We start from the raw sequence: 57,095 nt of genomic DNA, 5'->3' as shown, positions 1-57,095 counted from the left end.
ACCAGTTCGCGGCACTGTACCTTGGTGTTGCAGAAGGCGATCGCCGATACCGGCTTGTAGTGGCCCAGCAGGCGTGCCACGGCGTCATTGCGGCCGTCGAAACCGATCTCGAAGAATAGCTGCTCAATCTTGTCGTTATCGTGCTGTGCTTCGACCGTGACCTCGACTGGATCGACCAGGAAGTCGTCGGTGGCGCGGCGGATGTCGTCCGGGTAAGTGGCCGAGAACAGCAAGGTCTGGCGGCGTTTCGGGCAGGCGCTGACAATGCCGGCGATTTCGTCGTAGAAGCCCATGTCGGTCATGCGGTCCGCTTCGTCCAGCACCAGCGTGCTCACCTTGGACAGGTCCAGCGTCTCGCGGCCCAGGTGATCGCGCACGCGGCCCGGCGTGCCGACGATGATATGGGCGCCGTGTTCCAGCGAGGCGATTTGTGGACGCATCGGCGAACCGCCGGTCAGCACCAGCACCTTGACGTTGCCGGTCGAACGGGCCAGACGGCGCAGTTCATTCGCCACCTGGTCGGCCAGTTCGCGGGTAGGGCACAGCACCAGCGCCTGCACCGCAAACCATGCAGGATTCAGTTTGGCCAGGATGCCGATGCCAAAGGCGGCGGTCTTTCCGCTGCCGGTCTTGGCCTGGGCGATCAGGTCGCGGCCTTCCAGCACCGACGGCAGGCTTTGCGCCTGGATCGTGGTCATCTCCTTGTAGCCGAGCGAGTCGAGGTTGTCGAGGAAGGCGGGTGTCAGCGGCAGGCTGGCGAAGGAGGTGGAAGTCATGGTGGCGGACCCTGTTCAAAAAGGATATGGGCACAGTCTAACAGGCTAACCGTAGCCTGGCCCACTGTGCGGGATGTGTATATGTGATGTGCTGCGGTGGCGTGCTGCGGCCGTAGCGGCGTTGTACCGTATCAGTCACGCTTCCATACCGGCAAACCGGTAAGGTCGAGATTCTCGTCGCGGACCCAGACCGGCAGGCCGCTGTTATCGGTCGGTTCCAGCAGTTCCATTTGTTCCTGCTTGAGCGTCGCCCGCCGGATGCGCGGCAGTGGTGGACGTTTTGCTTCCGGTTCGAGCGGCGCGGCAGGGGCAAAGCCCGGCAGGTCGAACGTAGCGTTATCTTTTTTATCTCTCATCGGGGAAAAAACAAAAGCCCGGCTGTAGTAGTCGGGCTCCGGTAGCTTACTGGATTAATTGCGCGCAGTGTAACACAAAGCCGCAGATCAGCGGAAGCTCAGGGCCCCCGTCAGGTCGCCCGGCGGCGTGGCGTGGCGCTCGGCGAAGGCCGCGTTACGCGTCTTCAGACCTTCCAGCAGCGGCAGGTCGTGCAGGCGGGTGATGAAGCGCATGATCGAGGTGGTGTCGTAGAAGCTGTGATCCACATGGCCTTTTTTCGCGAACGGCGAAATGACGATGGCCGGAATGCGCGAACCCGGACCCCAGCGGTCGCCCTTCGGCGGGGCGACGTGATCCCACCAGCCGCCATTTTCGTCGAAGGTGATCACCACCAGCATGTTCTTGAACTGTGGCGACTTGCGCAAGTGCTCGACCACGTTGGTGATGTGGGCGTCGCCGGATTCCACATCCGAGTAACCGGCGTGCAGGTTCAGGTTACCTTGCGGCTTGTAGAAGCTGACCGCCGGCAGTTTGCCCGCCACCACGTCGGCCAGGAATTTGTTGGAGATCGGGCTGTCACCCAGGCCGCCATCGCGCAGGTGCTCGTCGCGCGCCTTAGTGCCCGGGGCGAACTGCTGGAAGTAGTTAAACGGCTGATGGTGATACTGGAAGTTCGGCTTCTCGCCGCCGCCGCGCGCATCCAGTGCCGCCTGCCACGCGCCGCCGTACCACGCCCAGCTGACGCTCTTGCGCGACAGCAGATCGCCGATGGTGTCGTAAGTTTGTGGTGGCAGCGTGCTGGCGTCCTTTGGATCGGCGTGCAGCGGGTCGCCGTCGTAGGCCGGGCGGATGTAGCTTGGCTGATAGGGCGGGGCCATGGTGTTGACCGCATAGCCGTCCGGTGTGATGGCGCCATTGTTGACGAAGTGCGGATGACCGTCCAGCGCCGACTTGGGCGAGTCGGGCGCGGTCGACAGCCGCACACCGGTCGGGCCGTCGTCCAGCACCGCGATCTTTTTCTTGGCTGCGGTATCCTTGGCGTTGAAGTATTCCGGCACGCGGCCGGTGATCAGGAACTGGTGGTTCAGGTACGAGCCGCCGAAGGCCGCCATGAAGAAGTTATCGCACAGCGTGTACTGCTCGGCGATCTTCCACAGGCCGAGGTTCTTGCTGGTTTCGCCGTAGTGGCCCATCACCATGCCGCCGGTGTTGCCCCACGCGGCGAAGCCGTCGTTCTTGCCGCCGTTGATCTGCATCTGGTTCTGGTAGAACAGGTGCCACAGGTCGCGCGTGATCACGCCTTCCGGCAGTGGCTTGCCTTCGGTGTCGACCAGCTTGAACGGGCCGTTCGGCAGGTTCTTGATGTCGTCTTCCTTGAGGACGTATTTTTTGCCGCCGATGTCCTGCGTATTCGGCACCATGCCGCCCCAGACCTTCGGCAGCACCGGCAGCACCGAGCCGTCGCGGTCGCGCTGCTGGCAGGCGGCGGCCGGCGCGGCCGACAGTGGATTGGCGGTGCCGGGGAAGTTGGCAAACAGGTTGTTGAAGCTGCGGTTCTCCAGATAGATCACCACCACGTTCTTGATGTTGGACTTGATCTTGTCGTCGAGCGAACCTTTGGTGGCTGCTTTGGCCGTTGCGGCTTCGCTCAGCGCTGGCAGGGAGGTCGCCAGGCCGGCGGCGCCGGCTGCTTGGAAGATGCGGCGGCGCGAAGGGCTGACGGGAGCATCTTGTTCTAATTGTTCTGCTGCTGGTGCTTGATCCTTCACGCGGGCCTCCGTGGCTAAGCTAAAACAATAATTGTGACAGCTTTATGACCGCTTGGGTATGGATCCAGGTTCACGCTTCCGGCACGAAGGGCCGGCAGTCGACCGGGATATCGATGAGGAAGGTGGTGCCGCTGGCCGCCGAACTATCGACCGCCACGCTGCCGCCATGGCTCTCGGCCACGCTCTTGACGAACGGCAGGCCGATGCCCCAACCGGGTTTGCTCTTGGTGCTGCCGTCGCGCCACAGGTATTCGAAGATCTGGCCGCGATGCTCGTCGGCGATCGGGTTGCCGCTATTGTGCACGGAGATCAGCATGCGGCCGTGCGCCTCGTCGATCTTGATCTGCACGCCGTTGCCGTCGCCGTACTTGATGGCGTTGATGACCAGATTCTCCAGCGCCCGGCGCAGCGAATTTTCGCACCAGTAGCCGGTGACCGCGCTGCCGACGACGGTGCAGGCGCCCGGCGTGCCGATGCTGGCGTCGCTGCACACCTGGCGCGCCAGTTCCAGTACGTTGAACTGCGACAGGTCGAGCGCCAGCCGTTCGCCGCGGTTGAAACTCAGCGCATCCAGCAGTTCCTCGATCATGGTGCCGAGGCGATGGCCGTTGTCGAGAATCTTCTGGGCGATGGCCGGGGTGCGCTCCGGCGTCGCGCCGATGGTCAGCAGATGCGCCGCAGTGATCACCACCGACAAAGGGCTGCGCATATCGTGCGACAGCGCGGCCGCCATCTGGTGGCGGAACGATTCATGCATCGACGTGAACTTGCGGATCGACTCGCGTACCGCGGTGTCGATCGAACCGTTGACGATGCCCCATTCGGCGCGGCTCAGCACCACGCCCTGTTCGTCGGCCACGTGCGAGAAGGCGTCGCGGAATAGCTGGTATTCCTGGACGATCTGTTCCGGCTCGTAGGACGTCATGCGCGCGCGTTCATCGCCATGGGCGGCGGCGATGTCGTTGTTGCTGGTGGCCTCGTCGCGCGGGTGGTTCGGTGTCAACGCCTCGGCAATATTGTCATAAAAGACAGGCAGCGTGTTGAGCAGCGTAGGGTGCAGGATATGCTGCGCGCCCTTGATCAGCAGGCGCACCTGGCTTTCCCATTCCGCGAACACGGCGTCGCGCATGGCCAATACTTGTTTGGAAGTGGCCGACAGGCCGTTCTGATTCATTTTTTGATCTGATGCCAACATGCCTGATCCTTGCGCGCAATATATGCCTGAAATTGAAGAGCATATGGCAGAGCGGGCGAGGATAAGGGCCACCGAGCAAAATGTCCGGTAGTGATGATACACAGGTTTGTTGCATGATGGACGGGATTAGCGAGGGCCTGTCGCATCAGTAATACTATTGACAGCATTGCAGGGCGAAGCATTTGTCTTAGAATATTGGCATTATCCTTGGAGGTCCAGCCATGCCAGTTTTCACGCCAGATCAACTCATCACCGAGACCGAACCGAATCAAACGCTTTGGATTAGTGAGACGGGGCAGCTTACGCAGTTTGGTGCATTCATTGAAGTGCTTCAGCCAGGCGGCAGGTCGTCAATCAAGCATTGGCACAGCGCGGAAGATGAGATGGTCTATGTGCTGGAAGGTGAAATCACTGTGGTGGAGGGCGCGACCGAGACACTGGTACGCGCCGGTGGCGTCGCAACTTTCCGGGCCGGCGTCGCGGTTGGGCACTATCTGGAGAATCGCAGTTCTGCCGCAACGCGCTGCCTGGTTGTCGGCACCCGCGCGCCGGTTGATCACATTACCTATCCTGAGCACGACCGGATTTGCGTGCGAGACCGATCGCTGCCAGACGATATCTGGACCGACCTCGCTGGCCAGCCAGCCTCCAGCCCGTACTAGAAAGCAAAAAGCCGTTGAATCGGTTAAGAGTCAACGGCTTCTGCCTGAATTTGGTTGCGGGGACAGGATTTGAACCTGTGACCTTCGGGTTATGAGCCCGACGAGCTGCCAGACTGCTCCACCCCGCGTCTGAGGCCATGATTATATAGAGGTCGGCCGTAATCCGCAAGTGCTGGTTTTGGTTTGCGGACTTGGCAGGCTTTACGGCGTCTTATTTACGTCATCGTGTGTCCCGCAGTTACGCATGTAAGCGCAGCCGTCCTCGAAGGTGAAGCTGGCTTTGTAGCTGTCATTGCTAGTGATGTGCAATGTGTACACGTTCACTTTTTTTGATGGATCTAATAAGGATGGCACTTGTTTGTTTGTCAAAGTGTGAAGATGCAGTTTGGCCGGCGGGTGATCAAGATCCAATAACACCATCTCGCCAAGGGCGCGCCGCGCTTCCTTCTTGATATCCGGTTTAAGTCTCTTGAAACTATTTTGAAACCTTGGCTCATCAAGATTGAGCTTGCGGACGACGCGATCAGGTTTCATTCTTCGGATTCAATCCGGTCCAAAACTTTTTCTACTTCTTCCACGCTGCTGGCTGCGTAGCCGGATTTGCGACGAGAGAAGAGAATGTCGTGGTCGGCGATGGCCCATTGCAGGCTTACGACATCAGCGTAGGCTGCGCGGGCGGCTTCTTTTACAGCGGCATTGGCGCTTTGGAAATAGGTATCGCGGATAAGCTCACCAAGCTTGGCTAGTGTGTCATCGATGCGGAAATTGAGATCCAGTGCTTGTTTCGCTTCATCCCGTTGTATGCGTGCGATCAGTGAGTTGACGATCTCGCGCATCGTATTGAGACAAGCGGCTATATCCGCTGAGCGATCAAGCTGCAGAAGTCCTTCTACATTTTTTAATAGCTCAGCTGATTGCATGGTGTGGCCTCCATTTGGAAGTTTGCGCTGCCGGTTGGGCAGAGTCAAAGGCCACACGCCATGACTTTGAGATGAATCACTATTTTCTTAAGCCGCTGCCAGTCGCCACAGCGACGTTACTTCGGCGGCGCGGGCGGTGTGCAGGGGATCGGTGTCGTCGCTGGCGCGCGGGTGGGTCGGGCGCACGTCATGGCGGCCGGTGACTTTCAGGCCGGCGGCGGCGATCCATTCCAGCAGCTGTTCGCGCGGACGCAGGCCAAGGTGTTCGGCCAGGTCGGACAGGATCAGCCAACCTTCGCCACCCGGCGTCAGATGCTCGGAGAGGCCGGCCAGGAAGCCGCGCAGCATGCGGCTATCCGGATCGTAGACCGCGTATTCAATCGGAGAACTCGGACGCGCCGGCACCCACGGCGGATTACACACCACCAGCGGCGCGCGGCCTTCCGGGAACAGGTCGGCCACGCGCAATTCGACCTTGTTATCGAAGCCCAGCAGCGCCAGGTTTTCGCGGGCGCAGCTCAGGGCGCGCTGGTCCTGGTCGGTGCCGATCACGCGTGCTATGCCGCGCTTGGCCAGCACCGCCGACAGCACGCCGGTACCGACGCCGATGTCGAACGCCAGATTGACGCCGGCCGGCAGCGGGGCATCGGCCACCATCTGCACGTATTCGCCACGCACCGGCGAGAACACGCCGTAGTGCGGATGGATGCGCGCTTCCAGCGCCGGGATTTCGACGCCGGTGCGGCGCCATTCGTGCGCGCCGATCAGGCCAAGCAATTCGCGCAGCGAGGCGATGAACGGCTCTTCATAGCGGCCATAGGCTTCGTTGCAGGCCAGCTTGACGTCCGGCGCGCGGCGCAGCGGAATGGTGTAGCCGTCTTCGAAAGGAATCAGCAGCATGGCCAAGGTGCGCGCGCGTTGCGACTGCGCCTGGCGATGCAGGTGGAAGGCTTCGGTCGGCGTGGCGGGAATTTTGGCTGGCTTGTTCTTCTTGGCCGGCTTGGCTTTGTGGTCGGCGCGGCGGGCCAGCGCTTGCAGCAGCTGGCGCGCATTCTGGAAGTCGCCGCGCCACAGCAGCGCCGTGCCTTCGCAGGCCAGTCGGTAGGCTACATCGGCGTTGGTGCGGTCGTCGGCGATGACCACGCGTTTTGGCGGCGGCATGCCGGCTTCGGAGCGCCAGCGCGCGGAACGTGGCTCGCCGTTCTCCTCCCAGTGGATCTGTGATGGGCAGGGGAGGAGTTAATTTGTTCAGGCATGTGGGGGCTATCGGCAGAATAAAGGACGCGCTACGCCAGGCGGCGTAGCGGAAAGTGTCGCTATTATACCGGTCAGCCGGGCGGCGCTCAGGTTGATGCGGTGTTGGTCGGCGTTGTGTCGTCGGTCGCCGCGGCAGCATCGGCGGCGGCTGGTGTGGTTGCCGGCGTGGTGGTTGGCGCGGTAGTGGGCGTCGCAGCGTTAGTGATGGCTGGCGTATCGGTGGCGCTGGCGGCTGCCTTGGCTTTGTCGGCGGCGGTTGGCGGCGCGTAGGTGTTGGTGTCCTTGCTGTCGACCAGATTGAGCAAGCGCAGCGACAGGCCGCGCAGCGTGTTGCGGTCGATGCCGTCGGATTTGTCGTTGCTGTTGTTGGAGGTGGACAGCGCGGTTTGCAGGTCGCGGCCGATCAGCTGGAACAGGTCCGCCAGCGTGCCCGGGAAGTCGATGTTCGGCAGCTGCACGCTTGGCAGGTCTTTGGCCGCCTTGCCGTCGCCGGACTGCTTGACCGGTTGCGCGCTGCTGGCGTCATCGGCGCTGCTCGATTGGCTGGCGGCCGCATTGAGTTCCGCGTTGTACTGGACTTCCACTTCAAAATCGAACTTGCGGCCGTCGGCGGTGGTGATGGTGCCTTTACCGATGAAGTGCGAGCTGTCGGTCAGACTGAAGGCCGCAGCGTCGGTGGTACCGTTGGCGCCGGAGGTGTGCTGGTAGCCGACGGCCATGGTGGAACTGGTTTCCAGGCTGGCCGAGTCGAAATCGATCACCGCACCTTTGGCGTCGTCGCCGAACAGCGCTTGCGTGAAGCTATTGACGAAACTCTGAGCAAAATCCACCGTGGCGTTGCCGATCGAAGCGACGCGGCTGTCCAGGTCCAGCGCCTTGCTGGACGAGTTGGCAGAGGAGACACCTTGCGTTTTCTGCAAGGCTGGCGTCTTGGGATCGGCTTGGGTGCCGGTGAACAGCGATGGCAGGCGCGCGCCCAGATTCGAGATGGTAGACATGGCGGATTCCGGTTTCAATGTAACTTCTACAATAATTAACGGTATCGTAGTCGATTACTTGAGGGCGCGGCGCGCAAATTAATGGTGGTGGGTCCAGCCCTCTGGCGCGGCCAGGTAGGATTGCACGGCGTCCTTCTGGCCGATGGCGTGATGTTTCACTTCGCCGCAGGCGCAAACGCCCACGTAAGGCTGGATGTGCGAACAGGCCGAGACCTTTTGCAGGCGGACTTGCACGGCTTTGGCGCATTTAACGCATTTGAAGGTGAGGGTGCGTGGTGCTTTTAACATGGTTGTATCGCTGCTTGAAAAGGCAAAGGCGGGATTTTATCACTCACGCATAGATATCCACCGAGGGTGCGGCCGTCGGCGCGGCGCCATAGGCGTTCTGGGTTTTTTGCTGCGCCAGTTCGGCGCGGGCCTGGTTTTCCATCTGCTGCGCCTGGGAGGCGACTGCGCGATCGGCGCTGGACGGTTCGGCCGGGGCCAGCGCCGCCGCCTGAATGGTGCGCGCGCGTTCAATGGTTTCTTGCGGCGTGGCGCCGGGCGAGGTGTCGATATTGACTTCGCCGCCGGTGGCGTAATCGACGCCGTTCGGGCCGCGCTGGTAGGTGTAGGAGGCACCGGAGGTGGCCAGTCCGCCGGCAGCGGCCAGGTGGGCTTGTTCGTGCTGGCGTACTTCGAGGTCGCGGGATTTGAGCTGGTCCAGCATGGCCAGCGCTTCTTCCGACAGCTGCGTGGTGGCCGATGGCGTGGCTTGCGGCGCAGCGCTAGCCGTCGGCGGCGCTGGCGCAAAGCGCGTCGCCGGTACGGTGGCATAGCTGGACGGGATGGCGCCGACATTCATGGGATGAGAACCTCCCTCTGAATGATAGCAAAAAAACAGCGCGGCGTTACTTCCTATTCGGTGACGGTGGCCACCACGGTGTGCAGCAGGCGATTGACCTTGGCGCCCATCTCGTCGGAGCCGTAGTCGCCGGCGGTGACCACCAGCGTCAGGTCCAGCTCAGGCACGATGAAGATGCGCTGGCCGCCGTTGCCAAATCCGGCGTTCCAGGCGACGCGGTGATCCTTCCATGCCGCCGTGCCGGCCCACCACTGGTAGCCGTAGTGGATTTCATCCGGCTGGTCGCCGGGGCTGCGGAAGCCGACACTCAGGCGTGGCTTGAGCGAAGCGTCGATCCAGTCTTCCGCCACCAGTTGGCGGCCGTTCCAGCGGCCGTGGTTCAGCATCAGGCGCCCCAGCTTGGCCATGTCGCGTGGACGCAGGCGCAGGCCGGCGAACGACGCGGGGCGGCCGCGCAGGTCGGTCACCCATTGCCATTGCGTGATGCCCAGAGGTGCGAACAATTCGGTGTTGGCCACATCCAGCCATGGTTTGCCGGCGACGCGGCTGACGATATCGGCCAGGATCAAGGTGCCGCCGCCGTTGTAGTTCCATTTGGCGCCCGGCGGCGATTCGATCGGCCGCTCCAGCACGTAGCGTATGGGATCGGTTTTCCAGAACAGGCGCATCTCGTTGTTGGGCTGCGCACCTTCGTCCCACTTCCAACCGCCGCTCATGGTCAGTAGGTGTTCGAGGTTGATGGCGTCCAGCGCTGGGGAGCGCAGGTCTTTGTATTCCGGGTAGTAGTCCAGCACAGGCGTGGCGAGGCTGTCGATTTTGCCTTGCTGTTTTTCGATGCCGACCAATAGGCTGATGATGCTTTTGCCGATAGAGCGATTGTCGTGCAGCGTGTCTGGTCCGAAGCTGACGGTTGGCGCGAACGGCGGCCACACGCCGAGCGCTCGGGCGATGGACTTGTCCTTGCCGCTGCGGTACATCTCCGCCACCAGCTTGCCGTGGCGTTCGATGACGATGCTGTGGATGTTGTCCTTGCCCTGGGCGATGGCGGTCAGCGTCAGGCACAGGGTGGTGGGATTGAAACCGCTGGCTTCGGGCGTGCTGAGTTCCCAGCCGTCGGTTTGGATGGTGGGGATGGCGCAGGAGGCTGCGCTGGCCGACAGGGGAAACAGCATGCATAAGCTGAAACGCAAGACGGCGCGGCGCATTGGCACTCCTATTGAACGGTGATGGTGCTGCGGCCACCGGCGGATGGCTGGACCAGGATTCTGGCCGAGATCCGCTCGGTCATTTCCTGCACGTGGGAGATGACGCCGACTTTGCGGCCCATCGCTTGCAGGCCATCCAGCGCATCCATGGCGACGCGCAGGGTGTCGGCATCCAGGCTGCCGAAGCCTTCGTCGATGAACAGCGATTCGACGCGTACGCGGTTGGAAGAGAGCGAGGCCAGGCCCAGTGCCAGCGCCAGCGAGACCAGGAAGGACTCGCCGCCGGACAGCGAGTGCACCGAGCGCATTTCGCCGCCCATGTCCTGGTCGCGTACCAGCAGGGCGAGCGATGGCGCGGCGTTGTTCTGGATGCGTTCCAGCTGGTAGCGGCGCGACAGGTGGTTGAGATGCGCATTGGCGTAGCCCAGCAGGACGTCGAGCGTAAATTGCTGGGCGTAGTTGCGAAAGCGTTTGCCGTCGGCGGAGCCGATCAGGTCATCCATTCGCGCCCAGCGCTGGGTGATGGATTCCTGGTGGTCGATTTCTGCCAGCATGGCGCTGGAGCGGTGGCGTTTGTCATCGTCTTGCGCCAGCGCGAGGTGCAGCGCGGTGGCGTGGTCGTTGGCGGTTTTGCGTTCGGCCAGCAGGGCGGCGAGCAGGGCAGCGATGACCATGGCCGGTGGTTCGACCGGTGCTTCGTCGGCGGCTGGCGCGGATTCCAGCGGCGCGTCGTCTGCTGATGCCAGGACCTGTGTCGCGGCGTCGGCCCACAGGTCTGCGGTTGCGGGCGCGGATTTGTCTGCGGCCTTCGCGTTAGCGTTGCCTGCGGCTGGGGCGGCAGTCACGCCCGCGTCGGCGCCACCGGTAGCGTTGTCGGCGCCTACCGCGTCGGCCGGCATTTGGGTGATGGTGCGCGGTGGCGGGGCGGTGAGTTGGTGCTGTTCGCGCTGGCGTTGGCGTTCTTGCAGCACGGTTGTGGCCTGGTCGGCGGCGCGGGCCAGTGTTTGCAGGGCTTCGCGCTCGGCGCTGATGTCGTCGGCGGACAGGGCGAGCAGGTCGTGCAGTTGCGTCAGATCGTGCAGGCCGGCATCGGGCTGGCGCTGCTGGAATGCGGTCAGCCAGTCTTCCAGTCGCGCGGCGGCGGTGGCGGCGGATGCGTGTAGCGTTGCGAGACGGTTGCCAGCCTGCGCCAGCGCTTCGTCGGCGCGCGTGCGGAATTGCGCGGCGTGTTGGGCGGCGGCCTGGCTGGCCGCATGGCGCGTTTTGGCGGCATCGATGGCGGCTTGCAGCGCGGTTTCGACGTCGCGAATCTCCTTACCGCCCCACATCGCCATGCGCTGTTCCTGGCTGGCTTTTACGCCCGCATCGACAGACGTGAATGCGGTGCGCGCGGCCAGGGCGTCCTGGCCGGCCTTGGCCAGCGCCTCGTTCAAGCCCTTCAGTTCGACCTCGATGGCGGCCATGCCGGCAGCGCGGTCATCGTAAGCAGCGCGCTGCGCCAGCCACTGCTTGCTCTCGGCCTGACGCGCCTCGTAAAACCGCGCCGGGCCGGACTTCCAGTCTTCCTTCCACTCTTCGCTTGGAATATCACCGCCGCTGAAGGCCGAATCCAGATCGGCCAGCAGGCCGCTCAGCACCAGCGCCACTTCGATGCGCTGATCTTCCAGCGCCTTGTATTCGGTATCCGCTTGCGCCAGCGCGGCCTTGGCGGCAGCGGCCACGGTTTGCAGGCGCGTATGCTCGGCTGCGAAGCGTTCGTAAGCCGTTTGCGCCTGGTCGCGCGCCACCCGCGCTGCCTGCACCTCGCGCTCCTGCTGCTCGACGGCCTCCAGTCCTTGCTGCGCTTCCGTCAGCTTGTCGATGAACCACTGCGTGCGTTCGGCTTCCGGCGGCACCGCGTTGGCGACCACCAGCGCATGCACAGACCACGTGGCGGACACGCGTTCCAACTGCTGCTGCAACGAGCGCTGCTCGGCCGCCAGTACGCTCAGATGATCGGCGCTGGCCTGCGCGGTGGCGCGCTGCGCTGCCTGTTGATTGACGTTGACTTCCAGCTGCTGGCGACTACGCGCCACGTCGCCTTGCAACTCGCGCAGCATGGTTTGCAGGCTGTCGTCGTTGTGGCGGTAGGGATGGTCCTTGGCGCCGCAGACAGGGCAGGGCGTGTCGTCTTCCAGCGTCTGGCGCAGCGATTCCACGCTGGCCGCAGTGGCGGCTTCCGCCAGTTTGAGCGAACGTTCCGCCTGCGCGAAAGTGGCCAGAATGGCTATCCCTTCCTGCTGCGCGGCGACCAGTTGCGCCTCGGCGGCAGTCATCGTCTGGCGCAGCTGCGCCGATTGCGTCTCGATTTGCGCGTTGCGGGTCTGGCGTGATTCCAGATCCAACCAGATTTTCTCCGCGCCGGTCAGGCGGCTGCGGTACTGCTCCCAACTGGCGCGCGAAGCCTGCAATTGCTCGATGGAATACGAAGCAAGGTGCTGCGCGGTTTGCTGGCGCTGAAGCTCCAGCGTTTGCAGTGCTTCCACGGCGCCGGCCAGCTTGGTGCTGGCGTCGGCTTCCTCGTCGCGATGCAGCTGCGCGTTGCGCTGCACGCGCGATAAACCTGCATGCAAACGCTCGGCCTGCGCGGCCGCCTGGCCGGCCTGCACGAACAGTACGTCCCAGCGCTCCCACTGCTGCGCCAGGGCCTTCCAGTGTTTGTGCTGTTCCAACCAAGTGACGCCGGCCTGCTGCTGCGCCGTCAGGCGCGCATGTTCGCCTTGTCGCGATTGCAGCGCAGCGTTGGCTGCAGCATCGGATTGGTCGGCTTTCTCGCACGCCGCCGATGCCTGCCGCCATGCCGGCAGCATCGCTTCGATGCGGGCGTCCAGCGCCTTGGCCTGATCCAGCTGCGGCGCGGCGGCGCGCTGGGCGGCTTCCGCTTCCTGCTGGCTGGCGGCGGCTTGCGCCTGCGCGGCATTGGCCTGTTCCAGTGCCAGCGCGGCCTGCTGCACGTTGTGCGTGCCGGCGACGATGGCTTCCTGCGTAGCCGTGATGTCGCCGTTGATGCGGCGGATATCCTCGGCCAGCGGACGTGCCGGCTGCACGGCGTCGATACGCGCCAACGCGGCGCGGCGCAGTGCAGCGGCTTCCACCGAGGCTTGCGCGTCGGCACTGGCCTGGCGCGCGGCTTGTTCTTCCTGTTCGAGGCGCTCCGCCTGCTGGTGCCAGCGCAGTTCCTGCTCCAGCTCCGCCTTTTGCTGATCCAGCGCTTGCAGGGCGACGCCGGCGTCGGCGCTTTTCGCCAGCAGCTCGGCGCGCTCCTCGGCGTTAAGCGGCTTCTGGTCGGCCAGGCGCAAATTCAGTTTTTGCAGCGCGGCCTGTTCCAGCTTGTTGCGCTCGAAGGCGCGCATCGAGATTTCGGAATAGACTGTGCTGCCGGTCAGCGTTTCCAGTAGTTCGCCGCGTTCGTTGTCTTCGGCTTTCAGGAACGCCGAAAACTCGTTCTGCGCGAGCAGCACGGCGCGCGTGAACTGTTCAAACGACAGGCCGATGCGTTTTTCGATTTCCGCCTTGACCTCGGTCTTGGTGGCGCCAATCAGCTGTTCCGATGGCAGCAGCTTGAGGGACATGGTGGTCGGCTGCAAAGCGCCTTCCGCCTTGGTGCGGGAGCGGCGCACGCTCCAGCGCGCGCGGTACGAGGCGCCGTCGCTGCCGACGAAGTCCACTTCCGCGTAGCCTTCAGCTGTACCCCGACGCAGCAGGGTGCGCGGGTCTTGCGTGGAGACGGTCTCGTTGCCGACATCGGCCAGGTAATTGCGTCCGGCCACGCGCAGCAGGCGTGGCGTGGCGTCGTATAGCGCCAGGCACAGGGCGTCCAGCAAGGTGCTCTTGCCTGCGCCGGTCGGGCCGCTGATGGCGAACAGGCCGGTGGAGGCCAATGGCTCGGCTTCAAAATTGACGCTGAATTCTTCGGCCAGCGAGGCCAGGTTCTTGCCGCTGATTTTCAGGATTCTCATGGCAGCATCAACTCCGCAAAAGCGCTCAGTTGATCGGCCGGCGCTTCATTGCCGAAGCGCTGCTGGTACAGCTGTCTGAAAATGTCGTCGGGCTTGAGTTTTTCCAGCTGGTCTAGCGTCATCACTTCCTTGTCGATGGACGAGGCGCGGGCGGCGGTCGAGGTTTCAATCTTCGCCAGCCGCACCGGCTTGCCGTCCAGCGCCGCTTCGATGCGCGCGCGCAGGCCGGGTTCCGGTTGCTCCAGCAGCACGCGCACTTCCAGATAGGGTTGCTGTTCCACCGGCGCGTCCGGCGGCGACAGCGCAGCCAGTTCCTCCAGCACCTGCGTTAGCGGCGCCGGCTTGGATGGCACGCGCATCAGCTCCACCGCGCGCGGCACCGCCACCGGCACAATCTCGCGCAGCACCGGGCCGTCAAGGTCGATGCGCAAAATCTGATGCGCGTAATTCACCTCGGCGAACGACAGCGGCAGCGGGCTGCCGGAGTAGCGGATGTGTGCCTGCTTGCCGACGTTTTGCGCCAGATGCAAATGCCCCAGCGCTGCGTAAGCGATGGCGGGATCGAAGATCCCGGCCGGCAGCATCTCGGTGCCGCCGATAACGATGCGGCGTTCCGAATCGTTGGACATCTGCCCATCCACCATGTGGCAGTGGCCCATGGCGACGATGGCCTGGCCGTCCTGGCGCCTGCTCTGCGCCAGTGCAAACGCCTGCTGGTACAGCGTGGCGATGCCGGCCAGGTAAGGATCGGCGCCGTCTTCCGTGGCCACGCGTGGCACGTCGCCGGGACGCAAAAACGGCACTGCCAGGCACCAGGCCTCCACCGCGCCGCTGCGGCCCGTGAGTGGCAGCACCAGCGATTCGACATCGATCTCGCCATCGGCATTGCGCTGCACGGCGCCGATCACGCGCGTGCCGTGGGCTTCCAGCAGCGGTCCGGGCGCATCCAGCCGGCCCGGTGAATCGTGGTTGCCGGCGATGATGATCAGGTTCAGATGCGGTGCGCGCTCCTTGGCGATCCGCAGGAAGCGGTACAGCTGCTTTTGCGAAGCGGATGACGGGTTGGCGTTATCGTAAATATCCCCGGCGATCAGCAGCACGTCGGCCTGTTCGGCGACGATGGCGTCCAACAGCCAGTCGAGAAAGCGCTGGTGTTCGTAGTGACGCTCGAAATTATGCAGGGATTGGCCGAGATGCCAGTCGGAGGTGTGCAGCAGACGCATGAAAAATAGGATGAAGCAGCCGGAAAGCGCTCAATATAGCGCAAGCCGGCGGCTCCCGGTTTGATTTATGCCGCGCTTATGCGACGTTACTGGCTGGCGGGTGGGCCGGCAAGCCGGCGCGGAAGGTGTTGCGGCCGGCCTGTTTGGCCTCGTACAGCAGGATGTCCGCGCGGTTCAGCAGTTCGGCGGGGCTAACCTCTTCGTCGCGGTAGTAGGTCAGGCCGATGCTGGTCGATATCGACACCACGGTGCCACCGAGGTCGAAATCGGCCTGCATGGCGGTGACGATTTTGGCCGCGGCGGCCGCCGCGTCGTCGGTGCGGTGGATGCGCTCCATGATGATGGTGAATTCGTCGCCGCCCAGTCGGGCGATGGTGTCGCTGGCGCGCATGGTATGGGTCAGGCGCGCCGAAAATGCCTTCAGCAGGGCGTCGCCGACGGCGTGGCCGAAGGTGTCGTTGACCGGCTTGAAGCGGTCGATGTCCATATACATCACTGCCATCAGGTTGGCGTTGGCGCGCGAGGCGGCCATGGAATCGTGCAGCTTTTGCAGGAAGCCGGCGCGGTTGGTCAGGCCGGTCAGCGCGTCGACCTGCGACAGCCGCAGCAAACGCTGTTTCTCGCGCTTTTGCACGGTGATGTCCTGCCGCATGACGTGGAAGCCGATCACATTGGCGCCGTCTTCGTCCATTTGCGGGATGTACACCACTTCGTAGGTGCGTTCAGTGGTGTCGCTGTCGTCGTCTTCCTCGAAGGTCAGGGTTTCGCCTTCCAGCGCGCGCAGTACGTATGGTTCCAGGAAGGCGTAGCGCTGCTCGCCCAGCGTTTCGCGGATGCTGCGGCCCAGCACCGTAGTGCCGGTGCGGTTGAATTCCCGTTCGTAGGCCACGTTGTGGAAGCGGTAGACCTGTTTGGCGTCGATGTAGGCGACCATCGCCGGCAGCGTGTCGGCGATGGTGCGCAGGCGCGATTCGCTCTCGCGCAGTGCCATCACCGACTTGCGGACATGGGTGATGTCGTCCACCGTGCCGACGTAGCCGTACACTTTGCCGTCCACCACCATGGCGGCGATCTTGAACGAGACCCAGACGATCATGCCGTCCGGGTGCACGCAACGCAGCGTGTCCTGGTGCGGCGCGCGGGTTTGCGCCATGTGCTGCAGCGCGGTCTTGAGCACCACCCGGTCTTGCGGATGGACGGCGCGCATCCAGGCGTCGCCCAGCGCTTCCTCGCGCGTTAGCCCTGTGATCAGTTCAAAGGTGCGGTTGACGTAGGTGCAGTGGCCGGAGGCGTCGGCGCGCAGCAGGCCTAGCGGCGAGGCGTCGTTGACGGCGGTGAGCTCGGCCTGCTGCTGGCGCGCGGCCAGTTCGGTTTCCTTGCGCGAGGTGATGTCGCGCACGGTGACGGCCACGCCGTCGGTGATCGGCACAATCTGGTGGTGCAGCCAGTGGACTGCGCGGTTGGGCAGGAAGTCGACTTCGATTTCCTCTTCCAGCGGCTGGCGCGATTCCAGCACATGGCGGAATTTTTCGACGAAACCCTTGGAGTGCAGCTCGGGCATCACCTCCACCAGGCGCTTGTCCTTGATGTCGGCGCTGCGGTAGCCCAACAGCTGCGCGCCGCGTTCATTCAGATCGGCGATGGTGAAGTCGAGTATTTCGCGGTGTGCGCCGCGCATGCGGCACGCCTTGAACATATACACCGCATCCAGGCTGGCGTCGGCGGCGGCGCGCAGCATTAGCTGCGCCTCGATCACCATGCGGGCGGTGTGGCGCAGGCGATGCGCCTGGCGCATCAGCAGGTAGACGAACAGCGTCACCAGCACCGACACCACGGCGGCGGCGCCGAAATAGATATTGCGGCGGCGTTCAAAGCGCGCCATGGCCGACGCGGCAGGATCGCCCACCACGGCCGTCAGCTGATAGCGCGGCATCTCGGCGTAGCCGTAGATGCGGTCGACGGCGTCGAAGCGGCGCTTGAGCAGGAATTCCTCGGCCGGCTGGGTGACGCTGGGCTGCGGCACGCTGAAGTCGATGCTGTCGCTGATGATCACCTGGTCGTCGATGCGGGCGGCCGACATGCCGTTTTCGCGGCTGATCAGCATCACCGCGCCGCCGGGATCAACGTTCAGGCGGTCGTAGTCCTCGACGAAATAGGCCGGATCGATCATCACCATGATCACGCCGGCGAAACTGCCGTCGGGATGATTCAGGCGGCGCGAGATCTGGATCTGCCATTTCTTGGTGCGGCTGTCGACCACCGGCGTGGCCACCAGCGACACGTCGGACGGGTTGTTGGCGTGGTTGCGGAACACCGGCTGGCGTCTCAGGTCCGGCGTGAAGTAGCCGTTCAAGCTGTCGATGATCCGGCCGTCGCGGTCGAGGATGGCCAGCGGCAGATCGAGCTTGGTCGGCAGCAGCGAGTCGAGCAGGCCGTTCTTGCGGGTGAATTCGGCCAGCCGCAGCGCGCCGCCGGTTTCCTCGTATTTGAGTTTAAACAGCTGGGTGGCATGATCGACCTGGCGCAGCAGGTGGGTGCTATGCTCGGCCAGCGTGCGCGCCAGCGATTGACTATGCAGCACCGCCTCGTAATGGGCGGTGTTCTGTTCCTGCCGGACCTGATAGGTGACGGCGGCCCAAGTGAAAATCAGCAGCCCCAGGCCGAAGGCGGGCAGCAGTATCGCGCGGTATAAACGGCGAAAGAGATCGCGCATCGGGGAACGTTCCTCATCGGTATCGGAAATCTTTCGGGGTATTCTGCACGGAAATATCGCTTTTGGCGTGAAAGTGGTGAAAAAAACCTTAATCCGTTCACAGGCAATATTGAAAACTTTATTAGAATAGCGCTCATGACTGAACCGATATTGAGCCTGTCCGCCGCGCGCGCGCTGCATCTGGCGGCGCAAGGGCTGTTGCAGCCGCGTCGCCGCAAGGCCCGTCCGCCCGACCTGCTGGCGGCGATCCGGCAAATGGGCGTGCTGCAAATCGATACTATCCACGTGGTGGCGCGCAGTCCGTACCTGGTGCTGTGGAGCCGTTTGGGCGACTATCCGCAGGCATGGCTGGAGCAGGCGCTGGCCGGTGGTGAGCTGTTTGAATACTGGGCCCACGAGGCCTGCTTTGTGCCGATCGAGGATTACGGCTTGTATCGCCATCGCATGCTGGACCCGGAAGCCATGGGCTGGAAGTATTCCGCCACCTGGATGAAGGAGCGCCGCGCCGAAGTCGACGCGGTGCTGGAACATATCCGCATCAACGGTCCCACGCGCTCCTCGGACTTTGAACGCACCGACGGCCAGGCTGGCGGCTGGTGGAGCTGGAAGCCGGAAAAGCGTTCGCTGGAAGTGCTGTTCACCACCGGCGCGCTGATGATCGCCGCCCGCCACAACTTCCAGCGCATCTACGACCTGGCCGAGCGCGTGCTGCCGCACTGGGACGACAGCCAGTTACCGCACACGGACGAGGTGCGCCGAGAGCTGGTACTGAAAGCCGTCAAGGCCATGGGCTGCGCGCGCGCCGGCTGGATCAGCGACTACTTCCGCACCAAGCCGCCGCGCGTCGATCCCGAAACACTGGTGGAGCAGGGCGCATTGCTGCGCGCCTGGGTGGATGACTGGGATGATCCGATCTACGTCCATTCCGACCATGCGGCGCTGCTGGACAGCGCCGCCGCCGGCACGTTGGCGCCGACGCTGACCACCATCCTGTCGCCGTTCGATCCGGTGGTGTGGGACCGCCGCCGCGCGCTCGAACTATTCAACTTCGACTACCGGCTGGAATGCTACACGCCGGCCGACAAACGCAAATACGGCTACTTCACGCTGCCGATCCTGCGCCGTGGCGCGCTGGTGGGGCGGGTGGACGCCAAGGCGCACCGGCGCGACGGCGTGTTTGAACTCAAATCGCTGGTGCTGGAACCGGCCACGCGCGTCAGCGAGCGCTTCACGCGCGACGTCGCCGCCGCGCTGCAACGGCTGGCCGACTGGCACCAATGCCCGCACATACAGATCACGCAAGCGACGCCGGCCAGTTTCGGGTCGCAGCTGCAAGCCGCACTCAGTGCGGCAGAACCAGGCAAGGAAGCCGCATGAAGGTAAGAAAATGACACTGCCCGTTGCCCCCGCCAGCCTGCTGGCCGCCGACGGACAGCCGCTGTTTGGACGTTACGCCGGCCAGGTCGGCAACATCGACTGGAGCCAGCTGGCCGCGCCGTTTTCCCGCAGCCCGCTGTGGCGGCGCTTTCACCACAAGCGCTGGCATTACGTGGCGCTGTGCACGGAGGAGGTATTCTGCGCGGTCGCCGTCGTCGATCTAGGCTGGATCAGCACCGCCTTTGCCTACGCCTTCGAGCGCAAGGACGGCGACATGCTGGCTAACTTGTCGCAGGACGGTTTGCCGCTGGTGTCGGCCAAGCTGGCCAATCATGCCGGCGAGTCGAGCAGCTTCTCGCGGCGCGGCACCCACATCGCGATCGACACCAGCGGGGACGGGAGCTACGCGCTGACGCTGCGCAGCGACTACCTGGAAGTCGACGCCAGCTTCGGCCCCTCGCCATCGCCGCTGCTGCTGGCCACCGGGCCAATTGCGCAAGGCTCGGTGCACGCCACGCAGAAATCGTCGGCCATGCCGCTGCGCGGTGAAGTGCGCACCTGGCGCGATGAATTCAAGCTCGATGGCGGTGTCGCCAGCTTCGATTACTCCAACGGCCTGCTGGCGCGCAACACCGCCTGGCGCTGGGCTTCGGCGCACAATATGGAACTGGGCTTCAACCTGCAGGCCGGCTATTTCGGCGACCATGAAAACGCACTGTGGCTGGACGGCGACCTGATTGCGCTGGGCCCGGCCCACTTCCTGTACGATAAAAAGGATGCGCTGTCGCAGTGGCACATCTTCACCGAGGACGATATGCTGGACTTGTACTTCACACCGGAAGGCGCGCGCCGCGACAACAAGAAGACGATGGTGGCGGCCAGCCGCTATCTGCAGCCGATCGGCACCTTCAGCGGCTGGGTGCGCGCCGCGCCGGATCAGCCGAAACGCATGGTCACGCAGCTGATGGGCGTGACCGAAGACCATTCCTCGCGCTGGTAAGCCGGAAAGTAAGCCAACAATGAGCATCCGTAATCTCGACCGACTGTTTCAACCGCGTTCCGTGGCCGTGATCGGCGCGTCGGACAAGCCGCTGCGCATCGGCACGCGGGTGCTGGCCAATCTGCTGGATGGCGAATTTACGCGCAGCGGCGGCACCGTGTGGCCGGTCAATCCCAAGTACCAGCGGCTGCAAGGTTTGCAGTGCCACGCGCGGGTGAGCGCGCTGCCGGTGTCGCCCGACCTGGCCATCATCTGCACGCCACCGGCCACCGTGCCGGGGCTGATCCACGACCTGGGCGCGGCCGGCTGCAAGGCGGCGATTGTGATGACGGCCGATCCGGGCCACAACGGCGGCCGCGGCCTGCGCCAGCCGATGCTGGAAGCGGCGCGGCCGTATTTGCTGCGCATCCTCGGCGCGGGCAGCGCGGGCTTGCAGTCGCCGGCAATGGGACTGGACGCCAGCTTCACACAAATGCCGGCGCGCAAGGGCAAGCTGGGATTCGTCTCGCAATCGGCGGCGCTGGCGACGGCGGTGCTGGACTGGGCCGGCCAGCGCGGCATCGGCTTCTCGCGCTTTGTCGCCATGGGCGATGGCGCCGACGTTGATTTCGGCGACCTGCTGGACTATCTGGCGGCCGACGGCGAAACGGAAGCCATCCTGCTGTGTATTGAACAGGTGAGCAGTGCGCGGAAATTCATGTCGGCCGGGCGGCTGGCGGCGCGCGGCAAACCGGTCATCGTACTGAAAGTCGGACGCGATGCGGCGCCGGGCGCGGACCTGGTGTTTGACGCGGCGATCCGCCGCGCCGGCATGCTGCGCGTGTACTCCACCGAGGATTTGTTCGACGCCGTCGAAACGCTGGCGCGCCAGCGGCCGCAGCGCGGCGAGCGGCTGGCGGTGCTGACCAACGGCGGCGGCTTGGGATTGATCGCGGCCGATGCGCTGTCCTGCACCGGCGCGCAACTGGCGGCGTTTTCGCCGGAGACGCTAAAGCGGCTGGCGCAGGCCGGCGCGCCGCAAACCAATCCGGTCGACTTCCTGGCCGATGCGCCGGTCGAGCGTTACACCGGCGCGGTGCAGGCGCTGTTGAACGAATCGCAGGCCGACGCGCTGCTGTTCCTGCACGCGCCAACCGCCATGGTGGGCAGTGAGCTGATCGCCCGCGCGGTGGCGCCGCTGATGCAGGCGGCCGGCAAGAACGTGCTGTCTTGCTGGCTGGGCGGTAGCTCGGTGGCGCAGGCGCGCCGCGTGTTCGCCGACGCCGGCCTGCCAACCTACGACACGCCGGAGAAAGCCGTCAACGGCTTCCTGCAGATCGCCCAGTATCGGCGCAACCAGGAGCTGCTGATGGAGGTGCCGGTCGGCGTGCCGACCACCGGCGCCAAGCAACGGGCGGCGGCGCGCGCGCTGGTGCAGGCTGCGCTGCACGCGGGGCACAGCGAATTGACCGACGCCGATGCGCGCGCGCTGATGGCGGCGTATGGCATCGCGCTGGCGACGCCGCAGCAGGCCGCGCTGGCTGGCGCCACGCTGGCGGCGGCGCGCATCCAGATCAGTCACGATCCGGTGTTCGGGCCGGTGGTGTTTTTCGGTCAGGGCGGCATTGCCGCCGATGTGGCGGCCGACCGCGCGGCGGGCCTGCCGCCATTGAATATGGCGCTGGCGCGCGATCTGGTCGACCGCACCCGCGTTTCGCGCCTGCTGGCGCAGGGCCAGACCCCGGCCGACGGCGAGGCGCTGATCCGCACGCTGGTGCAGGTGGCCGACATGGTGGCCGATCTGCCGGAATTGACTGAACTGGATTTGAATCCGCTGCTGGCGATCGGCGGCGGCGTGGTGGCGCTCAGCGCGCGCATGCACCTGGCCAAGGCGCGCGGACGGCGCACGGAGCTGGCCATCCGTCCGTACCCGCAGGAGCTGGAGGAGCGGCTGGACTGGAACGGCGGCCAGATCCTGCTGCGCCCCATCAAGCCAGAAGATGGCGCGCAGCACCAGCAGTTCTTCAGTGCGCTGGCACCGGACGATGTGCGTCTGCGCTTTTTCTCCGCCATGCGCGAACTGCCGCCGGCCCAGCTGGCGCGGCTGACGCAAATCGACTACGACCGCGCCATGGCGTTCATCGCCACCCGCCCCAACCCCCAGGGCCAGCCGGAAACGCTGGGCGTGGTGCGGGCGGTGCTGGACCCTGATAACCAGTCGGCCGAGTTCGCCATCATCGTGCGTTCCGATTTGAAAGGCAAAGGACTGGGCTACATTTTGTTCCAGAAACTGGTGGATTATTTCCGCGCACGGGGTACGCGCGAGATCGTCGGCGACGCCTTGTCGGAAAATACCGGCGTGCAAAAACTGATACGCCACTTCGGCGGCGTGGTATTGCCGCATCCGGAAGCAGGAATGGTGCGTCTACAACTGCCTTTGCGATAGCATTCGCGCCACGCTTGAGATATATTGGTGCTACCAAACGTGCCTGCGGGTTTGTTCTAGCGCAAAGCGCCGTTGTCGGGAAACTTTACACTTTTACTTCCGCTATCCAGCCCTGGGAGTCAGTCAGAATGTTAACCGCCACATACACTTTGGTAGCCCTCTCGGTCGAGCAAGCCAGTGTTCGTTTGAGTTTGCTATCGTTTCAAAAGTATGTGCGCACCACGCTCATGCAGCAGAACCGCATGACGCTGTCGCAACTGGAATACGCTTGCGAAAACCTCAACACCCTGTATCAGGCTTGCCACTGGCGCAAGACTGAAATGTATCTGATCCCGGCGCTGCGCGATGCGACCGAGCGTGCCGATCATCTATTAGATGAACTCAACCGTCTGAACCAGTCGGCGCTGACGTCGATCCGCCTGCTGCAAGAGAAGCTGGGGTCACTGGCTGATGTGCGCGATGAGCAAGTCAGCGAAGTGTGCGACAGCATCGACCTGTTCTGCGCCTCGCTGCTGAAGCGGCTGGAAAAGGAAGAACAGGAATTGTTTGTCCTGGCGCGCAACGCCATCGCCGGCGATACCTGGTTCTCGATCGCCAATCAATTAATGATGCACGACAAGCATCTTGATGAAATGAAGCGCTCCGGCCTGCCGCCGGCGGAGGCGGCGCAAGTGTCGGCCCGCCGTCGCGCGCTGCCGGGCGGGGAGGTGGATGACGGCCAGATTTCCATTCCCGGCTTGCAGGTGTTGCCGATCGTCAGCCTGGAAGAAGTACCGGCCCCACCGCCGAAAAAGCCCGCGCGGCAGCAGTCGCGCGACGATGCAATTATGAAATAACCGCCCCGTAGAGCACTAGCCGGGCAAATTTCCCCTGCTTTGCTATGATGGTGGTTTTAGCCATCACCACTGGGCACCATGTTCGATTTCCTCTTTAAGCGTGCGACCGAGACCTCGGCCGTTCCCACAGCACCTGCGGCCACGCCCGAACAGGATGCGGCTGCGGCCGCCACTGCCGGTCGTCGGGACGCGCAAACGCAGCGCGCCGCCGCGCTGAATGGCAACGAAGCGGCCGCCGTCGCCTTGATCCTGGAGAGCGAGTTTGCCAGCGTGCGTCTGAGCGCGGCGGAGTATGTGCAGTCGCAGCCAGCCCTGGAACAGGTGTTGCAGGCGGTGCGCAATACCGACCGCCGCGTCGCCAAGCTGATGCAGGGGCGGCTGGACGCCATTCGTTACCAATTGGCCGAGCAGCAAAAGGCCCAGGCTTGCCTTGATCTGGCCCACCGCATGTTGCAAGATGAGAAACTGACGCCGAACCAGGTGGCGGAGCTGGATCGCCAATGGCAGGTGGTGGCGGCGGTGCCGGCGCTGGCCGAACCGTATGCGACCGCCCGCGCGGCGCTGGCGGCGCGGCTGGAGGCGCAGGTGGCATTGCAGCGCCGCATCATCGATGCGCTGGCGGCGGTGCGCAAGTTGCCGCAAGCCGGCCTGCCGGCGGACGAGGCGCTGCAAGCGCTGGAACGCCACGCCGCCGATCAGGTGGAATACCAGCAAGCACCCGAACACGGCGCCTTGCCGCGCCACCTGCTGAGCGACTTCGCCCAAGCGGTCGAGCAGACGCGCACCACGTTGACGGTGGCGTCAAAGCCTGTCGCTGCGTCCGCCGCTGCCTCGGCCCCGGCTGCCGCTGGCGTCGCCAACGCGGCCGCAGACCCGGCGACGGGCGATGCCGCCTCCGCCACAGCGAGCGGTGAATCCGCCGCCGCCGGCACAGCAGCGGCCAACGCCGTGCTCGCCAAGCCAGCCAAACAGCCAAAACAACCCAAGCAGCCGCCAACGGAAGTCGACAAAAAATTCCTGGAAACCATGGACGCGCTGGAAGCTGCCCTGGAGCAAGGCCAACTGCACGCCGCCGCCGAACACGATAAATGGCTGCGCGATCACAAAGCCCGCCTCACGCCCGCCCAGAACGACCACCTGACCCACGTCCGCGCCGAACTCAAGCGCTTGGGCGACTGGGCCCGCTGGGGCGGCAACGTCTCGCGTGAGGAACTGGTCAAGGCGGTGGAAGACCTGGCCGGTCAAAAAATGTCGATGAGCGAGCTGGCCAAGAAAGTCGGCAGCATGCGCGACCGCTGGAAAGCGCTGGACGCCGTTTCCGGCCACGCGCCAAAATCGCTGTGGGAGCGCTTCGACGCCGCCTGCACCAGCGCCTACGCCCCGGCCGCCGCCCACTTCAAGCAACTGGCGGACGAGCGTCACGCCAACGCCGCCAAGGCCGAGGCGCTGATTGCCGAGACCCGCGCGCTGGCCGAATCAGTGGCCGCCGACGGCGCCGACCTGAAAAATGTGGCCGCCGCCGGCCAGCGCCTGCGCCAGATGTGGACCCGTTTGGGCACCATCGATCGCAAGGAAAAGCGCAAGCTCGACCATACCTTCGACAAGGTGCTGGCGCAAATGCTGGCGCCGCTGTCCGAGCAGCGCAAGGTGGAGGCCGCCAAGCGCGAGGAACTGATTGCCGAAGCGGAAGCGCTGGAGCCGTCCGAGCGCCACACGCTGGACAAGCTGCGCCGCCTGCAGGAACGCTGGCAGGAGCAGGCCAAGTCGCTGCCGCTGGAACGCAAGGTCGAGCAGGCGCTGTGGCAGCGTTTCCGCGCCGCCTGCGACGCCATCTTTGCCAAGCGCAAGGAAACCGCCCACGCCGCCGATCACGAGCGCAAAGCGCATCTGCACGCCCGCGAAGCCATCTGCCACGAACTGGAAGAGGCCAGCTTCAGCGGCGACGACAAGGCCCAGCTGGCCGCCATCGCCAAGGCGCTGAAGGACGCCGCCACTGCCTGGAACGCGGCTGGCGTGGTGCCGCGCGCGTCCGAAGCGCGCATTAATCAGCGGTATCACAACGCGGTCGGCAAGGTGCAGGCGCAGGCGGACGCGATCAAGCGCCGTGCCGGCGCGGCCCAGGCCAATGCGCTGCGCGACAAGCTGCGCCTGAACCAGGCGCTGGAAAACGAAGTCGCCTCGGATGGCGCCGCCATCGACGCCGCCGAGTGGCAAGCCAAATGGGCGGCCTTGCCGTCGCTGGGTAATGATTACGAACGCGCACTGCAAGGCCGCTTCAATGCCGCGCTGGATGCGCTCAACGGCAAGCGCAGCGACTACGCGGCGCAGCTGGAGCGCAACCGCGCCAAGCTGCTGGACGAAGTGTTGCGGCTGGAAATCGTGGCCGGCGTCGACAGCGGCGCCGAGTTTGCCCGCGAACGGCTGAAGATGCAGGTCGAAGTGCTGCAATCGTCGCTGAAATCGGGCCAGAAGCCGCAATCGGCCACTGCCGCCTATCTGCAACTGTGCGCGATGCCGGCCCTGGCCGACGCCCGCACCGCCAGCCGCATCGAGCAATTGTTCCGCCGCATCGGCGCGTCGGAGCGCGCATGAGCTTGAGCGAAGTCCGCATTCAGACCGGGGATTTCGATTTGTCGACCGAGGTGGCGCAGTTGCGCGCCGGCTATCCCAAAGTGGGGGGCGTGGTCACCTTCGTCGGCACGGTGCGCGATCTGAATGAAGGCGCTACTGTGTCGGAGATGGAGCTGGAGCACTATCCGGGCATGACCGAGCAGGCGATCAGTGACATTATTGATAAGGCAAAGTTGCGCTGGCCGATTTTCAGCGCGCTGGTGATCCACCGCGTGGGGCCGCTCCAGCCGAAAGATCAGATCGTGCTGGTGGCGGTGACCTCGGCGCACCGGGGCGAGGCGTTCGCCGCCAGCGAGTTCATCATCGACTATCTGAAGACGGAAGCGCCGTTTTGGAAGAAGGAGCAGACGCCCGAGGGCGCGCGCTGGGTGGATGCCCGCGTCAGCGACGACCAGGCGCTAAACAAATGGTTGTAGCTGCTCCTTGAAAAGCTATCGCTGATCCCTATGTTAGCGATAGTTAAATATATCGGAGCAACACCATGCGTCAAGATAAACTCACCACCAAACTCCAGGAAGCCCTGTCGGACTCGCAGAGTCTGGCCGTGGGCAATGACAACCAATACATCGAACCGCTGCACCTGCTGACGGCCCTGCTGAACCAGGACGACGGCAGCGCGCGGTCGCTGATGCAACGCGCCGGCGTCAACGTCGGCAGCCTGACCAAGTCGCTGGCGGCCGCTATGGAGCGCCTGCCGAAAGTCTCCGGCACCGATGGCAACGTGCAAGCCAGCCGCGAGCTGGTAGGCGTACTCAACCTGGCCGACAAGGAAGCGCAGAAGCGCGCCGACCAGTTCATCACCAGCGAAATGGTGCTGCTGGCCCTGACGGAAGACAAGTCGGACGCCGGCACGCTGGCGCGCGAGAGTGGCCTGAGCCGCAAGTCGCTGGAAACCGCGATCGACGCCGTGCGCGGCGGCGCCAAGGTGGACAACGCCGACGCCGAAGGCCAGCGCGAAGCCCTGAAAAAATACACGCTGGACCTGACCGAACGCGCCCGCAAGGGCAAGCTCGATCCTGTGATCGGCCGCGACGATGAAATCCGCCGCGCCATCCAGGTGCTGCAACGCCGTTCCAAGAACAATCCAGTGCTGATCGGCGAACCGGGCGTAGGCAAGACCGCCATCGTCGAAGGCCTGGCGCAGCGCATCATCAACAACGAAGTGCCGGATTCGCTCAAGGGCAAACGCGTGCTGGCGCTGGACATGGCCGCGCTGGTGGCGGGCGCCAAGTATCGCGGCGAGTTCGAGGAACGCCTGAAATCCGTGCTGAAGGAACTGGCCATGGATGAAGGCCAGACCATCGTCTTCATCGACGAGATGCACACCATGGTCGGCGCCGGCAAGGCCGATGGCGCAATGGACGCGGGCAATATGCTGAAACCGGCGCTGGCGCGCGGCGAGCTGCATTGCGTCGGCGCCACCACGCTGGACGAGTACCGCAAATACATCGAGAAAGATCCGGCGCTGGAGCGCCGCTTCCAGAAGATCCTGGTCGATGAACCAAGCGTGGAAGACACCATCGCCATCCTGCGTGGCTTGCAGGACAAGTACGAGCTGCACCACCAGGTCGCCATTTCGGACGCGGCGATTATCGCGGCGGCTGAGCTGTCGCACCGCTACATCACCGACCGCTTCCTGCCGGACAAGGCAATCGACCTGATCGATGAAGCGGCGGCCAAGATCAAGATCGAGATCGATTCCAAGCCGGAAGTGATGGACAAGCTGGAACGCCGCCTGATCCAGCTGAAAATCGAGAAGGAAGCCGTCAAGAAGGAGAAGGACGACGGTTCGCGCAAGCGTCTGGAGCTGATCGACGAGGAAATCGTGCGCCTGACGCGCGAGCTGAACGACTTCGAGGAAATCCTCAAGGCGGAAAAAGCCGTGGTGCAGGGCAGTACCCACATCAAGGAAGAGATCGAACGCATCAAGCTGCAGATGGAGCAGGCCACGCGTGAGAGCAACTGGCAGCGCGTCTCGGAGCTGCAATACGGCCGCCTGCCGCAGCTGGAAGCGGAACTGAAGCAGGCCGAGGCGGCTTCGGCCAACGGCGTGTCGTTGGAAAAGAACACGCCGCCGAAACAACGTCTGCTGCGCACCGAAGTGGGTGCCGAAGAGATCGCCGAAGTGGTGTCGCGCGCGACCGGCATTCCAGTGTCGCGCATGATGCAGGGCGAGCGCGACAAGCTGCTGCACATCGAAGAGAAGCTGCACGAGCGCGTGGTGGGCCAGGACGAGGCGATCAATGCGGTGGCCGACGCCATCCGCCGTTCGCGCGCCGGCCTGTCGGACCCGAATCGTCCGTATGGTTCGTTCATGTTCCTCGGACCTACGGGCGTCGGCAAGACCGAGCTGACCAAGGCGCTGGCCGGCTTCCTGTTCGATACGGAAGAATCGCTGATCCGCATCGACATGAGCGAGTTCATGGAGAAGCATTCGGTGGCCCGCCTGATCGGCGCGCCGCCGGGCTATGTCGGCTACGACGAAGGCGGCTACCTGACCGAAGCGGTGCGCCGCAAGCCGTACAGCGTGATCCTGCTCGACGAGGTGGAGAAGGCCCATCCGGACGTGTTCAACGTGCTGTTGCAGGCGCTGGACGATGGCCGCATGACCGACGGCCAGGGCCGCACGGTGGACTTCAAGAACACGGTGATCATCATGACCTCGAACCTGGGTTCGCATAAGATCCAGTCGATGGAGGATTCCGATCCTGGCGTGATCAAGCTGGCGGTGATGGCCGAGGTGCGCTCGCACTTCCGTCCGGAGTTCATCAACCGGATCGATGAGATTGTTGTGTTCCACGGTCTGGATGAGAAGAACATCGGCGCGATTGCGCGGATTCAGCTGGCCATCCTGGAGCGTCGTCTGGCCAAGATGGAGATGACCTTGCAGGTGACCGACGCGGCGCTGCACAAGATTGCCGAGGCGGGCTACGATCCGGTGTATGGCGCGCGGCCACTGAAACGGGCGATCCAGCAGGAGATCGAAAATCCGCTGTCCAAGCTGATTCTGCAAGGACGCTTCGGCCCGACCGACACCATCCACGTGGATGTGAACAACGGCGAGCTGACGTTCCGGTAATCCCTTACGAGCGGACGATGCGATTGCGGCCGTCGCGTTTGGCGCAGTACAGCGCGTCGTCCGCCCGCTTCAGCACTTCTTCGTAGGACAGGTCGCCCGCTGTCATCTCGCTCAGGCCGCCGCTGATGGTGGCGCCGGCCTGTTCGGCGATGCGCTGGCGCAGCCTTTCCGTGATCGGCAGCGCTTGTTCGCTGTCGGTGTGCGGCATCAGCACGACAAATTCATCCCCTCCCAGCCGCGCCGGAAAATCGGTGGCGCGCAACTCCCTCCGGCAGACATCGGCAGTGGCCGCGATGGTCCTGTCGCCGGCCAGATGGCCTTGGCCGTCGTTGATGCTCTTGAAGTGGTCGATATCGAAAATCAGCACCGAGGCCGGCGTCTTGTAGCGGGCGAACAGTTCGAAATGCTCGGTCAGGCTGCTCATCAGCTTGCGGCGGTTGGGCAGGTTGCTGAGTGAATCGGTCTCGCTCTGCATGCGCAGCAGCGCTTCCAGTTTCTTACTTGCGGTGATATTGCTGGCGACCCACAGCACCGCTTCTTCTTCCAGCACCTGATAGCCCAGCGTCTGCACGCGGCCTTCAAACCAGATCAGTTCTTCCGGGCCGTCGGTGCCGATGCCTTTGACGTCGTCCCGCCCCAGCGCGTATTCCACCACATGCAAACCCTGCGAGGCCAGCGCGATAGCGACCTGCGCCTGGAACCAGGCGGCTTTTTCCGGATGCAGCACGTCGTCCAGGGTCTTGCCGACCAGGCCGCTACCGTCGTGGTAGTAGCGGCTATCGGTACCGCCGAATACAGCGGCGTAGCGGCCGCTACGGGTGAGGATGAATGCCGGGTCCGGCAGCGCCGACAGCAGGGCCGCGATCTGTTCGTTCGAGAAGAGAGACAGGTCCGCCATTCGATAGGTTTTTTCTAATTGATTGGTTTCCACTAATGTACCGTACTTTTGTCCAAGCACAGCTTATCGGCAGAAAATAGGAAAACTTAACGAACGGTCATTATTGTTGTTATTTAAAAAATGCTGACGGCGAGCAGCCGAAGGTTTTGCGAAACATGGCCGAGAAGGCGGACTGGCTGGCGTAGCCCAGTTCGGCCGCCACCTGCGACAGCGGCATGCCGTTGGCGATCAGCGGCGCCGCGTGCGCCAGCCGCGCTTGCTGGCGCCATTGCGCGAAGCCCATGCCCAGTTCGCGCTCGAACAGGCGGGCGAGGGTACGTTCGGAGGCGCCGACCTGGCCGGCCCAGTCGGCCAAAGTGCGTTCCGCGCCGGGATCGGCGATCAGCGCCTCGCACAGCGTTTTCAGGCGCTTGTCGGTGGGCAGCGGCACGCGCACCGGCTGCACCGCGCAGCGCGGGATTTCGTCCAGGATCATTTCCATCAGCAGGTGTTCGCGTGGCGATTGCTCGTTGCGGTCGTGCTGTTCCAGCGCCGTCAGCAGTTCGCGCAGCAGGCTGGACAACTCCAGCACCTTGCATTCGTTGCCGGCGAACGGCGCGCGGCCGGCGTACACGGACATCGGCCGCAAGTGGGTATTTTCCAGCACGGTGACACCATGCACCACGCCGGGCGGAATCCAGACGGCGCGCTGCTGCGGCACGATCCAGCTGCTGTGGTTGGCTTCGACCCGCATTACGCCTTGCAACGCGTAGGTGAACTGGCCCCAGCTGTGGTGGTGCGGCAGCAGTACGGCGGCCGCTTGCAGATCGCGTCCGGACATCGTCAGCGGCCGCTCGGCGCTGGGCGTGTCGCTGTGCCAGTCGAAGCGGGTATGGTTGACGATGGGAATAGGCATGGCAGAAAAGCGATAAAGGTTGTCGCTCTATCTTAAATCAGACTGACGCAAATTGCTTACACTTTGGCAAAATATCCAGGGGAGAGCAGTATGAACGACAAGACCTTGCTGCGGCAGGACGCCCGCGTGATCGGGCTGGTAGGGCTGGCGCACGGCACTTCGCATTTTTATCACGTGATTCTGGCGGCGCTAATTCCGTGGCTGAAGCCCGAGTTCGGTCTCAGCTATTCAGAGCTGGGGCTGCTGATGACGGTGTTTTTCGTGGTGTCCGGCGTGGGGCAGGCGATGGCAGGCTTCGTGGTCGACCGGCTCGGCGCGCGCACCGTGCTGTTCAGCGGGATTGCGCTGCTGGGCGTGTCGGCGGTGATGCTGTCGAGCGCGCACAGCTATCCGCAAATGATGCTGGGCGCCTTGCTGGCCGGCTGCGGCAACAGTGTATTCCATCCGGCCGATTACACACTGCTGAACCAGCGCGTGTCCAAGGCGCGGCTGGCGCATGGCTTCTCGGTGCACGGCATCAGCGGCAATATCGGCTGGGCGCTATCGCCGCTGTTCCTGACGTTTGTGGCGGGCCGCAGCGACTGGCGCACTGCGTTGCTGAGCGCCGCGCTGTTGCCGTTGATGGTGCTGGCGCTGCTGGTCTGGAACCGCCACGCGCTGCGTCCCGAGCCGGCCGCGATTCCGTTGGCCGGCGTGGCTGGCGCCAAGGCCGGACCTGCCAACGCCGACGCCAGCGCCTTCGGCTTCCTCAAACTGAAAGTGGTGTGGCTGTGCTTCGCCTTCTTCCTGATCTCCGCCGTGGCGCTGGCCGGCATCCAGACCTTTGCCGCCACCAGCCTGGTCAGCCTGTACGGCATGTCGCTGGGCACGGCTACCTCGGCCTACACCTGCTTCATGTTCGCGTCGGCGGCAGGCATGGCGTATGGCGGTTTCCTCGGCGCCGGCAGCCGCAACCATGACCGTATCATCATGATCGCCTTCGGCACGGCGGCGCTGCTAGCGCTGGTTCTGGCGGCGGCTGTGGTGCCGGCGTGGCTGGCGGTAGGGCTGATGGGCGCGATCGGCCTGGTGACCGGTATCTCCGGCCCATCGCGTGACCTGATGATACGCGCTGCGGCGCCGGCCAACGCCACCGGCCGCGTGTTCGGCGTGGTGTACTCTGGCCTGGACAGCGGCCTGGCGCTGGGGCCGCTGCTGTTCGGCGCGCTGATGGATGCGCACCATCCGGCCGGCGTGTTCGTGTTCATCGGCATCTTCCAGGCGCTGGTGATCCTGACGGCGGTGGGTGTCGGCAGCAACACGCGCGTGGTGGCGACGCCGAAAACCGCATAGAATCAAAGCATTTTAACGATGCAAGGAACCGCCATGAGTTTTGCCACCACCGATTTGTGCGACGACCACGCCAACCTGCTGGAAGACGGGCGTCTGAACGTGCTGCCGCCGGTGTTCAAGCACTACGGCCAGCGGGTACGCTTTTGCGGCCGCGTGGTGACGCTGAAGGTGCATGAAGACAACGCCATGGTGCGCGCCATGCTGGAAACGCCGGGCGACGGCAATGTGCTGGTGGTGGACGGCGGCGGCAGCCTGCGGCGGGCGCTGGTCGGCGGTCAGCTGGGTTTGCTGGCGCAGGACAACGGCTGGTCCGGCATCATCGTTGACGGTTGCATCCGCGATACCGAGGAAATCAACGCCTGCGACATCGGCGTGCGCGCGCTGGCGGCGCATCCGCAAAAAAGCAGCAAGAAGGGCGTGGGCGAACGCAATGTGCGGGTGCAGATCGCCGGCGTGCCGGTCAATCCGGGTGACTGGATTTATGCCGATGCCGACGGCGTGCTGATTGCGCAGCAAAAGCTGGCTTGAGGAAAAGAAGCCGCAGCGGCACCGTCGCTGCGGCTTGGCCTTGCTTAAGGCTGCTGGTGTTTCTGCAGATGGCTGCGCAGGCGTTGCTGGAATTCGTCGACATCATCGACCGTGGTCAGGTCATCGTCGACTTCGATCATATGGGTGGCGTGGCCCGGCGCGAACGACACCGTGGCCTCCACACCATCTTTCTTCTCCGTCAGGTTATGCCCCTGGACGGCGCCCAGCACGTTGCCGTGCACGTCAGTTACGATGGTCATCTTCATGACATCCCCCGCCTTGCAGGTTGTGGAAGCAGCCGCCGACGCCCTGGTTGTGGATGGTGACGAAGTACGTGGCGTTGCCATTGTTGTCCTTGGCCTTGCGCTGCTGGTCGGCCAGGTGGACGGCGCCCTGGTTGGGCGTTTTGACGTCTGCCGACGCAAACTGGGTGCCGCGGTCGCCGCCGTAGGTATAACTCCAGGTGACGGCTTGGCCGGGCGCCAGGAAGGTCAGCGGCCCTACATTATTGAAAGCCATAATCTCCTCCATGAAATATGCTGCGCCAACGGATGCCGACGCAGCAGTTCCATCTTAGTCAGCCAGCATGCAGGCGCTTTGATGCAAACGATATGCGGGCTTTTTTTGGTTGCCGGCGCGATCTGAGGGATAATGTCGGATTGAATCAATCAGGATCACCAGCTTATGTTCTCTTACCGCCATGCCTTTCACGCGGGTAACCACGCCGACGTGCTCAAGCACTTCATCACCATCCAGTTGCTGCAGTACCTGAATCAGAAAGATGTGGCCTACAGCTACATCGACACCCATTCGGGCGCCGGCGTCTACGAGCTGGACGGCGCGTTCGCATCCAAGAATGCTGAGTACGACACCGGCATCGGCCCGCTGTGGAACCTGACGGACATGCCGGCGCCGGTCAAGGAGTACGTTGACCTGGTGCGCGGCATGAACCCGAGCGGCAAGATGCGCTACTACCCGGGCTCGCCATACGTGGCCGACAAGGTGGCGCGCGAGCAGGACCGCCTGCGCCTGTTCGAGCTGCACCCCGCCGACTCCAAGCTGCTGGCGGATAACTTCCGCAAGCTGGACGAGCATGCTGCGCAGCAGGGTATTCGCTCGACCGTGCGCGGCAAGCGCGTGCTGGTCACGCGTGGCGATGGTTTCGCCGCACTGAAAGCGCTGCTGCCGCCGCCGTCGCGCCGCGCGCTGGTGCTGATCGATCCGCCGTATGAAGACAAGCAGGACTACAAAAAGACCAAGGACGTGCTGGCCGAAGCGCTGGGCCGCTTCCCGACCGGGACCTACGCGGTCTGGTATCCGCTGCTGCAACGGATGGAATCGCGCCAGTTCGCCGACAAGCTCAAGCAGCTACCGGCCGCGCAATGGCTGAACGTGGTGTTGACGATCAAGACGCCGATGCCGGACGGGATTGGCGGCCTGCACAGCAGCGGCATGTTCATCCTGAACCCGCCGTACACGCTGGAACCGATGCTCAAGGAAGTCATGCCGTGGCTGGTGAAAGCGCTGGGCCAGGACGCCGGCGCGCGCTTTACGCTGGAGACGGGCACGCAGACGACGGGTACGCGCAACACTAGCGAGCGCCGCCCGCCTATCCGCCAGAAAAATATTGTAAAGAGTACATAATTAGGTATAGGCTGGGGACAAGCAGATTGACACTGGGAGCTCCCCATGATGTTAGCTTCGCCGGCCTCACCGAAATTAGCGGATAATTTCTTCCTCGCGCGCCAGCCTATCCTCAACCGGGGACAGCGGCTGGTGGCGTATGAGCTGCTGTTCCGCGACGCCGGCTCCTACAACGGCGCGCACGTCACCGACGATATCCAGGCCACCGCAACCGTCATCGCCCACGCATCCGAGCTGGGCATGGGGCAGGTGGTGGGCGACCAGATGGCGTTCGTGAACGTCGACGCGGTCGGGCTGATGAGCGACTTCATTCGCTTTCTGCCGAACGACAAAGTCATCCTCGAACTCCTGGAAACCGTCAAAGCCACGCCGGAAGTGCTGGCGCGCGTGCGCGAACTGAAGGAGGCCGGCTTCAGGTTTGCACTGGACGATGTGATCGGTCACACGGAGGATGTGCAGAAACTGACGCCGCTGTGCGACGTGATCAAGGTCGATATCAAGGATATGCAGCCCGGCACCTTGCCGGCGCTGGCGCGGGTGCTGAAGAATCCCAAGCAGAAGCTGCTGGCTGAGAAGGTCGAGACCGTCGAAGAGTTCCAGCAGTGCATGGACCTCGGCTTCGAATACTTCCAGGGCTATTACTTTGCGCGGCCGGTGATTTTGAGCGGCAAGAAGATCTCGCCCTCGCAGATGAGCGTGCTGCATCTGCTGGAATTGCTGGACAAGGACGCCAGCAGCGCCGAGATCGAACGTAGCGTCAAACATGACGCGCTGATCACGCTGAACCTGCTGCGACTGGTGAACACGCCGGCGGTCGGCGCGCGGCAGCGCATCAACTCGGTCAGCCATGCGCTAATGGTGCTGGGGCGGCGCCAGCTGCGGCGCTGGTTGCAGATCCTGCTGTACGTGAAGAATGGCGGCACGCAGGAATTCACCTCACCGTTGCTGCAACTGGCCACCACGCGCGGCAAGACGATGGAATTGATGGTGGAGCACCGGCAGCCGGGCCAGCGGGTCAGCGCCGACATCGGCTTCACGGTGGGGGTGATGTCGCTGATGGACACCTTGTTCTCGATCCACATGCACGACGTGCTGGAAAGCGTCAACGTGCTGGACGACGTGCGCGGCGCCTTGCTGCACCGCGCCGGCGACTACGGCAGCATGCTGAGCCTGATCGAACACCTCGAAAGCGGCCGCGACGGCCGTGTGCTGGCGCAGATGCTGCATCAGCTCAGCCTGCGGCCATCCGACCTCTACTCCATCCAGCTGGCCGCCATCGAGTGGGTCACTGACTACACCCGCAACATTTAAAATTTCGGGTTTGACCCCGGTTTTACTCGTAGCGCAAGGCTTCGGCCGGATTGGCGCGGGTGGCCCACCAGCTCGGATACAGCGTGGACAGGAAAGACAGCACGACCGCCACGCCCACCACGCCGGTCACATCGCTCCACAACAGCTGCGACGGCACCGAGGTGATGAAGTAGATATTCTTGTCGAGCAGCTGGATGCCCAGCAGGTGTTCGATGCCGCTGGCGATTTGCGGCAGGTTCCACGCGATCAGGATGCCCAGCGTGGCGCCGGCCGCCACGCCCATCAGGCCCGACAGCAAACCCTGCACCATGAAGATCTTCATGATCGACGCCGGGCGCGCACCCAGCGTGCGCAAAATGGCGATGTCGGCGCGCTTGTCGGTCACCGACATCACCAGCATCGCCACCACGTTGAACGCGGCCACGGCCACGATCAGCGTCAGGATGATGAACATCATGTGCTTCTGGCTCTGCACGGCGGCAAACCAGGTGGAATTGCGCTGGGTCCAGTCGCGCACCAGGTAGTTGCCGCTGAGGTTGTTCTTCAGTTCGTGCGCGATCTGCGGCGCCTGGTTGGCGTCGGTGATGCGCAGGCGCAGGCCCATCGGCGCGGTCAGGTGCAGAATGTCTTCCGCATCCTGCATGTGAATGAAGGCCATGCCGGAGTCGAATTCAAAATGCCCGACTTCAAACGTGCCCGCCACTGTGAAGCGGTAGGTCTGCGGCATCAGGTTGTTGACGGTCGACTGCTGCGACGGCATCGCCAGCACGATGTGGTCGCCTGCCTTGACGTGCAGCGCCTTGGCCAGTTCCGAGCCCAGCACGATCTGCTTGGCGCCCGCTTTCAGCAGGTCCAGCGCGGCGGCGTTCTTGCCTTGCATGAAGTCGGCGACCTGGGCTTCCTGTGCCGGCAGGATGCCGCGCAGCAGCGCCGGTTTCATGCTGTCTTCCTGCAGCAGCATGCCCGGCAGTTCGACGAAGGGGGCGGCGCCCTTGACCGCCGGATTGCGTTCGGCGTCGCGCGCGGTCGCTTGCCAGTCCGTCAGGATGCCGCGCGCATCAAACACTTCGATGTGCGACAGGATCGAGATCATGCGCGCGCCGACGTCGCGCTGGAAGCCGTTCATCACCGACAGTACGACGATCAGCGCCGCTACGCCAAGGCCGACGCCGGCAATCGACACCAGCGACATGAAGGAGATGTAGCTGTTACGGCCACTGCGGCGGCCGGCACGGATGTAGCGCAGGCCGATCAGCCATTCATAAGGCGTCGTCATCTTATTGCCCCAGCAGCAGGAATACGGTCGGCTTCTTGTGGAAGTCCGGCGCCGGCGCGGTTTTCCACTGCGCCGCCGTCATGGTGCGGATGGTTTCGGAGGGCAGACTCAGATCGGTCGCCACGCACACCAGCGTGACCGGCGCGCAGGCCGCCACCAGCGCTTCCAGCATGGCGGCGTTGCGGTACGGGGTTTCGATGAAGAGCTGAGTTTGCTTTTCCTTGCGCGAGCGCAGTTCCAGTTCCTTGATGCGCTTGTCACGCTGGGCAGCATCGGTGGGCAGGTAGCCGTTGAAGGCGAAGCTCTGGCCGTTCAGGCCGCTCGCCATGACGGCCAGCAGCAGCGACGACGGCCCGACCAGCGGCCGCACCGGGATCTTGTGCTGATGCGCCAGCCGCACCAGGTCGGCACCGGGATCGGCCACAGCCGGCACGCCGGCTTCCGACACCAGGCCGCCATCCTGGCCCGCCAGCAGCGGCGCCAGCAGGTCGGTCAGTGCGGCGGCTGGGGTGTTGACGTTGAGTTCGGCGATTTTGATTTCCTGCATCGGCTTGCACAGCGGATGCTGGGCGCCGACCAGTTTGAGAAAAGCGCGTGCGGTCTTGGCGTTTTCCGCCACGAAGTAGTCGAGCTGCGAGGTGATGCGCTGGACCTGTTCAGGCAGCACATTGGCGAGCGCTTCGGTCTCGCCCAGGGTGTTCGGGATTAAAAAGAGGGTGCCGGTCATATTATTGTTGGAAGAAGGTGATGCCAATATTGCGCAGCATGCCTGTCAGCGCGATTAATGGCAAGCCGGTGAGGGCGGTCGGGTCGTTGCTGTCGATGCGTTCGAGGATGGCGATGCCCAGCGCCTCGTTCTTGGCGCTGCCGGCGCAGTCGTAGGGTTGCTCGATGCGCAGATAGGCGTCCAGCTCGGCATCCGGCAGGTCGCGGAACTGGACCACGGTCTGGATGTCTTGCAGCTGGTGGCTGCCGTCGCGGCCGTCCCATACGCACAGCGCGGTGTGGAAGACGACCTCGCGGCCGCGCATTTTCTGCAATTGCGCCAGCGCGTTGGCGTGGTTGCCCGGCTTGCCGATCTGTTCGTCATCCAGCGTGGCAACCTGGTCGGAGCCGATGACGATGGCGCCCGGCATCCTGGCGGCCACGGCGGCGGCTTTTTCCAGCGCCAGCCGCAGCGCGGTGGCGCTTGGCATCTCGCCCGGCTGCGGGGACTCGTCGATGGCCGGCACGGCCACCTCGAACGGCAGTTGCAGGCGCGATAATAATTCTTTGCGGTAGGCGGAGCTGGAAGCCAGTACGAGTAAACTTGATGTCATGAGGGGAATGTTATATGCTCTGTCGCCGGCGCTGGAAGCGACAATAATGTCGCAAAAATCGCTAAGGCTTTGACTTAATGTCGAAAACCCTGCTATTATCGCAGGTTTTCCGGGGAACCTCTGTAATGAATGCTCTTGTGATCGACACCTTTGAATTCTGTCGGACCAACAGCAGCAGGGATGGCGTGACCCCCGTTGCGGAAATGACCCGTCTGGCCAAGGAATGTGCGGATCCGTCCGGCGAGATCGCCTGGCAGGCAGTCGGCAGTACCCATAAACTGGGCTTTCCGCAGATGACGCTGTCGGTCAACGGCACCGTGCAACTGATTTGCCAGCGCTGCCTGCAGCCTTACGCTCACCACCTCGATTCGTCGACCGTGCTGATGCTGGGTAAGGACGATGAACAGGCGGACGAAATTGAAGCGACGATAGACGACGAATCGATCGACGTCATTGTTGGAAGTCGCAACATGGAGCTGATGTACCTGGTGGAAGACGAAGCGTTGCTGGCCTTGCCACAATCGTCACGTCACGATGTCTGCCCGGATTCCAGCCTGTTGGACAAAGCGAAAAGCGAGAAGATCTCGCCCTTCGATGCTCTGAAGAGCCTCAAACCCGAATAAGTAGTTAGAAGTTGAAGAAACTTCGTAGTAAAGAACGTGTCAGAACGCGTGCAAATCGAGTCTTGGCAAGTTAGCAGTGCAATGTAGTAGGGCTCGATTCGCATGTTGTATGCTGATCGATTGTGTTAGAATTTTAGAACTTATGTATTAGGAGTCATTAACATGGCAGTTCAACAGAACAAAAAATCCCCATCGAAGCGCGGTATGCACCGTTCGCACGATTTCCTGGTTGCTCCACAACTGGCAATCGAGCCAACCACCGGTGAAACCCACCTGCGTCACCACATCAGCCCTAACGGCTTCTACCGTGGTCGCAAAGTCCTGAAAACCAAAAACGACGAGTAATCGACGCTTTTGCTGGACCTGGAAATAGGCGGTGCTGACTTGCGTAGCATCGCTTTTTCTTTTTTAATCGGCTGCAATTTGGTTTTGCACACCGTCATGTTCCAACGCGGAGTCCGGAAGTCGCGGTCCCGCTGCTTGCCATAACAATGACAATCAAAATTTCTATCGACTGCATGGGTGGCGATCACGGCCCTCAGTCACTATCCCCGCAGCTGTTTCCTTCGTTAAACGTGAGCCTGATGCCGAGCTGATCCTTGTCGGTCTCGAAGACGTCATCCGCGCCGAACTGAAGAAACACCATGCCGACGCCCACCCGCGTCTGAGTGTGGTGCACGCCTCCGAACAAGTTACCATGGACGATCCTCTGGAAGTGGCCCTGCGCCGCAAGAAGGATTCGTCGATGCGCGTCGCCATCGAGCAAGTCAAAGCCGGCAACGCCCAGGCCTCCGTCTCGGCCGGCAATACCGGCGCGCTGATGGCGGTCGCCCGTTATGTGCTGAAGACCATGAGCGGCGTCGATCGCCCGGCCATCTGCAGCATCATGCCCAATCAAAAGGGCGGCCCGACCTATATGCTGGACCTGGGCGCCAACGTCGATTGCGAACCGCATCACCTGCACCAGTTCGCCATCATGGGGTCGGTGCTGGTGTCGTCGATGGAAAACATCGCCCGCCCGACCATCGGCCTGCTGAACGTCGGCACCGAGGACATCAAGGGCAACGACGTGGTCAAGGCCACCAGCAAGCTGCTGCAAGCCGACCACGAGCGTGGCGCGTTGAACTTCCACGGCAACGTCGAAGGCAACGATATCTTCAAGGGCACGACCGACCTGGTGGTGTGCGACGGCTTTACCGGCAACGTCACACTGAAGGCAGTGGAGGGCGTGGCCCGCTTCTTTGCCGATACCGTCAAATCGGAATTCACCCGCAACCCGCTGACCATGCTGAGCGCATTGATCGGTCGCGGCGCGCTGAACAATATTAAAAAACGCCTGTCCCCGTCGCGTTACAACGGCGCCAGCCTGCTGGGCCTGCGCGGCCTGGTCTTCAAGAGCCATGGCGGCGCCGACGCATATTCCTTTGAATGGGCGATCAAGCGGGCGTATGATGCTGCAAAAAATGACGTGTTGCCGCACATTTCGACCCTGATCGCCGAGCTGATGCCGCGTAACACCGAAACACCGGAAGTACCCAGCTCAACTATTTAGTGGACGGTAAAACGGCATGACTTTGTATAGCAAAATTCTCGGCACCGGCAGCTACCTGCCGGCCAAGCGGGTGACCAACCAGGAATTGGCTGATCAACTCGCTGCCAAAGGCATCGAAACCTCGGACGAGTGGATCGTCAGCCGCAGCGGCATCGCGGCGCGTCACTTTGCCGCAGCGGATGAGAAATCGTCCGACCTGGCAGTCAAGGCCGCCAACAACGCGCTGGACATGGCTGGTTTGCAGCCCAACGATATCGACCTGATCATCGTGGCCAGCTCGACGCCGGATTTCTTCGGCAGCTTCCCCAGCACCGCCTGCATCGTGCAGCAGAAACTGGGCATCACCAACCACGGCGCCGCCGTCGACGTGCAGGCTGTCTGCAGCGGCTTCGTCTATGCGCTGTCCACCGCCGATGCGTTCATCCGCGCCGGCGTGCACAAGAACGTGCTGGTGATCGGCTCGGAAGTGTTCTCCCGTATTCTCGATTTTAACGACCGCACCACCTGCGTGCTGTTCGGCGATGGCGCCGGCGCTGTCGTGCTGAGCGCATCGGACCAGCCGGGCATCCTGTCGACCGCGCTGCATGCGGACGGCAGCCATTCCGACATCCTGTGCATGCCGCATAGTTTTGGCGGCGCTACCGCCGGCGAAGCCTACCTGTACATGGATGGCCCGGCAGTATTCAAGCTGGCTGTCTCGGTGCTGGCCAAAGTGGCCGACGAGGCGCTGGAAAAAGCCAAGATGCAAGCGGAAGAAATTGACTGGCTGATCCCTCACCAGGCCAATCTGCGCATCATGAGCAGCACCGCCAAAAAGCTGGGCCTGCCAATGGACAAAATGGTGGTCACAGTGGATCAGCACGGCAATACCTCGGCTGCATCGATTCCGCTGGCGCTGGACGCCGCGGTGCGCGATGGTCGCGTCAAGCGTGGTCAGAACCTGATGCTGGAAGGTGTCGGCGGTGGCTTCACCTGGGGCGCTGTTCTGCTACGTTTTTGACCTGAATTAGAATTAGAGTTCTAACGGACTCAACGGTAGCAGCGCTGTCATGTTTCGATGATAGCTTTGCTGCCAATAATAAAAGAGATGGATGGAAGTCATGACTAAATTTGCTTTTGTATTCCCAGGCCAAGGTTCGCAAGCGATTGCGATGCTGGACGGCTTTGCCGGTAATCCGGTCGTTGCACAGACCGTCGCCGAAGCGTCGGAAGCGCTCGGCTTCGACCTCGGCAAACTGATCGCCGAAGGCCCGAAAGAAGAACTGGACCTGACCACCAACACCCAGCCGGTGATGCTGACCGCTGCGGTCGCCACTTACCGCGCCTGGATCGCGGCCGGCGGCCCGGTGCCGTCGGTGGTGGCCGGCCACAGCCTGGGCGAATACTCGGCGCTGGTGGCGGCCGGCGTGATCTCGTTCAAGGACGCGGTGCCGCTGGTGCGCTTCCGTGCGCAAGCCATGCAGGAAGCGGTGCCGGTCGGTCAGGGCACCATGGCCGTGGTGCTGGGCTTGTCGGATGACGATGTCCGTGCCGCTTGCGCCGAAGCCGCCGCCGCTGGTGGCGTGGTCGAGGCCGTCAACTTCAACGCGCCGGCGCAGGTCGTCATCGCGGGCGATACCGCCGCCGTTGAGCGCGCCTGCGAGATCGCCAAGGGCAAGGGCGCCAAGCGCGCCATGAAACTGCCGGTGTCGGCGCCGTTCCACTCGTCGCTGCTGAAGCCGGCGTCGGACCGCCTGCGCGACTACCTGGCCAACATTACCTTCGCTGCGCCGCAGATCGAACTGATCAACAACGTCGACGTCGCCGTGCTGAACGATCCGGCCGCGATCAAGGACGCGCTGGTGCGCCAGGCCGCCGCGCCGGTGCGCTGGGTGGAAACCGTGCAGAAGATCGCCGCCGACGGCGTCACCAAGGTGGTCGAGTGCGGTCCGGGCAAAGTGCTGATGGGGCTGACCAAGCGCATCGACGCCAATCTGGTGGGCGACGCGATTTATGATCAAGCCACGCTGGACCGCGTGTTGAGCGAACTCAAATAATCGTTTGCGGTTTCAGGCACACTCCGTATTTACTGTAGAAGGACTTCCATGACTTTAGCAAATCAAGTCGCCCTGGTAACGGGCGCATCGCGTGGCATCGGCAAGGCGATTGCCCAGGAACTGGCGCGCCAGGGCGCGAAAGTGATCGGTACCGCCACCACCGAAGCCGGCGCGGAAGCGATTTCCGCTTACCTGGCCGAGATCGGCGCGGAAGCCGGCAAGGGTATGGTGCTGAACGTTACCAACGCCGAAGCGTGCTCGGCTATCATCGACGACATCAGCAAGACCTATGGCGCGGTCGGCATCCTGGTCAACAACGCCGGCATCACCCAGGACCAGCTGGCCATGCGCATGAAGGATGAAGAGTGGGATAACGTCATCGCCACCAACCTGACCTCGGTCGGCCGCCTGTCGCGCGGCGTGCTGCGCGGCATGATGAAGGCCAAGAACGGCCGCATCATCAACATCACCTCGGTGGTGGCGTCGACCGGCAATCCGGGCCAGATCAACTACGCCGCCGCCAAGGCCGGCGTGGAAGGCATGACGCGCGCGCTGGCGCGTGAAATCGGCAGCCGCAACATCACCGTCAACAGTGTGGCGCCGGGCTTCATCGATACCGATATGACCAAGGCCCTGGGCGACGAACAGCACGCCGCCTTGCTGACCCAGATTCCGCTGGCGCGCCTCGGCAAGCCGGAGGATATCGCCGCGGCCGTCGCCTTCCTGGCGTCGCCGCAAGCCGCTTATATTACCGGCACCACGTTGCACGTGAATGGCGGTATGTACGTAAACTGATGAGAATGGGCACAATTTAAAAGCCCTTTCAAATCTTTTAGTAGTAATTTCGGTATATTTAGCAGCACTCACCGAAATTAGTTTTTCAGTGCGCAAACCTGATAAAATGCGCGCTTTCCGTAACAAACAAATGGAGCCATAACATGTCGGATATCGAACAACGCGTTAAGAAAATCGTCGCTGAACAACTGGGCGTCGCCGAAGCAGACATCAAAACCGAATCGTCGTTCGTTGACGATCTGGGCGCTGACTCGCTGGACACCGTTGAACTGGTGATGGCCCTGGAAGACGAGTTCGAAATGGAAATCCCTGACGAACAAGCAGAGAAAATCACCACCGTGCAGCAAGCGATCGACTACGCTACCGCTCACGTCAAGGCGTAATTTCTGCCCGATCGACTTTAGGAGAATCGCTTGAGAGGTTCTAAAAACCGTCGTGTTGTCATTACCGGCCTGGGCGCCGTGACTCCGATTGGCAATAACATTGCCGATACGTGGGCCGCAGCCGTCGAGGGTAAATCCGGTATTGCCACCATCACCAAGTTTGACGCAACAGCTTTCAGCACCCGCTTTGCCGGTGAAGTCAAAGGCTTCAACATCGAGGATTATATTTCCGCGAAAGAAGCCCGCCACATGGATACCTTCATCCATTACGGCATGGCGGCCGGCATCCAGGCTGTGCAAGACTCGGGCGTGGTTGTCACCGAAGAAAACGCCGACCGTATCGGCGTGATCGTCGGTTCCGGTATCGGCGGTCTGCCGATGATCGAAGAGCAAAAGGAAGATTACGACAAGCGCGGTCCGCGCCGTATCTCGCCGTTCTTCGTGCCGGCCTCGATCATTAATATGATCTCGGGCAACCTGTCGATCAAGTACGGCATGCGTGGTCCTAACCTGTCGATCGTGACGGCTTGCACCACCGGCCTGCATTGCATCGGCGCCGCCGCGCGCATGATTGAGTACGGCGATGCCGACGTCATGGTGGCGGGTGGCGCTGAATCGACCGTGTCGCCGCTGGGCCTGGGCGGTTTCGCCTCGGCCAAGGCGCTGTCGTCCCGCAACGACGATCCGGCCACCGCTTCCCGTCCATGGGATGCGGACCGCGACGGCTTTGTGCTGGGCGAAGGTGCGGGCGTGATGGTGCTCGAGGAGTACGAACACGCCAAGGCGCGCGGCGCCAAGATCTATGCGGAAGTGCTCGGCTTTGGCATGAGCGCGGATGCGTATCACATGACTTCGCCTCTGGAAGATGGCAGCGGTGGCAGTAAGTCGGCGCAAGCCGCGCTGCGCGACGCCGGCATCAATCCGGACCAGGTGCAGTATGTGAATGCGCACGGCACCTCGACGCCGCAAGGCGACGTGGCGGAAGTGCAGGGCATCAAGCGCACTTTCGGCGACCACGCCAAAAAGCTGGTGGTCAATTCGACCAAGTCGATGACCGGCCACTTGCTGGGCGGCGCGGGCGGTCTGGAGTCGGTGTTTACGGTGCTGGCAGTACACCATCAGGTGTCGCCGCCCACCATCAACATCTTCAACCAGGATCCGGCATGCGACCTGGACTTTGTTGCCAACACGGCGCGCGACATGAAGATCGAGTATGCAGTCAAAAACTCGTTCGGCTTCGGCGGCACCAACGGCAGCCTGGTCTTCGGTAAAGTGTAAAAAAAGTTTGAACCAATTCTCGTCTCGTCCTGTCCAATCAGGGTGAGCGAGAATTCGGCGCCGGCACTCGCCGGCGCCTGAATTGCCCGGCCTTGCGGCCGGCGCTTCCACGAAGTATCCCCCAATTTTTATTCATGTGTTTGTGGTGCTGCCGTCATGTCGGTCGCGGTGTCTGTCATCGTTCGCCCCTCGCGCGGCTTGCGCATTGCGCATGCCGGCCTGTGCTGTTGCGTGATGGCGTCCGCCGCCGCCTGCCCCGGCGTGGTGGCGCCGCTGTTGTGCCTGTTGGCCGGCATCGTCGCCTGGCTGGGCGGACGCCCGCCGGCTATTGCACGCCAGCTTGATATATCCGGTGTCGGCCAATTGCGGCTGGCGGTATACCAGCACAACGGCAGCGCGCTGCGCCTGCTGGGCGGCTCGACCTTATGGCCGCGCTTGCTGTTGCTGCGGCTCGTGGCTGCGGACGGCAAGGTGCAGGTACTGGCGGTGCTGCCGGACAGCGTGGCGCCGCAGCAGTGGCGCGCGTTGGCGCTGGCGTGCCGCGCGGCGGCGCGCACCGAAATAAACACACCGGCAGTGTGAACTTCTTGCAGCGGGCTAACTCTATAGCATATGACTATACGAATCGGCTGCGCTGCAGGCCATCGAGGAATGCAGGAGTGACGACAGAACGCGAGTGTGACCAATTGCTGGTCGAGCGGGTCCGCGATGGCGACAAGCAGGCGTTTGACATGCTGGTGGCGAAGTACCAACGCCGGCTGATGCGCTTGCTGTCGCGTATCGTGCACGACCCGGCCGAGGCAGAGGACGTGGTGCAGGAAACCTTTATCAAGGCGTACCGGGCGTTGCGGCATTTCCGCGGCGATTCGGCTTTCTACACCTGGCTGTACCGCATCGGCATCAATACCGCCAAGAACCACCTGGCGACGCAGGGGCGGCGCACGCTCACGTCTGCCGATGCCGATCATGAACATGCCGAAGGATTTAACGATGGCGAGCATTTGCGCGACATCAATACGCCAGAGTCCATGCTGGCCAGCAAACAGATCGCCCAGACCGTCAATGCGGCCATGGACGCGTTGCCGGTGGACTTGCGTACCGCGATCGCCCTGCGCGAGATCGAAGGGCTGAGCTATGAAGAAATTTCCGACATCATGGCCTGTCCGATCGGCACCGTGCGCAGTCGCATCTTCCGCGCCCGCGAAGTCATCGCCGAAAAATTGCGGCCCCTGCTGGATATGCCGGTTGACAAGCGCTGGTAAGGCAGGAATGATGATGTTATTCGGCAACTTGAGATGGCGGGATAGCTATGGACACCGACAAAAAACTGCGTGAACATATCTCGGCACTGGCTGACGGCGCCTTGCCGGACAGCGAACGCGAGCTGGCCCTGGCCGCACTGGACACCAGCGCCGGACAGGCCGCCTGGCGCGCCTATCACCTGACCGGCGACGTGCTGCGCAGCACGCCCGGCGGCGAGCTCAGCGACGGCTTCAGCGCCCGTCTGGCGGCGCGGCTGGCGGCCGAGGCGCCATATCAGCCCGCGCCGGCCGCTCTTGAAGATATGCCCGCCGCCATCATTTTCCCCTAAGCCTGATCCCCTTATAATCTTGTGGCGCATACGGTGGAGCGAGTTTTCGCTTACCATGTGCTAGGCTCATGTCGCGCTTGCATACTGACTTTTGAAGAAGAGACCGATACTCCATGAAAAATAACTTCTCTGCTGGTGGTAAAACGCTGTCCGCGCTGGTGCTTGGCGCAAGCTTGTGGATGTCCCTGGGCCTGTCGCCCGCTACGGCGGCCACGCCGGTGACCGGCGCCGTCATCGGCCTGCCGAACTTTGCCGACCTGGTCGACAGCGTCGGCCCGGCGGTGGTCAATATCCGCACCACCGAGCGTCTGAAACAGGGCAAGGGCGCCGCCGGCCTGGGCGACGACGATGTGCAGGAGCTGCTGCGCCGCTTCTTTGGCGGCGCCATTCCGCCGGGCGCGGTGCCGAACGGCCGTTCGCCGCGCCGCCAGGCGCCGTCCGACGAGCCGGTACAGCGCGGCGTTGGTTCCGGCTTCATTCTGTCTGCGGACGGCTATGTGATGACCAACGCGCACGTGGTCGATGGCGCCGACGAAGTATTCGTCACGCTGACCGACAAGCGCGAATTCAAGGCCAAGGTGCTGGGCGCGGACGCCAGCACCGATGTCGCCGTCTTGAAGATTGAGGGCGAGAAACTGCCGTTCCTGCAAATGGGCGACTCCGACAAAATCCGCGCCGGCGAGTGGGTGATCGCCATCGGCTCGCCGTTCAACCTGGAAAACACGGTGACTGCCGGCATCATCTCGGCCAAGTCGCGTGACACCGGCGAATACCTGGCGTTGATCCAGAGCGATGTGGCGGTCAATCCGGGCAACTCCGGTGGACCGCTGATCAATATGCGCGGCGAGGTGATCGGGATTAACTCGCAGATCGCCACGCTGTCGGGCGGCTATAACGGCATTTCCTTCGCGGTGCCGATCAACGAAGCAATGCGCGTCTCCGAGCAGCTGAAGAAAAACGGCAAGGTCACGCGCGGCCGCATCGGCGTGCAGATCGGCGAAGTCAGCAAGGAAGTGGCGGAGTCGCTGGGCCTGAAGAACGCGCAGGGCGCCGAGGTGGCGCTGGTGGAGCCGGGCGGTCCTGCCGACAAGGCCGGCGTCAAGGCCGGCGACATCATTCTGAAATTTAACGGCACGACGGTGAACAAGTCGTCCGACCTGCCGCGCCTGGTGGGCGACAGCCCGCTCGGTGTCAAGGGTTCGGTCACCGTGTGGCGCAAAGGCGCCGAGCTGACGCTGCCGGTGACGGTGGTTGAGCTGGACGCCGACAAGGGCGGCAAAACGGCCAAGGGCAAAGGCGCCAAGCCGGCGCCGGAAGTGGCCAAGGCCAACGCGCTGGGCCTGAAGGTGATCGACCTGAACGCCGAGCAGAAGAAAGAGCTGGGTGTGGACGGCGGCGTGCTGGTGGATTCGGTGGAGGGTGTGGCGGCCAGTGCCCAGTTGGAAGAGGGCGACGTGCTGCTGCAGCTGAATAACACCGAAATCAAGAGCGCCAAGCAGTTCAACGAGATGGTAGCCAAGCTGGATCCGAAGAAGGCGTCGGTGGTGCTGGTGCGGCGCGATGATGCGACCCGCTTCATCTCGCTGCGTCCAAGCGCGAAGTAAAGGCGTGCCGCGCCACCGGTCATCGGCCGGCGGCGCGGCGGTTCAACATGCATTTCACCCTGTATTCGCGCAGTTATTGCCATTTATGCCAGGACATGCTGGACGCGCTGATGCGCCTCCAGCCGCCAGGTCAGACGTTTACCGTCGACGTCATCGACATCGACCAGTCCGATGACCCGGTCTTGCTGGCCAAATACGACGAACTGGTGCCGGTGCTGTTCGCCGATCTGGCCCAGCCGGCGCTGTGCCACTACTTCCTGGACGAGGCCCAGGTCCATAAAGTGCTAAAAACCTAAGCTAAGTGCATGCCCCATGGCATAAATCGGGCTTTCCACTCTGAAATCCGGTAAAATGCCCGGGTAAAGTATATTTCCACAAGGCGCTCGCCAGGGCTTCGCCCCGTTCGGAGCGCTTTTTTGTATTGTGGGCTCGTCGTGTCAAACCCGTTTTTGAATATTTGTTAATGAACAACATACGCAACTTCTCCATCATCGCCCACATCGACCACGGCAAATCGACGCTGGCTGACCGCATCATTCAGCTGTGCGGCGGCCTGTCCGACCGCGAGATGGAGGCGCAAGTGCTCGATTCGATGGATCTGGAACGCGAGCGCGGCATTACCATCAAGGCGCAAACCGCCGCCCTGCAATACAAAGCCCGTGACGGCATCGTCTACAACCTGAACCTGATCGATACGCCCGGCCACGTCGACTTCTCGTACGAAGTGTCGCGTTCGCTGTCGGCGTGCGAAGGCGCGCTGCTGGTGGTGGACGCCTCGCAGGGCGTGGAAGCCCAGACCGTGGCCAACTGCTACACCGCGCTCGACCTCGGTGTGGAAGTGGTGCCGGTGCTGAACAAGATCGACTTGCCGAACGCCGATCCGCCGAACGCCATCCAGGAAATCGAAGACGTGATCGGCATCGAAGCCGGCGACGCCGTGCAGTGCTCGGCCAAGACCGGCCTGGGCGTGGAAGACGTGCTGGAATCGATCATCGCCAAAGTGCCGCCACCGAAGGGTGATCCGGCCGCACCGCTGCAGGCGCTGATCGTCGACTCGTGGTACGACGCCTATGTGGGCGTGGTGATGCTGGTGCGCGTGGTCAACGGCACGCTGAAACCGAAAGAAAAAATCAAGCTGATGGCGACCGACTCGCTGCAACTGGTGGAAGACGTCGGCGTGTTCTCGCCGCGCTCGTTCTCGCTGCCGCAGCTGTCGGCCGGCCAGGTCGGCTTCGTCATCGCCGGCATCAAGGAACTGAAGGCCGCCAAGGTGGGCGACACCATCACCCACGCGCTGCATGGCGCCGCCGCGCCGTTGCCAGGCTTCAAGGAAGTGCAGCCACAGGTGTTCGCCGGTCTGTTCCCGGTTGAAGCCAACCAGTACGACGCGCTGCGCGACTCGCTGGAAAAACTGAAACTGAACGACGCCGCGCTGATGTACGAGCCGGAAGTGTCGCAGGCGCTGGGCTTCGGCTTCCGCTGCGGCTTCCTCGGCCTGCTGCACATGGAGATCGTGCAGGAACGTCTCGAACGCGAGTTCGACATGGACCTGATCACCACCGCGCCAACCGTGGTCTACGAGGTTGAGCTGCGTGATGGTTCCGTCATCAAGGTCGACAATCCGTCGCGCATGCCGGACACCACCAAGATCAACGAGATCCGCGAGCCTATCGTTACCGTCAACCTGTACATGCCGCAAGAGTACGTCGGCTCGGTGATTACGCTGTGTATCGGCAAGCGTGGCGTGCAGATGGACATGAGCTACCACGGCCGCCAGGTCAAGCTGGTCTACGAAATGCCAATGGGCGAGATCGTGCTGGACTTCTTCGACAAGCTGAAGTCGACCTCGCGCGGCTACGCGTCGATGGACTACGAGTTCAAGGAATACCGCACCGCCGACGTGGTCAAGGTTGACATGCTGATCAACGGCGAGAAGGTCGATGCGCTGGCGATCATCGTTCACCGCTCGAATTCGGCTTACCGCGGTCGCCAGGTCGCGGCGAAAATGCGCGAACTGATCCCGCGCCAGATGTTCGACGTGGCGATTCAGGCCGCCATCGGTGTCAACGTCATCTCGCGTGAAAACGTCAAGGCCTTGCGCAAGAACGTGCTGGCCAAGTGCTACGGCGGCGACGTCAGCCGTAAGAAGAAACTGCTGGAGAAGCAGAAGGCCGGTAAAAAACGCATGAAGCAAGTGGGCTCGGTGGAGATTCCACAAGAAGCATTCCTGGCAATCTTACAAGTGGACGAGAAATGAGCCTGCAAGTCATTTTAGGGAACTTTGCATTAATCCTGTTCGTGCTGATGGTGATCACCGGCGTGATCTGGTGTCTGGACGTGTTTTACCTGGCCAAGCAGCGCCGCGCTGCCGCCGATCGCGCGCTGGCCGAGTACGACGCGCGCAACGCCAGGGCCACCGCCGATGGCATCAAGCTGGACAACCAGGGCAAGCGCGCCGAAATGGAAGCCGGCATCCTTCGCCAGCCGACCTGGATCGAATACTCGGGCAGCTTCTTCCCGGTGATCGCGCTGGTGTTCTGCCTGCGTTCGTTCCTGTATGAGCCGTTCAAGATTCCATCGTCGTCGATGGTGCCGACCCTGCTGGTGGGCGATCTGATCCTGGTGAACAAGTTCACCTACGGCATCCGTCTGCCGGTGCTGAACAAGAAAATCATCCAGATCAACGACCCGCAGCGCGGCGACGTGATGGTGTTCAAATATCCGATGGACATGAGCCAGGATTACATCAAACGCGTGATCGGCGTGCCGGGTGATAAAATCACGTATGAAAACAAGCGCTTAACCGTCAATGGCGTGGAAGTGAAGTACACCGCGCTGGACGATTACCTGGAAGACGAAAAGCTTGTGTATAACAAGCAGTTCGAGGAAAACCTGAGCGGCGTCAGCCATCGGATCCTGAACAACGCCGCGGCGCCGACCTACAATCGCGATAATGTGCTGCCGTTCCCGCATAATGATGCCTGCACCTACCGCTATGAAGGCTTTACCTGCACAGTTCCAGCAGGCAACTACTTCATGATGGGCGACAACCGCGACAACAGTGCGGACAGCCGTTACTGGGGCTTTGTGCCGGATAAGAACATTGTCGGTAAGGCATTCTTTGTCTGGATGAACCTGGGTAATCTGCGCCGTATCGGTGGCATCCATTAAAAGGGACTAAGATGCACAAACGACAGCAGGGGATTTCGCTGGTAGGGTTGATCGTGGTGCTGGCGGCGCTGGGCTTCGTGCTGATGCTGGGCCTGAAGATTGTGCCGACCTACATGGAATACCGCGCGATCAAGAACGCCATCGCCACCGCCAAGGCCACCGGCGGCGGCGTGATCGAGATCCAGAAGTCGTTTGACGCCAGCGCCACTGCCGGCTACATCAGTTCGATCAGCAGCCGTGACCTGATCATTGAAAAAAACAATGGCGAGACCGATATCAGTTTCGCCTACGAGAAGAAAATCCCGCTGGTCGGACCGGCCAGCTTGCTGCTTGAGTATGAAGGCACCACCGCCAAAAGTGGCGCCACACCCGCGAAAACCGAATAAAGAACCGATCACATAATGAATCTCCAGTTATTGCAAACTCGTTTAGGCTACACGTTCCAGGATGCTGGTCTTCTGCAGCAGGCCTTGACGCACCGTAGCCACAGCAGTGTGCATAATGAGCGGCTGGAATTCCTGGGCGACTCCATCCTCAACTGCGTGGTGGCGTCCATCCTGTACGACCGGTATCTGGACATCGACGAGGGCGACCTGTCGCGCCTGCGCGCCAACCTGGTCAAGCAGCAGTCGCTGTTCGAAATCGCCCAGAAGCTGGAGCTGTCCCAGTTCCTGCGCCTGGGCGAGGGCGAGCTGAAATCGGGCGGCTTCCGCCGGCCGTCGATCCTGGCCGACACGCTGGAAGCGCTGCTTGGCGCCATCTTCCTCGATGGCGGCTTCGAGCCGGCGCGCACCGCGATCCGCTCGTTCTACATCCCGATCCTGGATTCGGTCGATCCGCAAACGCTGGGCAAGGATGCCAAGACGCTGCTGCAGGAATTCCTGCAGGCGAAGAAAATCTCGCTGCCGCTGTACAACGTGATTGCCACCCATGGCGCCGCGCACAGCCAGGAGTTCGAGATCGAATGCCTGGTGCCCAAGCTCGGCATCCAGGTCTATGGCCGTGGCGGCAGCCGCCGCGCCGGCGAACAGGCGGCCGCCAAGCTGGCCCTGGCCGCCGCCGAGCTGGCCGTGCAGAAAACCCCGGCCACCGCCCGCAAGTCCAAGCCGCGCGCCGCCCAGCTCAAGCTGGCCGGCATTGCCACCGTGCAGAGCAGCGACGCACCGTCGCCGTCTGCCAAGGCCGCCAACAAATAAAAGAGAATTACCATGACTACCGAAACGACCTCCGCCAGCAATTACCGTTGCGGCTATATCGCCATTGTGGGCCGCCCGAACGTCGGCAAGTCCACGCTGATGAATACGCTGATTGGCGCCAAGGTCAGCATCACCTCGCGCAAGGCGCAGACCACGCGCCACCGCATCACCGGCATCCAGACCTATGACGACGCACAGTTCATCTACGTCGATACGCCGGGCTTCCAGACCCGTCACGCCAATGCGCTGAACAAGACGCTGAACAAAACCGTCACCAACACGCTGATCTCGTCGGACCTGATCCTGTTCGTCATCGAAGCGGGCACCTTCGGCCCGGCCGACCAGCAAGTGCTGGACCTGCTGCCGACCGAAGTACCGGTGGTCCTGGTGATCAACAAGGCCGACCGCGTGAAAGACAAAGCCGCGCTGATGCCGTTTGCGCAGCAGGTTGCCGCCAAGTTCAACTTTGCCGCCATCGTGCCGGTATCGGCCAAGCTGCGCTTCCAGCTGGATGGCCTGGAAAAAGAACTGAAACGCCTGCTGCCGGAGAACGAAGCGATTTTCGGCCCGGACGACATCACCGACCGCAGCGAAAAGTTCATGGCGTCGGAAATCGTGCGCGAAAAGCTGTTCCGCTTTGTCGGCGACGAGCTGCCATACACCAGCACCGTGCTGATCGAACAGTTCGAGCAGGAGGGTGATCTGCGCCGCGTGTTTGCCGCCATCCTGGTCGAACGCGACACGCACAAGTCCATGATCATCGGTAACAAAGGTGCGCGCCTGAAGGAAGTGTCGACGCAAGCGCGTCTCGACATGGAAAAGCTGTTCGGCGGTCCGGTGTACCTGGAAATCTGGGTCAAGGTCAAATCCGGCTGGGCAGATAACGAAGCGGGCCTGCGCGCTTACGGCTACGAGTAATCCCTCACCAGCATGTCCTCCACGCCAGACGCCACCCTAGACGCGCCGCAAGCTGCGGCGCCGGTGGCTGCTGCGCCAGTCGCACCCGCATCACCATCGGCACCAGCCGCATCATCGGCGCCCAAGCGCCCGCGCGCGCCATCGCGCGAGCGCACCATCGGCACCAAGGTCGCCGGCCAGCCGGCCTTCGTCCTGCACAGCTATCCCTACAAAGAAACCAGCCTGATTATCGACCTGTTCACGCGGGACTTCGGCCGCGTGGCCTTGATCGCCAAGGGCGCCAAGCGGCCGCACTCGCAATTGCGCGGCGTGCTGCAAACCTTCCAGCCGCTGTCCAGCAGCTGGGTCGGCAAATCCGAACTACGCACGCTGACCGACGCCGAATGGGTCGGCGGCATGCTGCCGCTGGAGAAAACCGCGCTGCTGTGCGGCTTCTACCTGAACGAACTGCTGGTCAAGCTGCTGGCGCGCGACGACGCCCACCCGGCCTTGTTCGACCACTACGTCTCCACGCTCAACCAGCTGGCGCACAATGAGCCGGCGTCCATCGTCTTGAGAAAATTCGAACGGGCCTTACTTAAAGAGACAGGCGTGGCCGCCGATCTGGCGCGTTGTGTGGAAACGCGGCGCGCGGTGCAGGCCGACGTCACCTACGTGGTCGATCCCGAGCACGGACCGCGTCCCGAACGCGCCGCCGATCCGTGGCCGCGCGTGGCCGGCAAGACGCTGCTCGACATGGAGTGTGAAAATTACGAAGACATCGCCACGCAAGCCCAAAGCAAGCAGCTGATGCGCTTCCTGGTCGCGCACCACCTGAATGGCGCGCCGTTGAACACCCGCCAGATCCTGATCGATCTTAGTCAGCTATAAATCCAGTTATAAGAGAAAAAACAATGAGCTTCCTGCAACCGTCCGGCACCATCATCGACCTTGGCGTGAACATCGACCACGTGGCGACGCTGCGCAACGCGCGCGGCACCCAATACCCGGACCCGATCCGCGCCGCGCTGCTGGCCGAGCAGGCCGGCGCCGACTGCATCACGCTGCACCTGCGCGAAGACCGCCGCCACATCAAGGACGCCGACGTCATCGCACTGGCGCCGCAGCTGATCACCCGCATGAACCTGGAAGCGGCCGTCACGCAGGAGATGATCGACTTCGCCTGCCAGATCAAGCCGGCCGATGTCTGCCTGGTGCCGGAAAAACGCACCGAAGTCACCACCGAAGGCGGCCTCGATGTCGCCGGCAACTTCAACGCCGTCGAGCGCGCGGTCAAGCAGCTGCAAGCCGAAGGCATCCGCGTCAGCCTGTTCATCGACGCCGAAGAAGCGCAGATGGACGCCACCGCCGCCCTCGGCGCGCCGGTGATCGAACTGCACACCGGCCGCTACGCCGACACCGAAGGCGCCGAGCAGGCGGCCGAACTGGAACGCATTCACCGCGGCGTGCTGTATGGCGTCGGCAAGGGCCTGAAGGTCAACGCCGGCCACGGCCTGCACTACACCAATGTGCAGGCGATCGCTGCGATTCCGGAAATCGCCGAGCTCAATATCGGCCACGCCATCGTCGCGCACGCGGTATTCGTCGGCTGGGAAAACGCCGTGCGCGAAATGAAGGCCATCATGGTCTCGACCCGCATCGGACGTACGCTGTGATCTACGGCATCGGCACCGACATCTGCAAGATTCCGCGCATTGAGGCGGCGCTGGAGCGTCACGGCGACCGCTTTGCGAAAAAGATCCTCGGGCCGCAGGAGATGGCGAAGTACCTGGCGCGCAAGGCCAAGAATCCGGTGCGCGGCATCCGCTTCGTGGCGACCCGTTTCGCCGCCAAGGAAGCCTTCGCCAAGGCCATCGGCCTGGGCATCCGCATGCCGATGACCTGGCCCGCCGCGCAGATGCTGAATCATCCGAGCGGCAAGCCGATGATCGTCTGCAGCGGCGTGCTGAAAGAATTCATGGACAAGCATAAGCTGTCGGCCCAGGTGACCGTCAGTGACGAAGAGGACTATGCCGTCGCCTTCGTCATCGTGGAGCAGGAAAAGTGACTCAAGAAGTAAGCGATCCGCGTGAACAAGTATTAGCCACCGTTGCCAAGCTGCCCAATCTGCCGGGCGTGTACCGCTATTTCGACGCCGAGGACAGGGTGCTCTACGTCGGCAAGGCGCGCGACCTGAAGAAGCGCGTATCGAGCTACTTCCAGAAGAACCTGGCCAGCCCGCGCATCGCCATGATGGTCGAGCGCATCGCGCGGCTGGAGACCACCGTCACGCACAGCGAAGCGGAAGCGCTGATCCTTGAGAATAACCTGATCAAGGCGCTGGCGCCGCGCTTCAACATCCTGTTCCGCGACGATAAATCGTATCCCTACCTGAAGATCACCGGCGGCGATGCGCCGCGCATGGTCTACTACCGCGGCGCGGTCGACAAGAAGAACCAGTATTTCGGACCTTTTCCCAGTTCATGGGCGGTCAAGGAATCGATGCAGATTTTGCAGAAGGTATTCCAGATCCGCACCTGCGAGGAGAGCGTCTACGCCAACCGCACGCGCCCCTGCCTGCTGCACCAGATCGGCCGGTGCAGCGCGCCGTGCGTCGATTTGATCAGCAAGGAAGACTACAAGCTCGATGTCGACAACGCCGCGCGCTTCCTGCGCGGCCGCCAGTCCGAAGTGCTGGAAGACCTCGAGAAAAAAATGCACGGCTACGCGGCCGATCTCAAATTCGAGCAGGCGGCGTCGGTGCGCAACCAGATCCAGTCGCTGTCGCGCGTGCTGCACCAGCAAAGCATGGAGACCACCGGCGACGCCGACGTCGACATCATCGCCGTGCTGGTGCAGGGCGGGCGCGCCTGCGTCAACCTGGCGATGGTGCGCGGCGGCCGTCACTTGGGTGACCGCGCCTATTTCCCGACCCACGTCAGCGACGCCGAGGCGATTGCCGAAGAGGCCATCGAAGTCGAGGTGCTGGCCGCGTTCCTGGCGCAGCACTACGCCGACAAGTTCATCCCCGGCACACTGATCCTGAATATCGAATTCAATCACCCGGCGCTGATCCAGGCCTTGCAGGAGCAGTGCGGCCACCGCATCAACCTAATCTTCCAGCCGCAGGACCAGCGTCGCAAATGGCTGGAACTGGCGCAGAAGGGCGCCGAGATCTCGCTGGCGCGGCTGCTGTCGGAGCAGGGCTCGCAGCAATCGCGCACGCGCGCGCTGGTCGAGGCTTTGCAGCTGGAGCCGGAGGACATCGACACGCTGCGCATCGAATGCTTCGACATCTCGCACACGCAGGGCGAGGCGACGCAGGCTTCGTGCGTGGTGTTCCATCACCACCAGATGCAGAACGGCGAATACCGCCGCTACAACATCAACGACATCACGCCGGGCGATGATTACGCCGCGATGCGGCAGGTGCTGTTCCGTCGTTACGAGAAGGTGGCCAACGGCGACGGCGTGATGCCAGACGTGGTGCTGATCGACGGCGGCAAAGGCCAGATCGAAATG

54 protein-coding genes, 1 tRNA gene and 1 pseudogene (2 of these 56 cut by a window edge) are annotated in these 57,095 nt (G+C 62.9%); 34 read left to right on the top strand and 22 right to left on the bottom strand.

Annotation, left to right across the window (positions count from 1 at the left end; genetic code table 11):
• The 4 genes from dbpA to HH213_RS00565 form a co-directional block, all read right to left on the bottom strand.
• Positions 1–776, bottom strand: the 5' portion of a protein-coding gene (gene dbpA, locus HH213_RS00580) for an ATP-dependent RNA helicase DbpA (protein ID WP_110848768.1). 634 nt of this gene lie to the left of the window's left edge; only the first 776 of its 1,410 coding nucleotides appear in the window; it begins with the start codon at positions 774–776; its stop codon lies beyond the left edge, outside the window.
• Between the two features lie 131 nt (positions 777–907).
• The gene (locus HH213_RS00575) at positions 908–1,132 is read right to left on the bottom strand and encodes a hypothetical protein (RefSeq protein WP_110848767.1); all 225 of its coding nucleotides are present in this window, start codon (positions 1,130–1,132) and stop codon (positions 908–910) included.
• Between the two features lie 87 nt (positions 1,133–1,219).
• On the bottom strand, positions 1,220–2,881 hold the full coding sequence (locus HH213_RS00570) for an acid phosphatase (protein WP_110848766.1): 1,662 nt from the start codon (positions 2,879–2,881) through the stop codon (positions 1,220–1,222).
• Between the two features lie 70 nt (positions 2,882–2,951).
• Entirely contained in the window at positions 2,952–4,076 is a 1,125-nt protein-coding gene (locus HH213_RS00565) for a sensor histidine kinase (RefSeq protein WP_169110114.1), read from the bottom strand.
• Between the two features lie 221 nt (positions 4,077–4,297).
• Between HH213_RS00565 and HH213_RS00560 the strand changes: the two genes are divergently transcribed.
• A complete protein-coding gene (locus HH213_RS00560; protein WP_110848764.1) occupies positions 4,298–4,738 on the top strand; it encodes a cupin domain-containing protein in 441 nt (146 codons plus the stop codon).
• Positions 4,739–4,789: 51 nt separating this feature from the next.
• On the opposite strand, the gene HH213_RS00555 is transcribed toward HH213_RS00560, so the two are convergent.
• From HH213_RS00555 to HH213_RS00505, 11 genes are all read right to left on the bottom strand, one after another.
• A tRNA-Met gene (locus HH213_RS00555) sits at positions 4,790–4,866 on the bottom strand.
• 73 nt (positions 4,867–4,939) lie between these two features.
• The gene (locus HH213_RS00550; RefSeq protein WP_169110112.1) at positions 4,940–5,272 is read right to left on the bottom strand and encodes a hypothetical protein; all 333 of its coding nucleotides are present in this window, start codon (positions 5,270–5,272) and stop codon (positions 4,940–4,942) included.
• Positions 5,269–5,658, bottom strand: coding sequence for a hypothetical protein (locus HH213_RS00545; protein ID WP_146235961.1), 390 nt, complete (start codon positions 5,656–5,658; stop codon positions 5,269–5,271). Before HH213_RS00545 ends, HH213_RS00550 begins: the two co-directional genes overlap by 4 nt.
• Positions 5,659–5,745: 87 nt before the next feature.
• Entirely contained in the window at positions 5,746–6,819 is a 1,074-nt protein-coding gene (locus tag HH213_RS00540; protein ID WP_169110110.1) for a methyltransferase, read from the bottom strand.
• Positions 6,820–7,001: 182 nt separating this feature from the next.
• Positions 7,002–7,913, bottom strand: coding sequence for a hypothetical protein (locus tag HH213_RS00535; protein WP_169110108.1), 912 nt, complete (start codon positions 7,911–7,913; stop codon positions 7,002–7,004).
• Positions 7,914–7,991: 78 nt separating this feature from the next.
• Positions 7,992–8,201 (bottom strand): hypothetical protein, encoded by a 210-nt coding sequence (locus HH213_RS00530; RefSeq protein ID WP_110848759.1) that lies wholly within the window; start codon positions 8,199–8,201, stop codon positions 7,992–7,994.
• A 43-nt stretch (positions 8,202–8,244) separates the two neighbouring features.
• Positions 8,245–8,757, bottom strand: a complete 513-nt coding sequence (locus HH213_RS00525) for a putative metalloprotease CJM1_0395 family protein (protein ID WP_169110106.1) — start codon at positions 8,755–8,757, stop codon at positions 8,245–8,247.
• Between the two features lie 53 nt (positions 8,758–8,810).
• Positions 8,811–9,962 (bottom strand): serine hydrolase domain-containing protein, encoded by a 1,152-nt coding sequence (locus HH213_RS00520; protein ID WP_169110104.1) that lies wholly within the window; start codon positions 9,960–9,962, stop codon positions 8,811–8,813.
• An 8-nt stretch (positions 9,963–9,970) separates the two neighbouring features.
• Entirely contained in the window at positions 9,971–13,960 is a 3,990-nt protein-coding gene (locus tag HH213_RS00515) for an AAA family ATPase (protein ID WP_169110102.1), read from the bottom strand.
• Positions 13,957–15,183 (bottom strand): exonuclease SbcCD subunit D C-terminal domain-containing protein, encoded by a 1,227-nt coding sequence (locus HH213_RS00510; protein ID WP_110848756.1) that lies wholly within the window; start codon positions 15,181–15,183, stop codon positions 13,957–13,959. Before HH213_RS00510 ends, HH213_RS00515 begins: the two co-directional genes overlap by 4 nt.
• A gap of 76 nt (positions 15,184–15,259) precedes the next feature.
• Positions 15,260–17,896 (bottom strand): sensor domain-containing diguanylate cyclase, encoded by a 2,637-nt coding sequence (locus HH213_RS00505; protein WP_169110100.1) that lies wholly within the window; start codon positions 17,894–17,896, stop codon positions 15,260–15,262.
• A gap of 135 nt (positions 17,897–18,031) precedes the next feature.
• Here HH213_RS00505 and HH213_RS00500 point away from each other — a divergent pair, with 135 nt between their 5' ends.
• From HH213_RS00500 to clpB, 7 genes are all read left to right on the top strand, one after another.
• Positions 18,032–19,273: a winged helix-turn-helix domain-containing protein gene (locus HH213_RS00500; RefSeq protein ID WP_169110092.1), complete on the top strand. Its 1,242-nt coding sequence runs from the start codon at positions 18,032–18,034 to the stop codon at positions 19,271–19,273.
• A 10-nt stretch (positions 19,274–19,283) separates the two neighbouring features.
• Positions 19,284–20,273 (top strand): DUF2804 domain-containing protein, encoded by a 990-nt coding sequence (locus HH213_RS00495; RefSeq protein WP_169110090.1) that lies wholly within the window; start codon positions 19,284–19,286, stop codon positions 20,271–20,273.
• Between the two features lie 19 nt (positions 20,274–20,292).
• The gene (locus tag HH213_RS00490) at positions 20,293–22,698 is read left to right on the top strand and encodes a bifunctional acetate--CoA ligase family protein/GNAT family N-acetyltransferase (protein WP_169110088.1); all 2,406 of its coding nucleotides are present in this window, start codon (positions 20,293–20,295) and stop codon (positions 22,696–22,698) included.
• Positions 22,699–22,910: 212 nt separating this feature from the next.
• Positions 22,911–23,534: a hypothetical protein gene (locus HH213_RS00485; protein WP_229263237.1), complete on the top strand. Its 624-nt coding sequence runs from the start codon at positions 22,911–22,913 to the stop codon at positions 23,532–23,534.
• Positions 23,535–23,612: 78 nt separating this feature from the next.
• A complete protein-coding gene (locus HH213_RS00480; protein ID WP_169110086.1) occupies positions 23,613–26,126 on the top strand; it encodes a DUF349 domain-containing protein in 2,514 nt (837 codons plus the stop codon).
• The gene (gene moaE / locus HH213_RS00475) at positions 26,123–26,581 is read left to right on the top strand and encodes a molybdopterin synthase catalytic subunit MoaE (RefSeq protein ID WP_169110084.1); all 459 of its coding nucleotides are present in this window, start codon (positions 26,123–26,125) and stop codon (positions 26,579–26,581) included. Before HH213_RS00480 ends, moaE begins: the two co-directional genes overlap by 4 nt.
• 65 nt (positions 26,582–26,646) lie before the next feature.
• Complete coding sequence (gene clpB / locus HH213_RS00470) at positions 26,647–29,244, top strand: ATP-dependent chaperone ClpB (protein ID WP_169110082.1); 2,598 nt, start codon at positions 26,647–26,649, stop codon at positions 29,242–29,244.
• A 4-nt stretch (positions 29,245–29,248) separates the two neighbouring features.
• On the opposite strand, the gene HH213_RS00465 is transcribed toward clpB, so the two are convergent.
• A complete protein-coding gene (locus HH213_RS00465) occupies positions 29,249–30,142 on the bottom strand; it encodes a GGDEF domain-containing protein (protein ID WP_169110080.1) in 894 nt (297 codons plus the stop codon).
• A 109-nt stretch (positions 30,143–30,251) separates the two neighbouring features.
• On the bottom strand, positions 30,252–31,037 hold the full coding sequence (locus HH213_RS00460; protein WP_169110078.1) for a helix-turn-helix transcriptional regulator: 786 nt from the start codon (positions 31,035–31,037) through the stop codon (positions 30,252–30,254).
• 90 nt (positions 31,038–31,127) lie between these two features.
• Between HH213_RS00460 and HH213_RS00455 the strand changes: the two genes are divergently transcribed.
• Positions 31,128–32,369, top strand: coding sequence for an MFS transporter (locus HH213_RS00455; RefSeq protein WP_169110075.1), 1,242 nt, complete (start codon positions 31,128–31,130; stop codon positions 32,367–32,369).
• Positions 32,370–32,402: 33 nt separating this feature from the next.
• Positions 32,403–32,897, top strand: a complete 495-nt coding sequence (gene rraA, locus HH213_RS00450) for a ribonuclease E activity regulator RraA (protein ID WP_110848744.1) — start codon at positions 32,403–32,405, stop codon at positions 32,895–32,897.
• 44 nt (positions 32,898–32,941) lie between these two features.
• Here rraA and HH213_RS00445 read toward each other — a convergent pair whose 3' ends face one another.
• Positions 32,942–33,157 (bottom strand): hypothetical protein, encoded by a 216-nt coding sequence (locus tag HH213_RS00445; RefSeq protein ID WP_229263236.1) that lies wholly within the window; start codon positions 33,155–33,157, stop codon positions 32,942–32,944.
• Positions 33,141–33,416 (bottom strand): hypothetical protein, encoded by a 276-nt coding sequence (locus HH213_RS00440; RefSeq protein ID WP_169110073.1) that lies wholly within the window; start codon positions 33,414–33,416, stop codon positions 33,141–33,143. The genes HH213_RS00445 and HH213_RS00440 overlap by 17 nt, the downstream gene beginning before the upstream one ends.
• 165 nt (positions 33,417–33,581) lie before the next feature.
• On the opposite strand from HH213_RS00440, the gene HH213_RS00435 reads away from it, so the two are divergent.
• Both HH213_RS00435 and HH213_RS00430 read left to right on the top strand, forming a co-directional pair.
• Positions 33,582–34,541: a 23S rRNA (adenine(2030)-N(6))-methyltransferase RlmJ gene (locus HH213_RS00435; protein ID WP_110848742.1), complete on the top strand. Its 960-nt coding sequence runs from the start codon at positions 33,582–33,584 to the stop codon at positions 34,539–34,541.
• A gap of 45 nt (positions 34,542–34,586) precedes the next feature.
• A complete protein-coding gene (locus tag HH213_RS00430) occupies positions 34,587–35,852 on the top strand; it encodes an EAL and HDOD domain-containing protein (RefSeq protein ID WP_169110071.1) in 1,266 nt (421 codons plus the stop codon).
• Positions 35,853–35,874: 22 nt separating this feature from the next.
• Here the strand turns inward: HH213_RS00430 and HH213_RS00425 are convergent, their stop codons facing one another.
• Genes HH213_RS00425 through HH213_RS00415 form a run of 3 tightly spaced genes read right to left on the bottom strand, consistent with a single transcriptional unit; the run spans position 35,875 to position 38,447 of the window.
• Positions 35,875–37,128 (bottom strand): lipoprotein-releasing ABC transporter permease subunit, encoded by a 1,254-nt coding sequence (locus HH213_RS00425; RefSeq protein WP_169110069.1) that lies wholly within the window; start codon positions 37,126–37,128, stop codon positions 35,875–35,877.
• A gap of 1 nt (position 37,129) precedes the next feature.
• Positions 37,130–37,855 (bottom strand): SAM-dependent methyltransferase, encoded by a 726-nt coding sequence (locus HH213_RS00420; RefSeq protein WP_169110067.1) that lies wholly within the window; start codon positions 37,853–37,855, stop codon positions 37,130–37,132.
• Position 37,856: 1 nt separating this feature from the next.
• Positions 37,857–38,447 (bottom strand): Maf-like protein, encoded by a 591-nt coding sequence (locus HH213_RS00415; protein WP_169110065.1) that lies wholly within the window; start codon positions 38,445–38,447, stop codon positions 37,857–37,859.
• Between the two features lie 77 nt (positions 38,448–38,524).
• On the opposite strand from HH213_RS00415, the gene HH213_RS00410 reads away from it, so the two are divergent.
• From HH213_RS00410 to uvrC, 22 genes and pseudogenes are all read left to right on the top strand, one after another.
• Positions 38,525–39,070: a YceD family protein gene (locus tag HH213_RS00410; RefSeq protein WP_308494521.1), complete on the top strand. Its 546-nt coding sequence runs from the start codon at positions 38,525–38,527 to the stop codon at positions 39,068–39,070.
• Positions 39,071–39,232: 162 nt separating this feature from the next.
• Positions 39,233–39,415, top strand: a complete 183-nt coding sequence (gene rpmF, locus HH213_RS00405; protein ID WP_072783806.1) for a 50S ribosomal protein L32 — start codon at positions 39,233–39,235, stop codon at positions 39,413–39,415.
• Positions 39,416–39,561: 146 nt separating this feature from the next.
• Positions 39,562–40,622: pseudogene (gene plsX, locus HH213_RS00400) on the top strand (phosphate acyltransferase PlsX).
• Positions 40,623–40,638: 16 nt separating this feature from the next.
• Positions 40,639–41,622 carry a beta-ketoacyl-ACP synthase III gene (locus tag HH213_RS00395; protein ID WP_308494520.1) on the top strand — a complete coding sequence of 328 codons (984 nt, stop codon included), beginning with the start codon at positions 40,639–40,641 and terminating at the stop codon, positions 41,620–41,622.
• Between the two features lie 100 nt (positions 41,623–41,722).
• The gene (gene fabD / locus HH213_RS00390) at positions 41,723–42,658 is read left to right on the top strand and encodes an ACP S-malonyltransferase (RefSeq protein ID WP_169110063.1); all 936 of its coding nucleotides are present in this window, start codon (positions 41,723–41,725) and stop codon (positions 42,656–42,658) included.
• 48 nt (positions 42,659–42,706) lie between these two features.
• Entirely contained in the window at positions 42,707–43,453 is a 747-nt protein-coding gene (gene fabG / locus HH213_RS00385) for a 3-oxoacyl-ACP reductase FabG (RefSeq protein ID WP_110848734.1), read from the top strand.
• A gap of 143 nt (positions 43,454–43,596) precedes the next feature.
• A complete protein-coding gene (gene acpP / locus HH213_RS00380; protein WP_055936274.1) occupies positions 43,597–43,836 on the top strand; it encodes an acyl carrier protein in 240 nt (79 codons plus the stop codon).
• Positions 43,837–43,866: 30 nt separating this feature from the next.
• On the top strand, positions 43,867–45,114 hold the full coding sequence (gene fabF / locus HH213_RS00375) for a beta-ketoacyl-ACP synthase II (RefSeq protein WP_110848733.1): 1,248 nt from the start codon (positions 43,867–43,869) through the stop codon (positions 45,112–45,114).
• Positions 45,115–45,270: 156 nt separating this feature from the next.
• Positions 45,271–45,696, top strand: coding sequence for a protein YgfX (locus HH213_RS00370; RefSeq protein ID WP_169110061.1), 426 nt, complete (start codon positions 45,271–45,273; stop codon positions 45,694–45,696).
• A gap of 77 nt (positions 45,697–45,773) precedes the next feature.
• Positions 45,774–46,376, top strand: a complete 603-nt coding sequence (gene rpoE, locus HH213_RS00365) for an RNA polymerase sigma factor RpoE (protein ID WP_110848731.1) — start codon at positions 45,774–45,776, stop codon at positions 46,374–46,376.
• A gap of 47 nt (positions 46,377–46,423) precedes the next feature.
• The gene (locus HH213_RS00360) at positions 46,424–46,705 is read left to right on the top strand and encodes a sigma-E factor negative regulatory protein (RefSeq protein WP_169110059.1); all 282 of its coding nucleotides are present in this window, start codon (positions 46,424–46,426) and stop codon (positions 46,703–46,705) included.
• A gap of 113 nt (positions 46,706–46,818) precedes the next feature.
• The gene (locus tag HH213_RS00355) at positions 46,819–48,309 is read left to right on the top strand and encodes a Do family serine endopeptidase (RefSeq protein ID WP_371875691.1); all 1,491 of its coding nucleotides are present in this window, start codon (positions 46,819–46,821) and stop codon (positions 48,307–48,309) included.
• A gap of 47 nt (positions 48,310–48,356) precedes the next feature.
• A complete protein-coding gene (locus tag HH213_RS00350) occupies positions 48,357–48,605 on the top strand; it encodes a glutaredoxin family protein (protein ID WP_110848729.1) in 249 nt (82 codons plus the stop codon).
• 167 nt (positions 48,606–48,772) lie between these two features.
• Complete coding sequence (gene lepA / locus HH213_RS00345) at positions 48,773–50,566, top strand: translation elongation factor 4 (protein WP_161056473.1); 1,794 nt, start codon at positions 48,773–48,775, stop codon at positions 50,564–50,566.
• Positions 50,563–51,480: a signal peptidase I gene (lepB, locus tag HH213_RS00340; protein WP_110848727.1), complete on the top strand. Its 918-nt coding sequence runs from the start codon at positions 50,563–50,565 to the stop codon at positions 51,478–51,480. Before lepA ends, lepB begins: the two co-directional genes overlap by 4 nt.
• 11 nt (positions 51,481–51,491) lie before the next feature.
• Entirely contained in the window at positions 51,492–51,866 is a 375-nt protein-coding gene (locus HH213_RS00335) for a DUF4845 domain-containing protein (protein WP_169110057.1), read from the top strand.
• A gap of 84 nt (positions 51,867–51,950) precedes the next feature.
• Positions 51,951–52,676: a ribonuclease III gene (gene rnc / locus HH213_RS00330; RefSeq protein WP_229263235.1), complete on the top strand. Its 726-nt coding sequence runs from the start codon at positions 51,951–51,953 to the stop codon at positions 52,674–52,676.
• A 12-nt stretch (positions 52,677–52,688) separates the two neighbouring features.
• Positions 52,689–53,594 carry a GTPase Era gene (gene era / locus HH213_RS00325; protein ID WP_110848724.1) on the top strand — a complete coding sequence of 302 codons (906 nt, stop codon included), beginning with the start codon at positions 52,689–52,691 and terminating at the stop codon, positions 53,592–53,594.
• Positions 53,595–53,606: 12 nt separating this feature from the next.
• Positions 53,607–54,464 carry a DNA repair protein RecO gene (recO, locus tag HH213_RS00320; RefSeq protein WP_169110055.1) on the top strand — a complete coding sequence of 286 codons (858 nt, stop codon included), beginning with the start codon at positions 53,607–53,609 and terminating at the stop codon, positions 54,462–54,464.
• 23 nt (positions 54,465–54,487) lie between these two features.
• Positions 54,488–55,249, top strand: coding sequence for a pyridoxine 5'-phosphate synthase (pdxJ, locus tag HH213_RS00315; RefSeq protein WP_110848722.1), 762 nt, complete (start codon positions 54,488–54,490; stop codon positions 55,247–55,249).
• Positions 55,246–55,641 (top strand): holo-ACP synthase, encoded by a 396-nt coding sequence (gene acpS, locus HH213_RS00310; RefSeq protein ID WP_110848721.1) that lies wholly within the window; start codon positions 55,246–55,248, stop codon positions 55,639–55,641. The genes pdxJ and acpS overlap by 4 nt, the downstream gene beginning before the upstream one ends.
• Positions 55,638–57,095 carry the 5' portion of an excinuclease ABC subunit UvrC gene (gene uvrC, locus HH213_RS00305; protein WP_169110053.1) on the top strand. It continues 396 nt past the right edge of the window, so 1,458 of the gene's 1,854 nt are visible here — the first part of the coding sequence; the start codon lies at positions 55,638–55,640; the stop codon falls past the right edge of the window. Before acpS ends, uvrC begins: the two co-directional genes overlap by 4 nt.

It is taken from the genome of Duganella dendranthematis (genome assembly GCF_012849375.1).
Lineage (GTDB): Bacteria > Pseudomonadota > Gammaproteobacteria > Burkholderiales > Burkholderiaceae_D > Rugamonas > Rugamonas dendranthematis.
The sequence above is the reverse complement of the archived record's forward strand: the minus strand, read 5'-3'. Positions and strand labels throughout refer to the sequence as shown.

Coding starts and splice junctions, on each gene's coding strand:
- HH213_RS00575 (WP_110848767.1), bottom strand. CDS start 1,132: ATGAGAGATAAAAAAGATAACGCTACGTTCGACCTGCCGGGCTTTGCC.
- HH213_RS00565 (WP_169110114.1), bottom strand. CDS start 4,076: ATGTTGGCATCAGATCAAAAAATGAATCAGAACGGCCTGTCGGCCACT.
- HH213_RS00560 (WP_110848764.1), top strand. CDS start 4,298: ATGCCAGTTTTCACGCCAGATCAACTCATCACCGAGACCGAACCGAAT.
- HH213_RS00550 (WP_169110112.1), bottom strand. CDS start 5,272: ATGAAACCTGATCGCGTCGTCCGCAAGCTCAATCTTGATGAGCCAAGG.
- HH213_RS00545 (WP_146235961.1), bottom strand. CDS start 5,658: ATGCAATCAGCTGAGCTATTAAAAAATGTAGAAGGACTTCTGCAGCTT.
- HH213_RS00540 (WP_169110110.1), bottom strand. CDS start 6,819: ATGCCGCCGCCAAAACGCGTGGTCATCGCCGACGACCGCACCAACGCC.
- HH213_RS00535 (WP_169110108.1), bottom strand. CDS start 7,913: ATGTCTACCATCTCGAATCTGGGCGCGCGCCTGCCATCGCTGTTCACC.
- HH213_RS00530 (WP_110848759.1), bottom strand. CDS start 8,201: ATGTTAAAAGCACCACGCACCCTCACCTTCAAATGCGTTAAATGCGCC.
- HH213_RS00525 (WP_169110106.1), bottom strand. CDS start 8,757: ATGAATGTCGGCGCCATCCCGTCCAGCTATGCCACCGTACCGGCGACG.
- HH213_RS00520 (WP_169110104.1), bottom strand. CDS start 9,962: ATGCGCCGCGCCGTCTTGCGTTTCAGCTTATGCATGCTGTTTCCCCTG.
- HH213_RS00515 (WP_169110102.1), bottom strand. CDS start 13,960: ATGAGAATCCTGAAAATCAGCGGCAAGAACCTGGCCTCGCTGGCCGAA.
- HH213_RS00510 (WP_110848756.1), bottom strand. CDS start 15,183: ATGCGTCTGCTGCACACCTCCGACTGGCATCTCGGCCAATCCCTGCAT.
- HH213_RS00505 (WP_169110100.1), bottom strand. CDS start 17,896: ATGCGCGATCTCTTTCGCCGTTTATACCGCGCGATACTGCTGCCCGCC.
- HH213_RS00500 (WP_169110092.1), top strand. CDS start 18,032: ATGACTGAACCGATATTGAGCCTGTCCGCCGCGCGCGCGCTGCATCTG.
- HH213_RS00495 (WP_169110090.1), top strand. CDS start 19,284: ATGACACTGCCCGTTGCCCCCGCCAGCCTGCTGGCCGCCGACGGACAG.
- HH213_RS00490 (WP_169110088.1), top strand. CDS start 20,293: ATGAGCATCCGTAATCTCGACCGACTGTTTCAACCGCGTTCCGTGGCC.
- HH213_RS00480 (WP_169110086.1), top strand. CDS start 23,613: ATGTTCGATTTCCTCTTTAAGCGTGCGACCGAGACCTCGGCCGTTCCC.
- moaE (WP_169110084.1), top strand. CDS start 26,123: ATGAGCTTGAGCGAAGTCCGCATTCAGACCGGGGATTTCGATTTGTCG.
- clpB (WP_169110082.1), top strand. CDS start 26,647: ATGCGTCAAGATAAACTCACCACCAAACTCCAGGAAGCCCTGTCGGAC.
- HH213_RS00465 (WP_169110080.1), bottom strand. CDS start 30,142: ATGGCGGACCTGTCTCTCTTCTCGAACGAACAGATCGCGGCCCTGCTG.
- HH213_RS00460 (WP_169110078.1), bottom strand. CDS start 31,037: ATGCCTATTCCCATCGTCAACCATACCCGCTTCGACTGGCACAGCGAC.
- HH213_RS00455 (WP_169110075.1), top strand. CDS start 31,128: ATGAACGACAAGACCTTGCTGCGGCAGGACGCCCGCGTGATCGGGCTG.
- rraA (WP_110848744.1), top strand. CDS start 32,403: ATGAGTTTTGCCACCACCGATTTGTGCGACGACCACGCCAACCTGCTG.
- HH213_RS00445 (WP_229263236.1), bottom strand. CDS start 33,157: ATGACCATCGTAACTGACGTGCACGGCAACGTGCTGGGCGCCGTCCAG.
- HH213_RS00440 (WP_169110073.1), bottom strand. CDS start 33,416: ATGGCTTTCAATAATGTAGGGCCGCTGACCTTCCTGGCGCCCGGCCAA.
- HH213_RS00435 (WP_110848742.1), top strand. CDS start 33,582: ATGTTCTCTTACCGCCATGCCTTTCACGCGGGTAACCACGCCGACGTG.
- HH213_RS00430 (WP_169110071.1), top strand. CDS start 34,587: ATGATGTTAGCTTCGCCGGCCTCACCGAAATTAGCGGATAATTTCTTC.
- HH213_RS00425 (WP_169110069.1), bottom strand. CDS start 37,128: ATGACGACGCCTTATGAATGGCTGATCGGCCTGCGCTACATCCGTGCC.
- HH213_RS00420 (WP_169110067.1), bottom strand. CDS start 37,855: ATGACCGGCACCCTCTTTTTAATCCCGAACACCCTGGGCGAGACCGAA.
- HH213_RS00415 (WP_169110065.1), bottom strand. CDS start 38,447: ATGACATCAAGTTTACTCGTACTGGCTTCCAGCTCCGCCTACCGCAAA.
- HH213_RS00410 (WP_308494521.1), top strand. CDS start 38,525: ATGTCGAAAACCCTGCTATTATCGCAGGTTTTCCGGGGAACCTCTGTA.
- rpmF (WP_072783806.1), top strand. CDS start 39,233: ATGGCAGTTCAACAGAACAAAAAATCCCCATCGAAGCGCGGTATGCAC.
- HH213_RS00395 (WP_308494520.1), top strand. CDS start 40,639: ATGACTTTGTATAGCAAAATTCTCGGCACCGGCAGCTACCTGCCGGCC.
- fabD (WP_169110063.1), top strand. CDS start 41,723: ATGACTAAATTTGCTTTTGTATTCCCAGGCCAAGGTTCGCAAGCGATT.
- fabG (WP_110848734.1), top strand. CDS start 42,707: ATGACTTTAGCAAATCAAGTCGCCCTGGTAACGGGCGCATCGCGTGGC.
- acpP (WP_055936274.1), top strand. CDS start 43,597: ATGTCGGATATCGAACAACGCGTTAAGAAAATCGTCGCTGAACAACTG.
- HH213_RS00370 (WP_169110061.1), top strand. CDS start 45,271: ATGTCGGTCGCGGTGTCTGTCATCGTTCGCCCCTCGCGCGGCTTGCGC.
- HH213_RS00360 (WP_169110059.1), top strand. CDS start 46,424: ATGGACACCGACAAAAAACTGCGTGAACATATCTCGGCACTGGCTGAC.
- HH213_RS00355 (WP_371875691.1), top strand. CDS start 46,819: ATGAAAAATAACTTCTCTGCTGGTGGTAAAACGCTGTCCGCGCTGGTG.
- HH213_RS00350 (WP_110848729.1), top strand. CDS start 48,357: ATGCATTTCACCCTGTATTCGCGCAGTTATTGCCATTTATGCCAGGAC.
- lepA (WP_161056473.1), top strand. CDS start 48,773: ATGAACAACATACGCAACTTCTCCATCATCGCCCACATCGACCACGGC.
- lepB (WP_110848727.1), top strand. CDS start 50,563: ATGAGCCTGCAAGTCATTTTAGGGAACTTTGCATTAATCCTGTTCGTG.
- HH213_RS00335 (WP_169110057.1), top strand. CDS start 51,492: ATGCACAAACGACAGCAGGGGATTTCGCTGGTAGGGTTGATCGTGGTG.
- era (WP_110848724.1), top strand. CDS start 52,689: ATGACTACCGAAACGACCTCCGCCAGCAATTACCGTTGCGGCTATATC.
- recO (WP_169110055.1), top strand. CDS start 53,607: ATGTCCTCCACGCCAGACGCCACCCTAGACGCGCCGCAAGCTGCGGCG.
- pdxJ (WP_110848722.1), top strand. CDS start 54,488: ATGAGCTTCCTGCAACCGTCCGGCACCATCATCGACCTTGGCGTGAAC.